We start from the raw sequence: 55184 nt of genomic DNA on the forward strand, positions 1-55184 counted from the left end.
ATCGGGCAGTACGACATCGGCGCCCGCCGCACGCAGCTCGGTTTCGTCGCACGGCCCGGTCGTCACGGCGACCGAGAGCGCCCCGGCGGTACGCGCCCCGCGCACATCCCCGGTGTGGTCGCCGACGTACACGCCCGCGCCGTACTCGCGCAGCGCCTCGGCCTTGGCCTCGGCCCACAGCCAGCCGACGACGGCGTGCGGCTCGATGCCGAGGTGGCTGAGGTGCAGCTTGGCGTTCGGTTCGTGTTTGGCGGTGACGACGACGGCCCGGCCGCCCGCTTCATGAACGGCTTGAATCGCATCCTTCGCGCCGGGCATGGCGAGGGTGGGCTCGATGGCGTACCGCGGATATATCTCCCGGTAGCGGTCGGCCATCGCGGGGACGGCGTCCGCCGGGAACCAGTGCGCGAGCTCCCGCTCCAGCGGCGGCCCGAGCCGGGTCACCGCCAGATCGGCGTCGATCACCGCACCGGTCTCCGCGGCGAGGGCCACGAACGCGGCGTGGATGCCCGGCCGGGAGTCGATCAGGGTCATGTCGAGGTCGAAACCGACGGTGAGCGGGAGGGCGGGAGGCGAAGGCATGGGGGCCATTGTGCCGGAGCGTCGGGCGGTGGCCCCGGGCCGGTCTTCGTACGGGCCGGAGACCGGCGGCGGCCTCGGGCGGCGGTCCTTGGATGGCCGGAGGCCGGCAGCGGCATGCCCCGGCTGGGGTCCTTGGACGGGCGGAGACCGGCCGCAGGGCGCTGCATAGACTTAGCCGAGCCTTACCAACCTCGGTCACGTTCACCGGTCACGTGGCCACGTTCGATGGGTTCCGATGCCAGCCGCCCCTTTCCGCACCCGACGGGTCTTCGCGACCGCGGCGGGCGTCGTGGCCCTGCTGGTCGCGGTCCTGCTGAGCCTCGGCGTCGGCGCCCGCGCCGTCGCGCCCTCCGAAGTACTCGACGCCCTCCTGCACGGCGGGCAGAGCGACGCCGCGCAGGTCGTCCGTGAACTGCGCGTGCCACGCACCCTCATCGGCCTGATGGTCGGCGCCGCCCTCGCCCTCGCGGGCACGGCGCTCCAGGGCATCACCCGTAACCCCATCGCCGACCCGGGCATCCTCGGCATCAGCCAGGGCGCCTCGGTGGGGGTGGTCGCGGCGATCGCCTTCGCGGGTGTGCACACCCTCACCGGCTACGTCTGGTTCGCGTTCGCGGGCGCGGCCGTCGCGTCGGTCGCGGTGTACGCCATCGCGTCCAGCGGCCGGGGCGGGGCGACGCCGGTGAAGCTCGCCCTGGGCGGCGCGGCGATCAACGCGCTGCTGCTGTCGGTGACCACCGGCATCCTGACGACGAAGGCGTCGGCGCTGGACGAGTTCCGGTTCTGGCAGATCGGGTCGGTGGCCGGGCGCGAGGCGGCCGTGGTGGGCCAGATATGGCCGTTCCTGCTGCTCGGCGCGGTGCTGGTGCTCTCCGTCGCGCGGGGCCTGGACGCCCTGGCGCTCGGCGAGGACGTGGCGAAGGGCCTGGGCCAGCGGGTGGCGACCGTACGGATCGTGGGCGGTGTCGGCGCGACGGTCCTGACGGGGGCGGGCGTGGCGGCGGCGGGCCCGATCGCCTTCATCGGCCTGGCGGTTCCGCACATCGCCCGCGCGATCGTCGGCAGCGACCACCGCTGGGTCCTGCCGATGGCTGCCCTGATCGGCCCGGTGATGCTGCTGGTGTCGGACGTGATCGGCCGTGTGGTCTTCCCTCCGAGCGAGGTTCCGGCGGGCGTGATGACAGCGCTGATCGGGGTGCCGTTCCTGGTGACCCTGGTCCGCAGGAAGGCGGTGCCCGCGTGAGCGCGTCCGTGTCCGTCGGCGTCGACGGGAAGGAAGGCCGGGCGCGGGGAAGGGTCCGGCCCGGTGGGTACGGGGTCGTGCGCGCCGGGCGGGGGAGTTTTCTGCTGCACCGGCGGGCCGCCGTCGTCGCGGGCGCCCTCGCCGTCGTGCTGGCCGCCGGGTCGGTGGCGTACCTCTGCGCCGGGGAGCGGTTCGTCGCCCCCGGCGACGTCCTCGACGTGCTCCTCGGCCGGCCCTCCTCCGCCGAACTCGTCGTCGGCACCCTGCGCCTGCCCCGGCTCGTCGTCGGCCTCCTCGTCGGCGCGGCCTTCGGTGTAGCGGGCGCGCTGATCCAGACCGTCGCCCGCAATCCGCTCGCCAGCCCCGACATCATCGGCATCAGCCAGGGCGCGGGCGCGCTGACGGTCGGTGCGATGACCTTCGGCGTCACGTCGTTCGCGGTCCTGCCGTACCTGTCCGTCATCGGCGGGATCGCGGCGGCCGCCCTCGTGTACGTCTTCGCCTGGCGCGGCGGGCTGCACGCCACCCGTTTCGTCCTCATCGGCATCGGCTTCGCGATCGCGCTGCGTTCGGTCACCACGCTCTTCATGACGAAGGGCGACTATCTCGTCGCCCAGCAGGCCCAGATCTGGATGACCGGCTCCCTCAACGGCCGCGGCTGGGACGAGGCCGCGCCGCTCGGCTGGGTGCTGCTCGCGCTGCTGCCCGCCGTGGCGTGGGCGGCCCGCGCCCAGCGGAACGTCACCCTCGACGACGACACGGCCACCGGTCTCGGCGTCCGGCTCGGCCGCGTACGGCTCGGGCTGGTCCTGCTCGGCGTGGTCCTGGCATCCGTGGCGACCGGGGTGGCGGGCCCGGTCGACTTCGTGGCGCTGCTGGCCCCGCAGGTCGCCCGCCGGCTGACCCGTACGGCACAGATCCCGCTGCTCGGCTCGGCCCTCATGGGAGCGGTGATCGTCGTCCTCGCCGATCTCCTGGGCCGCAGGCTCTTCGCCCCGACGGAGCTGCCGGTGGGTGTGCTGACGGCGGCGGTCGGGGCCCCGTATCTGATCTGGCTCATCATCCGGAGCCGTGGCGCAGGAGGTAAGGCGTGAGCAGGCTGACGGTGCGGGCGCTGACGCTCGCGTACGAGGACCGTGTGGTCGTCGACGGACTGGACCTGGCCGTCCCGGACGGCAAGGTGACGGTGATCGTCGGCCCGAACGCCTGCGGCAAGTCGACCACCCTGCGGGCGCTCGGGCGGCTGCTGAGGCCGAGGAGCGGCGCGGTCCTGCTCGACGGGCAGGAGCTGGCGAAGATCCCCACGAAGAAGATCGCCCAGTCGATCGGTCTGCTGCCGCAGACGCCCGTCGCCCCGGAGGCGATCACCGTCGCGGACCTGGTGTCACGGGGCCGGCAGCCGCACCAGGCGTGGTGGAAGCAGTGGTCGGACGAGGACGAGCGGGCCGTCGTCGACGCGATGGAGCGTACGGACGTGAGCGCGCTGGCCGACCGGGCGGTGGACGAACTCTCCGGCGGGCAGCGCCAGCGCGTGTGGATCGCGATGGCGCTGGCGCAGGAGACGGACCTGCTGCTGCTCGACGAGCCGACGACCTATCTGGACATCTCGCACCAGGTGGAGGTCCTCGACCTGGTGCGCCAGCTGAACCACGGCCGGGGCCGGACGGTCGTCGTGGTGCTGCACGACCTGAACCAGGCGGCCCGGTACGCCGACCACCTGATCGCGATGAAGTCGGGCCGCGTCGTCGCCCAGGGCCCGCCGGCGGAGATAGTCACCGAGTCGCTCGTCCGGGAGGTCTTCGGCCTGGAGTCGGTGGTGATCCCGGATCCGGTGACGGGGTCGCCGCTGGTGGTGCCGGGGGCGCCGTGGCGGGCGGACGGGGACGGCGTGGCGGCGGCTCCGGCGGACAGCGTGCGCGGCTGACCTGCCCGGGCGTTTTCCCCCACCCCGCCCCTTCCCGAAACCCTGCCGGGGGCGGGTGGGGGTGGCTGTTTCGCGCCGCGGACGAAGCACGCCCCCGTTGTGGGCAATCGTCCCGCAGGGCGGAACGGGTGGGCACAACGCCCCGGTGGGCGGCGCCCTTTCGGTTCCGGTCCACCCCGACAGGCCCGCGCCTCGACAGACCCGGCCCACCCCGACCGCCCCGCGCCCCGACAGACCCGACCCACCCCGACGGGCCCGGCCCACCCGACAGACCCGGCCCACCCCGACGGACCCCGCCCCCCTACCCCCTCCGCGCCCGCCACAGCAGGAACGCCGCCGAAGCCACCGCCGCCGTCTTCAGCGACCACGGCCACGTCGTGGACAGCGCCGACGTCAGGGCCTCCGGGCCCGGGGGGATCGGCGGGCCCCAGCGGGCGGCGGCGCGGCCCCAGAGCCAGATCGCGGAGGCTGCCGCGACCAGGGCCGGGAGGCCGAGGACCGCCCACTTCGCCTCCGTACGGGTCAGGCGGCGGGAGACGTACGCGAGGGCCCAGCCCGCCGCGAGGGCCAGGAGGTTGCCGAAGACCGCGCCGCCGAGCAAGAGGAGCGCGGCGACGAGGAGGAACGGGTTCGCGACGCGCCCGACGCGCCCGAACCGCCGTTTCGTTACGGCCGTCTCCTCCGCGGCCGTCTCCTCCGCGGACGCCTCCGCCTCGGCGACAGCCTTCGGCGGCGGCTTCAGCAGCTCCGGCACCTCCACCCCGCCCACGAACCCCGGAACCTCCAACTCCGCGTCGTCCAGCCGCCACCACTCCTCCGGCGCCGCCTCGGACGAGGAGAAGTCCACCACCTCCACGCCCCGCTGCTGCGGCACCGCCGGCCGCACCAGGCCCGAGGGCGACGGCCCCGACACCGACTCCACGACCTCGTCCGGCGTACCCAGCCTCCCGAGGATCCGCCGCACCGCGACCGGACTGTCCGCGCCCGTCTGCGTCCGCCGCCGGTCGATCTCGTCACGGAGCGCGGAGACCAGCCGCATGCGCGTGTTCGCGGGCAGCTGGCGCTGCTGTGCCAGGTCACCGACCCGGCTCAGATAGTCGAAGACCAACTGGTCGCTCTCGATCCCCACAGTGCCCTCCACAGCAGCCTGTCCCGACGGTAGCGCCTGTACAGGGGCTAACGTGGTCCGGATGGGGACCGGCGAGCGCAATCGGGAGGCGCACGTGCCCGAAGGATCTGGCGGTGCGGCTGCGCCCCGCACCCTCGCGGAGGCGCTGCGGGCGCGGGGCGACGACGGGCTGGCCGCGCTGCTGCGGGCCCGCCCCGATCTGCTGTCGCCCGTACCGAACGATCTGACGCAGCTCGCCACGCGCGCCGGCACACGCGCGTCGGTCGTACGGGCGTTGGAGCGGCTCGACCGGTTCGCGCTGCAGACCGCGGAGGCGCTGGCGGTCGCGCCGGACCCGGCGCCGTACGAGGTCCTGCTCGGTCTGCTCACCGGCGACGAGGGCGACGCGACCATCGAGGCGGCGCTGCCGCGCGCGGTGGAACTGCTGCGCGAGCAGGCGCTGGTGTGGGGTGACGACGAGCGGCTGCGGCTGGTGCGTACGGCCCGTGAACTGCTCGCACCGTCGCCGCAGCACCCTTCGCCGACCGGGCTCGGGCCGACCGTCGCGGAGGCCACGTCCGGAATGTCCCCGACCCGGCTCCAGGAGATCATCGCGACGGCCGGCCTCGGCTCGACACACGACCCGGTGTCGGCGGTCACGGTGTTGACGGAGCTGTTCACCGACCGCCGGCGGATGGGTGAACTCCTCGACACCGCGCCGTCGGACGCGCTGACGGTCCTCGACCGGCTGGTGTGGGGGCCGCCGTACGGCGAGGTGACGGCGAATCCGGCGCCGCCGGTGCGGTGGCTGCGCGACCGTGGACTGCTGCTGCCCGCGTCGCCCCGCACGGTGGTGCTGCCGCGCGAGGTGGCGCTGCATCTGCGCGCCGGGCGCGCGCATCGCACGCCGGAGCCGCTGCCCCCGGCGGTGGCGGAACTCCGCACATACCGTCCACAGGTTGTGGACAGCGCTGCGGCCGGCCAGGCCCACCGGGCGCTCGCGACGGTCGAGGAACTGCTGCGGGAGTGGAACGAAGGCGGCCCGGCCGTACTGCGCGCCGGGGGCCTGTCCGTACGGGATCTCAAGCGGACCGCGACCGCGCTGGACCTGTCGGAGCCCGAGACCGCCTTCTGGGTGGAACTTGCCTACGGAGCGGGGCTGTTGGCCTCCGACGGCGAGGCGGACGAGCGGTACGCGCCCACGCCGGACGCCGACACATGGCTGGAGCTGCCCCCCGCCACGCGCTGGGCCCGGCTGGCGACGGCCTGGCTCACCGCGACCCGTACGCCCGGCCTGGTCGGCGGCCAGGACGCCAAGGGCCGCGCCCTGTCGGCCCTCGGCCCGGAACTGGACCGCGGTGTCGCCCCGGAGGTCCGCCACCGCGTCCTCACCCTCCAGGGCACCCTGACGCCAGGCACGTCCGCCGACCCCGAATCCGTCCTCGCCCGCCTCCAGTGGGACCGCCCGCTGCGCGGCACCGCCCAGTCCGGCGCCGACCTGCGAGCCCGGATCGCCACCTGGACCCTGACCGAGGCGGAGCATCTGGGGATCACGGGCCGCGGCGCGCTCTCCACGCACGCGCGCGTGCTCCTCGGCCTGGACACCACGGGCCCCACCGCCCCGGTCGCACCCCTCACCCCGGCCGAGCTCACCGCCCGCGCGGCGCTCGCCGCCGAGGCGATCGCACCGCTGCTGCCCGAGCCCGTCGACCACGTCCTGCTCCAGGCCGACCTGACGGCGGTCGCGCCCGGCCCGCTGGAGCGGCCGCTGGCCGAGATGCTCGCCGTCCTCGCGGACGTGGAGTCCAAGGGCGGGGCGACCGTCTACCGCTTCACCGCCGCGTCCGTACGGCGCGCCCTGGACGCCGGGCAGACCGCGTCCGACCTGCACGCCTTCCTCGCCGCGCACTCCCGTACGCCGGTGCCGCAGCCGCTCGCCTACCTCGTCGACGACGTGGCCCGCAAGCACGGCCACCTCCGGATCGGCGCCGCCTCCGCGTACGTACGCTGCGACGACGACGCCGTCCTCGGCGAGATCCTCGCCGACAAGCGGTCCGCCACCTTGCGGCTGCGCCGCCTCGCACCGACCGTGCTGGCCGCGCAGACCGACCCCGCCACGCTGCTCGAAGGGCTGCGGTCGATGGGGTACGCCCCGGCCGGGGAGTCCGCCGAGGGCGACGTCCTGATCACCCGCGCCCACGCCCACCGCACCCCGCCCCGCTCGGCCCCGGCCCCCGTCCCCGACGGTCCGCCCACCCCGGACGCGACGCTCCTGGGCGCGGCGGTACGCGCGATCCGCGCCGGCGACCTCGCCTCCACCGTCGAACGCAAGGAGGCCCCCCAGGCCCCACCCCACGCCCCCGGCGAGCTCCCCCGCACCAGCCCCGCCGACACCCTGGCCACCGTCCAGGCGGCCGCGATGACCGGCTCCGCGATCTGGATCGGCTACGTCAACGCCGACGGCGCCGCCAGCCAGCGCGTGATCGCCCCGGTCCGGGTGGAGGGCGGCTTCGTGACGGCGTACGACCACACGGCGGACGAGGTCCGCACGTACCCCCTGCACCGCATCACGGGTGTCGCGGAGCTCGCCGACGGCGCGGTGTAGCGGTCTAGGCCCTCGGGCTCACCAGAGCGCCGGGGTCGAGCTTCAACGGGAAAGGCGTCTCGATCGACGTCTTACGCCCCGCCTCGGCCACGATCCGCTCCACATAGCACCCGTCCACCAGCTCCGACACGACCAGGGCGGGCACCGGCTCCAGCTCAAGGCGCCAGAGGTGCTCGATGCCCGCCTCGGCGTAGTACGGCGGCTTCAGCAGCCGGTCGGTACGACGGCCGGAGGACGACGGGGAGACGATCTCCACGACGAGCAGCACGTCATCGGCGTTGTAGGTGATCGGGTTCTCGGCGGCGGCAGCGGCCTCGACGACGACGATGTCCGGGATGAACAGTCCGTCGGGAAGCACAAGGTTCACCGCCTCCAGAACCTCGACCGGGGCGTCGGCAGCCTCGACGGCGGCATCGAGGAGATTCCACAGCCGGGACGACGCCCGCTGATGCTTCGTGCCCGGAGCCGGTGACATCAAGAGAGCTTCCCCCATCAATTCATGGCGCGTACCGCGGTCCTCCCCCAGAGCCAGGACCTCCTCTATCGTCCAAGGCCCGTAATGCGGATCATGCGCGACGCTCATCGCTCGCCACCTCCCTCTCGGCAGTCCGTCGCGTCCAGTGTGGCAGGCCCCACCGACAACGGCCGGTCTTCAGGCACACTGGAGGTTTGGCCCGCGGGGAAGGAATCCAGGCACGTGAACGGACCACTGATCGTCCAGAGCGACAAGACACTCCTGCTCGAGGTCGACCACGAGCAGGCCGAGGCGTGCCGTCGTGCCATCGCTCCCTTCGCGGAGCTGGAGCGCGCCCCCGAGCACATCCACACCTACCGCGTCACCCCGCTCGGCCTGTGGAACGCCCGGGCCGCCGGGCATGACGCCGAGCAGGTCGTCGACGCGCTCGTCGAGTACTCCCGCTACCCAGTGCCGCACGCGCTGCTCGTCGACGTCGCCGAGACCATGGCCCGCTACGGCCGGCTCACCCTCGCCAAGCACCCCACCCACGGCCTCGTCCTGACCACGACCGACCGGCCGGTCCTGGAGGAGATCCTCCGCTCCAAGAAGGTCCAGCCGCTGGTCGGGGCGCGGCTCGACGCCGACAGCGTCGCCGTGCACCCCTCCGAGCGCGGGCAGATCAAGCAGACGCTGCTGAAGCTGGGCTGGCCCGCCGAGGACCTCGCCGGGTACGTGGACGGTGAGGCGCACCGGATCGACCTGGCCGAGGACGGGTGGGCGCTGCGGCCGTACCAGAAGCAGGCCGTCGACGGCTTCTGGCACGGCGGCTCCGGTGTCGTCGTCCTGCCCTGCGGCGCCGGGAAGACGCTGGTGGGCGCCGGTGCGATGGCGCAGGCGAAGGCCACCACGCTGATCCTGGTCACCAACACCGTCTCGGCCCGGCAGTGGAAGCACGAGCTCGTGAAGCGGACCTCGCTCACCGAGGACGAGATCGGCGAGTACTCGGGGACGAAGAAGGAGATCCGGCCGGTCACCATCGCCACGTACCAGGTCCTCACCACCAAGCGGAAGGGCGTCTATCCGCACCTGGAGCTGTTCGACTCCCGCGACTGGGGGCTGATCGTCTACGACGAGGTGCACCTGCTGCCGGCCCCGGTGTTCAAGTTCACCGCCGACCTGCAGGCGCGCCGCCGGCTCGGGCTGACCGCGACGCTCGTCCGGGAGGACGGGCGCGAGTCGGACGTCTTCTCGCTCATCGGGCCCAAGCGGTTCGACGCGCCGTGGAAGGAGATCGAGGCGCAGGGCTACATCGCCCCGGCGGACTGTGTGGAGGTCCGGGTCAATCTGACCGACTCCGAGCGGCTGGCGTACGCGACCGCCGAGACGGAGGAGAAGTACCGCTTCTGCGCGACGACGGCGACGAAGCGGAAGGTGACCGAGGCGCTGGTGAAGAAGTTCGCCGGGCAGCAGACCCTCGTCATCGGTCAGTACATCGACCAGCTCGACGAGCTCGGTGAACATCTGGACGCGCCGGTCATCAAGGGCGAGACGTCCAACGCGCAGCGCGAGAAGCTCTTCGACGCCTTCCGCAACGGCGAGATCTCCGTCCTCGTCGTGTCGAAGGTGGCGAACTTCTCGATCGATCTGCCGGAGGCGACGGTCGCGATCCAGGTGTCGGGCACGTTCGGGTCGCGGCAGGAGGAGGCACAGCGCCTGGGCCGGGTGCTGCGGCCGAAGGCGGACGGTCACCAGGCGCACTTCTACTCGGTGGTGGCGCGGGACACGATCGACCAGGACTTCGCGGCGCACCGGCAGCGGTTCCTGGCCGAGCAGGGGTACGCGTACCGGATCGTCGACGCGGACGAGCTGCTGGCGGGAAGCTGAGCGAAGGCGAGCCGAGCCCCAACTGAGCCCAGCCGAGCCCTAGTCCAGCAGCGCGAGGAGCGGGGCGGTCAGCGCCAGCGCGTACTCGGCCGCCACGAGCGTCGCGCGGGCCCGGTGGGCGAGGGCCGCGCGCGGCGTGGCGGCGGCCGCCAGGCCGGCCACGGCTCCGAGGCCGAGCGCCCAGAACCCGGCCATGGCCGCGGGGCCGCTCACGCCGTCGCCCGAGATGGCGTCGTTGAGAACGACGATGCAGGTCAGGACCAGGGAGGCGAGCAGCGCCAGGAGACCGCCCAGCGCGATCACGCGCAGTGCGCGGGAGGAGGGCGCGGTGGGGGTGGGGCCGTCGTGAGCAGTCGTCGTCATGTACGGATCACATCACTCGGGCGGGGCGCGTGGATGAGCGGTCGTACTCAGTCGAGCGCTCCGCCGTACTCAGGCCGCGGGCCGCGCACCCCCGACCGCTCGTCGTACGCGCCGAGCAGGGCGACGGCGACGGCCGCGCCGCCGAAGGCGCGCAGGGCGCGAAGTGCGGGGCCAAGGCGGTGGGGCCGGGGAACGGCCGGGGCGGCGGCGGGGGTGAAGGTCGCTGCGGTCATGCCTCCATCATGAATTCCGGACATATCGAGTACATCGCCCTGGGGGCGGAATCCCGGTCCCCCACGGGTACGCCCCGGGGCGGATCCCGTCCCCTACGGGTCGTACGACCGCCGGCCCCGCGGGAAAACCATTCGCCCCCGCCCGCGGGCCGAAGCTACACTCGTCCGCTTCCCCGCCTCCCTCACCGGAGCGCCGCCGTCCGGTCGGAAACCGGCGGCCACCTCGACGTGTCCGCGTACCCGACCGGAGGCTTCACCGTGTCCGCGCCCGATCCCGAAAACCCGCTCGCGCACGAGCGCGCCCATCTCACCTCCTCCCGTGCCGCGCTGCGGGCCATGCGGGAGGACGTCGAGGCGCTCGACATCAAGGACGTGACCGCGAACTGGGTCAACTCCCTCGTGCTCGGCGCGCAGATCGAGGCGCGGATCAAGGCGCTCGCCGATCTGTCGCACACTCCGCTGTTCTTCGGCCGGCTCGACTACCTCCCCACCACGCAGGAGGGCCAGCGCTTCTACATCGGCCGCCGCCACGTCCATGACGCCGACGGCGACCCGATGGTGATCGACTGGCGTGCGCCGGTGTCCCAGCCGTTCTACCGGGCCTCGAAGAAGGACCCGCAGGACGTGCGGCTGCGGCGGCGCTTCGGGTACACGGGCGGCGAGCTCACGGCGTACGAGGACGAGCACCTCACCGACCCGGCCGAGGCGGAACGGACCTCGAAGCTGCTCCAGGCGGAGATCGAGCGGCCGCGCGTCGGCCCGATGCGGGACATCGTGGCCACCATCCAGCCCGAGCAGGACGAGATCGTCCGCTCGGGCCTGTCCGGCACGGTCTGCGTCCAGGGCGGCCCCGGCACCGGCAAGACCGCCGTCGGCCTGCACCGGGTGGCGTACCTGCTCTACGCGCACCGCGACCGGCTCGCCCGCACGGGCACGCTCGTCGTCGGGCCGAACGAGTCGTTCCTCCACTACATCGAGCAAGTCCTGCCCGCGCTCGGCGAGTTGGAGGTCCGGCAGGCGACGGTCGATTCGCTCGTCGCCCATGTCGAGGTGCGCGGGGAGGACTCCGCGCAGACGGCCGTCATCAAGGGCGACGCGCGGATGGCGCAGATCCTGCGGGGGGCGGTCCGCTCCCACGTCACGCTGCCCACCGAGCCGCTCGTCGTCGTGCGCGGCTCGCGCCGCTGGTGCGTCCCGGCGTACGAACTGGAGGAGATCGTACGGGAGTTGCTGGACCGGGACATCCGCTACGGCGCGGCCCGTGACGCCCTGCCCCAGCGCATCGCGCACGCGGTCCTGGTGCGGATGGAGCAGGCGGGCGAGGCGCCGGACGACCGGGTCCAGGACGCGGTGGCGCGCAACGCGGCGGTCAAGGCCGCGGTGAAGGCGGTGTGGCCGCCGGTGGACCCGGCGAAGCTGGTGCTGCGGCTGCTGGGCGACGCCGAGTTCCTCGCGGCGCACGCGGAGGGGATCCTCACCGAGGACGAGCAGAAGCTGCTGCTGTGGCAGAAGCCGTTCCGGAGCGTGAAGTCGGCGAAGTGGTCGGCGGCGGACGCGGTCCTGATCGACGAGGCGACCGATCTGGTCCAGCGCACCCAGTCCCTGGGCCATGTCGTCCTCGACGAGGCGCAGGACCTCTCCCCCATGCAGTACCGGGCGGTCGGGCGGCGCTGCACGACCGGTTCGGCGACGATCCTCGGCGACCTGGCCCAGGGCACCACGCCGTGGGCGACGGAGAGCTGGCGGGAGGCGCTGACCCATCTCGGCAAGCCGGACGCGGCGGTGGAGGAGCTGACGGCGGGCTTCCGCGTGCCGCGCGAGGTCATCGCGTACGCCTCCCGGCTGCTGCCCCACATGTCCCCGGGCCTCGCCCCGGTCTCCTCGGTCCGTGAGACCCCCGGCTCGCTGGAGATCCGGCCCGTCCCGGACGCCGCCGGGCTCGACGCGGCGGTCGTGGCGGCGTGCGTGGAGTCGCTGCGCAACGAGGGCTCGATCGGTCTGATCGCCGCCGACGCCCGCATCGCGCCCTTGCGCGAGGCGCTGGCGGCGGCGGGCCTGCCCTGCCTCGCGCCGGGCGAGGAGACCACGTCCGAGGCGCGTCTGACGCTGGTCCCGGCGTCGCTGGCGAAGGGCCTGGAGTACGACTACGTGGTCCTCGACGAGCCCGCCGCCGTCGTCGACGGCGAACCGGACGAGCGCACGGGCCTGCGCAGGCTGTACGTGGCCCTGACCCGCGCGGTCTCGGGCCTGACGGTCCTTCATGCGACGGATCTGCCGGCGCAGCTGGCCGGCGGGGACGGCAACTAGCGGCTGGCCGGCGGCCGGGGGATGGGCGGCCGTGGCTCGGCCTAAGGCCGGACGCCCAGGCTCAGGCGTCGAGCCGTAAGCCGTCGAGCCGTAAGGCGTCGAGCCGCAGCCGTCGAGGCTCAGCCGTCGCCGTCAGGCACAAGGCGCCCGCCCCGCCCGCCGACGACGGCGCGAGCCGTCACGCGTCGAGTGCCTCGCGCCAGGTGCGGACCGCCGTCGCGGAGACCGGGGTCGTCCAGCCCTGGGGGCGGGCCGCGCCGCCGATGTGGAAGGCGGTGAGGCCGGCCGCGCGGAGGGCGGGCAGGTGGTCCAGGCGCAGGCCGCCGCCGACGAGGATCTGGGGTTCGTAGCCCGGTTCGTCGTGGCGGGCGGCCTCGGCGGCCAGGGTGGGCAGGCCGTCGTCGACGCCGTGCGGGGAGCCGGCGGGGAGGTACGTGTCCAGGCCCGGCAGGTCGGCGAGCTGCTTGCGCAGGGCGTCACGGTCGGCGGCGCGGTCGATGGCCCGGTGGAAGGTCCAGCGGCAGCCGTCGAGGACGGCGAGGAGCCGTTCGACCGTGACCAGGTCCGGCGAGCCGTCGGGGTCGAGGAAGCCGAGGACGAACTCGTCGGCGCCCGCCGCACGGAGGTCCCGCGCGGCGGCGACGAGCGCGTCCACGTCGCCCGCCGCGAAGCCGTCGGTCAGTCGGAGCATCACGCGCAGGGGGATGTCGACCGCGGCACGGATCGACGCGAAGGTCTCCGTCGACGGGGTGAGCCCGTCGGCCGCCATGTCGGTGACCAGTTCGAGGCGGTCCGCCCCGCCGGTCTGGGCCGCGATCGCGTCCTCGGCGTCGAGAGCGATCACCTCCAGCACTGCACGGTTGCTCATCGAGCCCATTCCTCCATCGGATACCGCCTACAGGTCTAGTCCAATGAACAGCCTACGCGCGTGAGGGGCCCGCCGCACCGTGCGCGTCACCCACGCCACCAGCCCCCACCCCCGGTCGACTGCCCGCCGACGTGGACCGTGAACGCCGCCGTACGCACCTTCCCCGGTGATCTTCCGACCCTGCGCACCCTTGACCGCGAACTTCAGCTCACCCGGCCCGCCGCGATCCGCGAGGTCTCCGACTCCAGGGCGTAGCCGCCCTCGGCGACCCGCAGCCCGCCGGCCGCCGGGCCCTTCGCCGTACCTTCGGCGCGCCCGCCGCGGCCCCCGCCCCGCTCGCCGACCGGGCCGACGCCCGCGCCGACCCCGTACGCGGCCCCGAAGGTCGCGGCGAGCGCGGCGGGGAAGGCGGTGACCCTCACTGCGGTGTTCATGGCCGCCCTCCCATGCGTGGGCACGTTTCGACGCACCCCTCGCCATACCCCCGGGGGGCATTGACCCAGGGTCGGAGGAGCGCTTGCGCTCCATACGGGCCAGGGGTATACATGGACCCAACCCAGATACCCCCCATGGGTATCCACCCCCGACAGAGGAGGGACCCATGTCGTCGTCCTGCTGCACTCCTGACGGCAGCTGCCACACGAGCGCCGGCGAGTCCACGACCGCGACCGCCGTCGCCGACAGCACCGCCACCACCTACCGCGTGTCGGGGATGACCTGCGGCCACTGCAAGACCGCGATCACCAAGTCGGTCGGCGAGCTGGCCGGCGTGATCTCCGTGGACGTCGACGTGGCCGGCGGGCTGGTCACCGTAACCACGGGCGGCGAGGCCGACGACGCCGCGATGGCTGCGGCGGTCGACGACGCCGGTTACGAGCTCACCGGCCGCGCCTGAGGGCCCACCCCCTCAGGCCCCGCACCCCGACCGCCTCCACGTCCAAAAGGAAAGGCAGCCATGACCACGACTACCGGCCCCGCCCAGGTCGAGCTCGCCATCGGCGGCATGACCTGCGCCTCGTGCGCGGCCCGTATCGAGAAGAAGCTGAACCGTATGGACGGGGTCGAGGCCACCGTCAACTACGCCACCGAGAAGGCCAAGGTCACCTTCGACGCCGACATCTCGGTCGCCGATCTGATCGCCACCGTCGAGGCCACCGGCTACACCGCCGAGGAGCCGCAGCTCGAGCGCCCCCGCGGGGACGGCGGCGACGAGCAGCCCACGGACGAGGAGAAGGCCGACGCGGCGCTACGGCCGCTGAAGCAGCGGCTGGTGACCGCCGTCGCCCTCGCCGTACCCGTCATCGCGATGGCGATGGTCCCGGCGCTGCAGATCGAGTACTGGCAGTGGCTGAGCCTCGCGCTCGCCGCGCCCGTGGTCGTCTACGCCGCCTGGCCGTTCCACCGCGCCGCCTGGACGAACGCCAAGCACGGCGCGGCGACGATGGACACGCTGATCTCGATGGGCACGACCGCCGCGTTCCTGTGGTCGCTGTGGGCGCTGTTCTTCGGGACGGCCGGTATGCCCGGCATGACGCACCCCTTCGAGCTCACGATCGCCCGTACCGACGGCGCCGGGAACATCTACCTGGAGGCGGCGGCCGGGGTCACCGCATTCATCCTGGCCGGCCGGTACTTCGAGGCCCGTTCGAAGCGGAAGGCGGGCGCCGCGCTGAAGGCGCTGATGCAGCTGGGCGCGAAGGAGGTGACCGTCCTGCGCGGCGGCCGGGAGGTCACCGTGGCCACCGCGGACCTCCAGGTCGGGGACCGTTTCCTGGTGCGTCCTGGCGAGAAGATCGCCACCGACGGCACGGTCGTCGAGGGTTCCTCCGCGGTGGACGTCTCCATGCTCACGGGCGAGTCGGTTCCCGTGGAGGTCGGCGTCGGCGACGCGGTCACCGGCGCCACGCTGAACGCCGGCGGCCGGCTGGTCGTCGAGGCCACCCGGGTCGGCGCGGACACCCAACTCGCCCGGATGGCGAAGCTGGTGGAGGACGCCCAGAACGGCAAGGCCGCCGCCCAGCGCCTCGCCGACAAGATCTCCGCCGTCTTCGTACCCATCGTCATCGCCCTCGCGCTCGGCACGCTCGGCTTCTGGCTCGGCACCGGATCCGGGCTGACGGCCGCCTTCACCGCCGCCGTCGCCGTACTGATCATCGCCTGCCCCTGCGCCCTGGGCCTGGCCACGCCGACCGCGCTGATGGTCGGCACCGGCCGCGGCGCGCAGCTCGGCATCCTCATCAAGGGCCCGGAGGTACTGGAGACCACCCGCAAGGTCGACACGATCGTCCTGGACAAGACCGGCACCGTCACCACCGGCCGGATGACCCTGATCAAGGTGCACACGGCCGCCGGTACGGACGAGACCGACGTCCTGCGTCTCGCGGGCGCGCTGGAGCACTCCTCCGAGCACCCGATCGCCCAGGCCGTCGCCACCGGCGCCGCCGCCAAGGTGGGTACGCTCCCCACGCCCGAGGACTTCGCCAGCATCCCCGGTCTCGGCGTGCAGGGTGTCGTCGACGGCCATGCCGTCCTCGTCGGCCGCGAGAAGCTGCTCACTGGGGTCCCCCATGTCGAAGGCCAGGGGAGGGCGATGGAGCTGCCTCCGTCGCTGAAGTCCGCCAAGGACGCGGCCGAACAGGCCGGGAAGACGGCCATCGCGGTGGCGTGGGACGGCGAGGCCCGGGCGGTCCTGGAGGTCGCCGACGCCGTCAAGGAGACCAGCGCCGAGGCGATCCGGCGCCTGCGCGCGCTCGGCCTGACGCCGATCCTGCTGACCGGTGACAACAAGGCCGTCGCCGAGGCGGTCGCCGCCGAGGTCGGTATCGGCGAGGTGATCGCCGAGGTCATGCCGCAGGACAAGGTCGACGTGGTCAAGCGGCTTCAGGCCGAGGGCCGTTCGGTCGCCATGGTCGGCGACGGCGTCAACGACGCGGCCGCGCTCGCCCAGGCCGACCTGGGGCTCGCGATGGGCACGGGCACGGACGCGGCCATCGAGGCCGGCGACCTGACGCTCGTACGGGGCGACCTGCGGGCCGCCGCGGACGCCATCCGGCTCTCCCGCAAGACGCTTGGCACGATCCGCTCGAACCTCTTCTGGGCCTTCGCCTACAACGTGGCCGCCCTGCCGCTCGCCGCGGCCGGCCTGCTCAACCCGATGATCGCGGGAGCGGCCATGGCCTTCTCCTCGGTCTTCGTCGTCGGCAACAGCCTCCGACTGCGCGGATTCCAGGCCGCCGACAACTAACCGCGCACGGACCAGGATTGAGCCCTTCTCCGTACCGGCGCCCGGCCTTGCTCTCACGCGTGACCGAAAACATACCTTCAAGTTTGTGACCTGCGCCACGTGCGCGCTCCAACGCGGGCCGTACCGAACTTCCGTATGGCAAGGTCAGGCAGGGCGATTCGGCGTGGATCCGACCATGGATCCGAGGGAGTCTGCTGCGCTGCGAGCAGATACGGGACCGGCACGCGTACGGGGAGTGCGGGTAGCGATCAAGCCCTCGCCGTCCACCTGGAACTGCGCGCCCACCCGGCGTCCGGCATCGAAGAGATCGCCGCGACGCTGGGCCTTCCGGCCCAGGACTCGCCCGCACCGGGCCGAGGTGACGCACCGGCTACTCATGAGCAGATGAGTACGTGCACCCTCCCCCCGGGCCGGGGGCTGCCGCGAGGGTTGGGGCATGTGCCCAAGACCACTGAATCCCGGCCTCTCCCTCCTGCTGCTGACCCTCGCGCCCGTTGCGGCATGGGCCGTCTGGCTCGGCTGGGACCAGCATCAGGACGTGCATCCGGACGGGTCGGTGAGCGGGCCGTACGAGGCCTGGCAGGTGATCGGGCTGGTGCTGACGCTGGTGGCGCCGGTCTACTGGGCCGCGTCCCGGCAGCGGGTCGTGTCCGCCGTGTTCGGGACGACGGTCGGTCTGACCGTCGCCTCCTATTACGACTGGTCGGATAACGAAACCGGCGGCCTCTTCGTGGTCGGCGTGGGGATGGTCATGGTGGGGAGCCTCCTCTGCACCCTCGCCGTTTCCAGCCTGATCGCCTGTCTGACACCGCAAAAGTCCTGACACGCACGCAAAACGCTCGACCGGCAAACCCGGTCGAGCATCTGCATTTTCGGTCACTTTCAGCCAGTTTCGACCGACCCGGGACGTAAGTCCTGAAAGTCAGCGGCACCGCGAATGGTGAAACCTTCCCGCCCGCCCATTCGTCCTCCCCCACGGGAACCGGTCAAGCGCCAGCGGGGAGTGGGCAGACATGGCAGCAAGGAAGTACACCGCGCACATAACCATCGTGGCATCGGCACTCGCGCTCATCGCGGCCGTCTGGGGCGCGGTGGTCCTCACCAGCCCCGGAACCGCCACCGGCGCCCAGGAGTCGACGTCAGGCACCCCCGCCCCCAAGGCCCCGCAGGGACCCCAGAAGCCCCCGCAGAAAGTGCCCGAAGGCATCGCCCACGACTCCGAGGCAGGCGGCCGGACCGTCAACATCACCATCGACGACGGCCCCGACCCGCGGTGGACCCCCAAAGTCCTCGAAGTCCTCCGCGAGAACAACGTCAAAGCCGTCTTCTGCATGATCGGCCCCCAGGCCAAGGAACACCCCGACCTGGTCAAGAAGGTGGTCGCCGACGGACACCGGCTCTGCGACCACACCATGACCCACGACACCACGATGGACAAGAAGTCCGTCGACTACCAGAAGCGGCAGATCCTCGACGCGAAGAAGATGATCGAGGACGCGGCAGGCGGCGGCGCGAAGGTCGAGTACTACCGCGCCCCGGGCGGCGCCTTCACCCCCGACAGCCGCCGCATCGCCGCCCAGGCGGGCATGCGGCCCCTCGGCTGGAACGTGGACACCAAGGACTTCGAGAAGCCGGGCGTGGACGCCATCGTGAACACCGTCCGCAACGAACTCCCCAACGGCCCCACCATCCTCTTCCACGACGGCGGCGGCGACCGCGCCCAGACCGTCGCGGCACTGGAGCAGATACTGCCCTGGCTCAAGGCCGAAGGCCGCCCCACCGGCTTCCCGGTGCGTACGCAGCCCAGCAGCTGAAACTGACACCAGGTTGGGTGATCATGGCCTGGTCACGTACCTCAGCAGGGGGAGCCGCCACATGTCACACCCGACCTCGCGCACCCAGTCACGCCCCGAGTCCACCCCCGAGTCGCGTCCGGTCACTGTCGTCACCGGTGGCAGCCGCGGCATCGGCGCCGCCACCTGCGTACGGCTCGCGGCCGACGGCCACGACCTCGTCCTCGGGTACGTCGCCGACACCGCCGCCGCCGAGAAGACCGCGGCGGAGGTACGGGCCGCCGGCGCGCGCTGTGTGACCGTACGCGCCGACACCTCCGTCGAAGCGGACGTGGAACGCCTCTTCGACACCGCCGTCGCCGAACTCGGCACAGTCACCGGCCTCGTCAACAACGCCGCCGTCACCGGCCCCCTCGGCGCCCTCGCCGACGCCCGCACCGAGGACCTGCGCCGGGTCCTCGACGTCAACATCCTCGGCTACCTGCTGTGCTGCCGCCGCGCCGCCCGCGACATGACCGCCGCCGGCGCGGGCGCCATCGTCAACATCTCCTCCGGCGCGGCCACCCTCGGCTCCCCCGGCGAGTACGTCCACTACGCGGCGACCAAAGCGGCCACCGACACCCTCACCCTGGGCCTCTCCAAAGAACTCGGGCCCCACGGCATCCGCGTGAACGCCGTCGCCCCCGGCCTCGTCGACACCGACATGCACGCGGCCATGGGCGCCCCCGACCGCGTGACGCAAATGGCCCCCACCATCCCCCTGCGCCGCGCCGCCGCCCCTGCCGAAATCGCGGCGGCGGTGGCGTGGCTCCTGTCCCCCGAGGCCTCGTACACGACAGGCACGGTGCTGCGGGTCGCGGGCGGGCGGTAGGTGGACCGGGGTGCGGGTTTCTTTGCCGGGTCGGGGTGGGCCGGGGGTGGGGTCCCACGCGGCAGCAGTGTTTGTGCCTGGGGTGGGGCGGCGTCTGCGGGTCAGAGATGCGCGGCAGTGAAATGGGGATTCTGGGCTGCGCTCAGCGGCGTGCGGCTGTCGCTTCGTTGGCGCGCAAGCACGTGGCTGGTGCCCGGAGGGGGCTGGTCCCGGGGTGGACGAACAAAAACGGGCGCTGAATGAAGGTCCATGCCGGATGAGCGCCTCTGGTGTCACAGGAGGCATCCCGGACATCGTTCACGATTGAACCGCGACGCATTTCGTCGCTTCGACGTAGCGACGGAAGCCTTGAGCCAGAGGCTTGAAGCCGCAGGACTCGTAGAAGGTGTGAACGTACTCGTCGTCGGCCGCCAGCAGCTGAACCTTGTAGCAGCCGGCCGATTCGCCCAGGCGCACGGCGGCCTCCATCAGCCGTTGCCCGATGCCACGCCGTTGGAAAGAACGGCCAACCACGACGTTCTCGACGAGGAGAATGGCCCGCCCGCCCCGGGTGAGGTTCGGCAGGACCACGCAGTCCGCAGTGCCGACAACAACGCCACCGACCTCGGCGACCAGCACCGTACGACCCTGCTGCTCGGCGATACCCGCCCAGATGGCAGACGCCGACTCCCTAGGCAGGGGCGTGTCGTCGGGGTTCAACTCGCCGTACAGAGCGAGCAGCGACGACAGGTCCGTCTCGACAGCTGACCGCACGGTGATCTCCATGCGCCGAAGCCTAAAGGCGGTTTCGTACAGGCCGGTCAGCATCCTGTGGATCAACTGCTGGACGGTCTTTAGCATCGCTGGTCATGGCTACAGTGATCGTGACCGTCGGACTGGCGTTCATCGGCTACCTGGCGACCTATCTCAACGGGCTCCGTCTGGCCCAGAGGCAGGCCCGTCTCACGCGCGTCAACCAGCAGCTGAGTGACTTCTACGGCCCGCTGTTCGCTCTGATGGAAGCCAACGGCCGCACCTATGACACCTGGTCATCGAAGTACGCCCGCCCTGACGGTCGCGACCCCTTTCGTCACGACACTCCTCCTACAGAGCACGAACTCGCGGAGTGGCGTACCTGGGCCACGACCGTCTTCATCCCCAACATCCAGGCCATGCGAGACGTCGTGGTCACCAAGGCCGACCTCCTCATCGAGGAGGAGATGCCTCAGGTCCTTCTCGAGCTTTGCGCCCACGTCTCGGGCTACGAGATCACTGCTGCGCGCTGGGCCCAGGGCAACTATGAAGAGCACTTGTCGGTCATATCTTTCCCGGGCCGGGCGCTGAGGGAGTACATCCGCGACAGGTTCACACACCTCAAGAGGGAGCAGGCCCGATTGCTCGGACACAGCGGAACTACCAGCGGGAATCGACGGACGGGCTTCATCGGCCGGTGAAGCCCGCCTGCGCCGTCAGCCCATTGCGGAACGACCCCCTTAGCCAGCCGCGCGCATTCTTGTTCGTCGACCCCGGGCCGGGCCACCCACCGCGCCCCAGCCACATGCTTGTACCCCGGCCGAACGACAGCGGTCCGCCGCTAAGCCGGCCTCAGAAGCCCCATTCCACTGCCGCGCTTCTCTGACCCGCAGACGCCGCCCCACCACAGGCACAAACACTGCTGCCGCGTGGGACCCCACCCCCCCGGGCCGCCCTCCGAGTGTGAAAAGGCGGACGGGGACGGGCGGTCAAGGGTGGGCGCAGCCCATCGCGCAGCGACGCGACCGAAGGGAGCGCCCTTGAAGGCCCGGCTCCGGGAGCCACACTCGGAGTGAGGGCGGACCCACCCGACACCCACGGACCCGGCCAGGCACGATCCGCAAAGAAGCGCTCACTACTCGCCACGGTGCGCCAGGCGTACCCCAGGACCAGCAGGTTGACGTAGACCGCAGCCAGGGCCAGCGCCCGAGCCTCACAGGTCCCGCAGTTCGCACCAGACCGTCTTGCTCCCGGGCCCCTGATTCACCCCCCACCGCACCGCCACCGCGTCCAGCAGCGCCAGCCCCCGCCCCGACTCGTCCGCGTCCGTCGCCCGGCGCAGCACCGGCCACGCCCGGGGATCGGGGTCGGTGACCTCCACCCTCGTACGCCCGTCACCCGTCGCCGCGATCCGCACGCTGACCGGCGTACCCTCGCCGACGTGCGTGATCACGTTGGTCACCAGCTCACTCACACACAGCTGAAGATCCGGGCACGGCCCGCCCACGTAATCCCGCAGCGTGTCCCGTACTCCCGCGACGGACTTCGGCATCGCCAGCAGATCGAACGTCAACGGCCTCACCGTTCCGCCGCCTTCCGCAGCACGTCCACCAGCCGACGGGCCGTGGTGACATTGCAGTTGCCCAACGCGATCAACGGCGGCCCGTCGGAACGCGCCGCGTACGTCACGAGATCCACGCCGAGTGACGGCAGCGTGATCCCGTGCTCGGCGAGGGCGGCGCGGAGGTCGACGAAGCAGGCGTGGGCCTCGCGGTCGTGCTCGGTCATGTGGGGGTAAGCCTTCCGGTGCGGTGTGTGACGAATACATCACACAGTGGGGTTCTCGTCCGTACGGTGGAAGGTCTTCTGGCTCCACGGTACGAAGTGTGGAAGGCGGGCGAAGGTGGCTGCGCGCAAGGACATCGACGGCTCGGCGAGCGTCCCGGAGTTCTACGGGAAGGAGCTGCGCTGGAAACGTGAGGCGGCGGGGCTGACGCTCCAGGACCTGGTCGCGGGCAGCTTCTACGGGATCAGCTACCTCAGCGAGATCGAACGCGGCACGCGCCGCATGCCGGAGGCGCTGGCGCAGCACGTGGACCGGGTGCTGAAGACGGACGGCTTCTTCGAGCGTTGCTGCGAGGACGTCCGTACGGCCAAGCAGGGCGCTCACGCCGCCTACTTCGCGCCGATCGCCGACTCGGAACCGAAGGCGACGGCCATCGAGGAGTGGTGCAACGTGCTCATTCCCGGGCTGTTGCAGACCGAGGCGTACGCGCGCGCCCTGATTCACGCCACCCACCCACTGGAACCCCCGGAGGGCGTCGACAAGAAGATTCGGGCGCGGCTGAAGCGTGCCCAGCTCTTCGAAGCCTCGAAGAGGCCGGAGTACTGGGCGACCCTTCACGAGTCGCTGCTGCACCAAGCTCTGCTTCCACCCGAGGACATGGCAGCTCAGCTGGAGTCGATCGCGGCGCTGGCCCGGCGACGCCGGATCGTTCCACAGGTGCTGCTGCGGAACGTGCCGACCCTGCCGTTCACAGCGCTGCCGCTCATGCTCATGGAGTTCGACGACCAACCGCCGCTGATGTACACGGAAGGCCCGTATCACGCGGCAGATCGTGGACGATCCGGGCCTCGTGAAGCTCTACCGCAAGGCATACGATCGGCTCAGGGCCGCCGCACTGCCGCCGGAGGCGTCCCTCTCCATGATCGAGCAAGCGGCTGAGGACTACCGAAATGGCTCGCTACGAGACTGACTTGAGCAACGCTGCCTGGCGTAAGAGCAGCTACAGCAACGGCGACGGCGGCAACTGCCTCGAAGTCGCCGAAGGCTTCCCCGGCGCCGCCCGCTGGCGTAAAAGCAGCTACAGCAATTCCTCCGGCGGCGACTGCCTAGAGGTCGCCGACAACCTCCCCGGCCTCGTCCCCGTACGGGACTCCAAAGCCCCCGACCTTCCCGCCGTCCTCCTCACCGCCCCCGCCTGGGTGCCGTTCGTCGAGGCCCTCAAGGGCGGGTGGGCAGCGCGGTCCTGAAGAACGACCGCACCGCCGACCGGACCCAGGGGATCGACCTCGACGGGGCGATCGGGCCCACGAAGCCGGCCCGCGCCGCCGGGGTCATCAGGCCCGCCGCCTGCAGTTGCGGGGCGAACGCCGCGTAGTCCGTGAAGACCCAGTGGTCCGCGCCGTTCAGGCGGCGGATGCGGACGCGGCCCCGGGCCGCCGACCAGGAGCGGTCGAAGCGGGCGTCGCGGAAGCCGTCCGTACCGGCGAGCAGCAGAGGGCGGGTCACGCGGTCGCGGGCGATCGGGAAGAGCGCCCCGGAGGGGTCGTCGAGGTAGCCCTCAAGGTTGACGGCTGCCCTGACGCGGGGGTCGTCGTGCAGGGTCTGGGCGGCGGTCGTACCGCCGGCGGAGTGCCCGTAGATGCTGATAAGGCCACCCGACCGGATGCCCAAACCATCCAACAGCGACGGTAGTTGGTCGAGCACGAAGGCCACGTCCGCCAGGCGCGCGTCGATCATCCGGTGGAAGAGCGCCGTGTCCTCCTTCGGGTTCCCTCCCAGCTCCGTCGTGACGATCCGGCCGTCCGGGAACTCGACCTCCGTCGTCTCCCCCGGGTGGTCGACGCTCACCACCACGTACCCGTGGCTCGCCAGGTCCTCCGCGAGGCCCGTACCGAGCGTCCGAGGGTCGCCGCCGCCGGGGGTGTACAGCAGCACCGGGTGGCGGCCGGGGAGCGCGGGGGCGCCCAGGTGGGCGTGGGTTGGGGTGGCGGCCCAGTTCACGCCGCTCGTCGGGAGCTCAGGGTGGAGGTGGACGGCGTCGATGTGCGGGACGAGGGCGGCGGCGCCCGGGCTCATGTGAGGAGCGGGCGGGTGGCCATGGGCGGTACGGGCCGGGTGGAAGACGGTGAGCATCAGCTCGCGGGAGGGCAGCTCCGGCTTCCAGGGGTCCGGGCGGGTGTGGTCGGTCAGGTGCAGGGTGGTGGCGCCGACGGGGTACGGGCCGGTCGGCGCCGGCAGGCGCAGGACGAGGTCGCGCGACGGCCGGGCGTGCGCGGTCCTGGACCCGAGGCCGGTCCCGATCCCCGTTCCGGTCCCGAGCAAAGCACCAGCCGCTACCGCCGACTTGATCAACATGCGTCGTGTAGTCATGACGGCATGCTGGCTGCGGGCGGCCAGAGCCCGCGATCGTTGAGGCCCTGGCCTAACAGCTGGCGTCACTGGGAGGAGAGAACACTGATCCGGATTCGGTTCACCGGTACCGACCTCGCCCATGTGCGATTCGCGCCCCGGCCCGCGCCCGTGCAAGAGCTGAACGCCACGTTCATGAAGCTGACCCATGGCGACGACCCGCTGTTGCACGGGCGCTGGCGCCGACGCGTCCTGCGGTCCCTGCCGCCCGCTGTCGAACCGCTCGCGGACCTCGTGCCCGGACGTCCGTCCTCGGCCCCGCTGTTCCTGGACGAGTTCAGCGACTCACTGGCCGCCGGTCTCGACGCCGTACGCGCCACGCCGCCCGCATTCGTCCGTACCGAGCTCCGGCGCGTCCACGGCCCGTACCACCGCCCCGCGCCCTGGGTGCGCGGCCTCCATCGCGGGGACGCCGGCGCGTGGGACGTCCTGCGCCGGGCGCAGCAGGCCGCGTTCGAGACAGTCCTGGGGCCCGTGTGGCCGGTGGTGCAGGATCTGCACCAGGCGGAGTTCACCCGCCGCGCCGTGGCGGTGGCCGAGCACGGCATCGGGGCCGTACTCGCCGGCCTGGTCCCCGGCGGCCGCCTGAACGGCGACACCTGGGAGTTCCCCGCGCCCGCCGGGCGGGACGTCACCACGGACGGCCGTGGGCTCCTCCTGCTGCCCACCTTCCACTGGACCGCCCACCCGGTCGTCGCCGAGCCCCCGGGCCGGCCCGTCGTCGTGACGTACCCGGCGGGGGACGGACTGCCCCTCACGCCGTACGGGCCCGGCGCCACCGAGGACGCGCTCGCCGGGGTCCTCGGCAGGACCCGGCTGGAGATCCTGCTCCTGCTCGGCAGCGGGGAGGAGCACACCACCAGCGGGCTCGCCCGGCGGCTCGGCGTCAGCAACGCGACCGTCTCGGCACACACCACGGCCCTGCGGGGCGCGGGCCTGCTGACGACGGCCCGGGCGGGCCGAGCCGTCCTGCACACCCGCAGCCCGCTCGGCGGCCTCCTCGTCGGCCGCCTCGACCGCACCCCGCCGATCCACGATGGCAGGATGACCGCATGGTGACGGATCAGCCGTGGACGGGGCTTCACGACGACCTGCGGGCGGCGAAGGCATTGGTGTACGACCCGAGCGGTTTCGCCTGCTCACCGCCGGTGCCCGAACCGGAGAGCGCCGAGTACGCGGCTTGCGCGTTCGCGCTCGACGACCGTTCGGTCCGGTTCCGCGTGGCCAGGACCACCCCGACGAAGGTGGGCCAGTTCGTCACCGTGTGGCAGCGGTCCGAGGAGGGGCCGATCCGGCCCTTCGACGCCGACGACGGGATGGACATCTTCGTCATCAGCAGCCGCGACGACAACGGCTTCGGACAGTTCGTGTTCCCCTGCGAGGTGCTGTGCGAGCGCGGCATCGTCTCCCGTAACGGCTCCGGCGGTAAGCGTGGATTCCGCGTCTATCCGCCCTGGGTGGCGACCACGAGCCGGCAGGCCCGCAGCACCCAGGCATGGCAGGTGAACCACTTCCTCGACCTCGGCCAGGACGGGCCTGCCGACCTGACGCGCGCCCACGCCCTCTACCACCGAGGCTGACGGCTGCCCGGCGGGTCGTCCGGCCTGGTCCCGCGGAGCCACGGCCTGAGTCACCGATTGTTCGTCTGCCGCCTGTTATTCGGTTGCCGCCTGCCAATCCGGCCGGATAGGAAGCTCGCATGCTTCGAGGCACCAAGATCGGGCTCAGGGCCCGGCACGAGGACGACATACCGATCCTGCGGACCGAGCTCTACGACGACGTGGTCAACGCCGCGCGGGCCGAGAGCGGGCCGTGGCGGCCGATCAGGCCCGGCTCGAAGGATCAGCGGCTCGACGCGGACGGCGAGGATCCGGGGATCGTCCAGTTCTCCGTGGTGGAACTGGAGGGCGACACGCTGGTCGGCACAGCAGCACTCTGGGGCATCGACAGCCACAACCGTTCCGCGCACATCGGCCTTGGGCTGCTGCCGTCCTCGCGGGGCAAGGGCTACGGCACCGACGTGGTCGCGACGCTGTGCCACTACGGCTTCGTCGTGTTCGGGCTGCGGCGACTGCAGATCGAGACCCTGGCGGACAACACCGCGATGCTGCGCTCCGCCGAGCGCAACGGTTTCGTCCGCGAGGGCGTGCTGCGCTCGTCGGCCTGGGTGATGGGCGAGTTCCTGGACGAGGTGCTGCTCGGGCTCCTCGTCCAGGAATGGAAGCAGGACTCGAAGGCCTGGAAGGCCTAGATTTCCGTCCGCTCCACGGGGATCCACAGCTCCGCATCCGCCTGCGTGGCGTCCTGCGACAGCTGGGTCCTCAGGATCTCGGGGCCCGGCCGGCTCCGGTACGGATTGGACGGGAACCACTGCGTGAACACGTCCCGCCAGAGGTACTGGAGCGCCTCCGGAAACTTCCCGGAGCTCTCGAAGACGGCCCACGTCCCGGCCGGCACGGTGAGCGCGTCCATGTCCGCGGGCACGGCGGCCCCGGTCACCACCCCGTGGTAGTAGTCGAGTTCGGTTCCCTCCGCCCGGCTCGGGTCCAGGTCGTCACTCACCCCTACGATCCCCTGCGGCTCCTGATCGGACAGACCCTGCATGCGCTGCAGCGTCTCCTGCCCGATGCCCCGGATGAATTCGGCGATGGCAGGGTTCATCCCCTCGCACACGAGGGGGACGCGGGCCTTCCGGCCGACCACACGGAACTCGTCCTTCTCCACAATCCGGTATCGCATACTGCTACTCCCTTCAACGGTGAGGCGGAAGGACAGCCGTGGCTGGCACTGCAGACTCGCACCGGACCGCCTGGCCTCGCCGGGGCCGACGCCGTGCATGGCGCGGAACGCACGCGCGAACGCCTCCCCCGACGTGTAGCCGTAGCGAACCGCGATCTCCAACAGCGTCCGGTCCCCCGCCAGCACCTCGGCACCGGCGACCGTGAGCCGCCTGCGCCGGATGTACTCCGACAGCGGAATTCCCGCCAACGCGGAGAACAGCCGCCGGAAGTGGTACTCCGAAGTCACCACGATCCGCGCCAGGTCGGCCGCCTCGATCTGCCGATCGAGGTGGCACTCAATGTGCTCCATGGCCTGGTTCAGCCGCTCCAGCACCCCGGCCTCCTTCCCTTTCGATCACTCACGTTAGGAAGCAGCCACCCTGCCGGACCCGACCTTCTGTGCCCGGTCCGGTCGGGTACGAGCGGCGCATCGCCTCTCGCATCTCGCCTCTCGCATCTCGCATCTCGCATCTCGCACCCGGCCTAAATCGCTGTCCCGGCCCCGTCCCCGCGCGAGAGGATGCACCTCCCCGACCAGGAGGAACCCATGAGCCAGGCCCACCTGACTCTCCACGAACTGCTGCCCGACGGTGAACTCGCCGCCGCGCTCGACGCCGGGCACGTGACCCGCAAGGCACACCCCGAGCTGCCGCTGTCGATCTACACGTACACCCGCACATGCCAGTACGAACGTATCTGGAACCGGGTCACCATCCGCTGCCGCGGCCTCGTCGCCGACGACACCACCGGCGAGATCGTCGCGCTGCCGCTGCCGAAGTTCTTCAACGTCGGCGAACACGAGACCGGTCAGCCGTACGCGCCCGCCCTTCCGGACGAGCCGTTCGAGGTGTACGACAAGGTCGACGGCAGCCTCGCCGTGATCTTCCACTACGCCGGGGCCTGGCGCGTCGCCTCCAAGGGGTCCTTCATCAGCACCCAGGCGACCTGGGCGCAGCGCCACCTCGACGGTCGGGACACCTCCGCGCTCACGCCCGGCGTGACGTACCTCGCCGAAGTCCTGTACCCGCAGAACCGCATCGTCGTGGACTACGGCGACCGCCGTGACCTGGTCCTGCTCGCGGCCTTCCGCAAGGACGGCTCCGAGCTGCCGCTCACCGAGGCGGCCGGGCACTGGGAGCAGATCGGATCGGTCGTCACGGTCCGGCCCGCCATGCCGCTCACCGAGCTGCTCGCCCTCACCGAGTCGAACACCCTGCCCGACGGCTCCAAGTCGACCGGCACCGACGCCGAGGGCTTCGTGCTGCGCTTCGCCTCCGGCGTCCGGGCCAAGGCGAAGATCGCCGAGTACGTACGGCTCCACAAAGTGCTGACCGGCGTCACCGAACGGGACATCTGGCGCAGCCACGGCATCCAGCGGTTCGCGGAGCTGCCGGCCAAACAGCTCACGCAGGGCCTCGGCTGCTCGACCGCGGACCTAGAAGCCCACGGCGGCAAGCCGCTGGACGCGCTGCTTGAGCAGGTGCCGGACGAGTTCGACGCGTGGGTGCGGGAGGTGATCGTACGGATCGAGGAGGCGACGGCGAGCCGGGAACGGGCCGTCGAGGAGGCGTACGCGTCACTCGCCCACCTCGCGGGTGACCGGGGCGCGTTCGCGCGCGCGGCGCGGGAGCTGCCTGACGCGCGGCTCCGGTCGGCGCTGTTCCTGCGCCTGGACGGGCGGTCGACGGAGCTGGTCGCGTACCGTTCCGTCCGGCCGGAGGCGTCCGATCCGTTCGCGACCGACGACGAGTGACGGACGCCGGACGGCAGACCGCAGACGCCAGACGCCAGACGTCTGCTGACAGATGACAGATTTCAGATGTCGGCTGACCGATGGCGGATGACGGATGTCAGCTGACAGACGGCCGCTGACCGCTGACGGACGACCGACGACCAATCACCGATTGAGGAGAACCGATCCGTGCCCGTAGTACACGTCATGACCGGGCTGCCCGCGTCCGGCAAGACGACCGCCGCGCGCGAGCTCCAGGCCGCCGCCGAGGGGCGGATGCGCCGCGTCAACCTGGACGACCTGCGGACCATGCTCGACGTCCCGGCCCCCGAGCGCGGCCGCTCGCACGCCCATGAGCAGACCGTCCTCGCCATCCAGGACGCCGCTGTGCGCACGGCCGTCGACGACGGCTTCGACGTCGTCGTCGACAACACCCACCTCACGCCGCACATACCGAAGCGGCTCAAGGCGGCCGTCACCGGCCTCGACGTCACCTTCGCCGTGCACGATTTCACGGGCGTGCCCGTCGACGAGTGCGTACGCCGCGACGCGGCCCGGGAGCGGGCCGTCGGCGAGGAGATCATCCGGATCCTCGCCGACAAGCACGCGAAGGCCACCAAGGGCGGCTGGCGCCTCACCGACGCCTGGCTGAACGACCGGCCCGCCGCCGTGCCGTACGTGCCCGATCCGGCGCTTCCGTCGGCGGTCCTGTGCGACATCGACGGCACGCTCGCCCTTCGCGGCGACCGCGGCCCGTACGACTTCACGCGCTGCGACCTCGACCTGCTCAACGTGTCCGTACGGCACGCGCTGCGCGCCTTCCAGCACACCGAGCGGGACACGATCGTGCTGCTGTCCGGCCGCAGCGAGGACCACCGGGAACTGACCGAGGCCTGGCTCCAGCGGCACGAGGTGCCGTACGACGAGCTGTGGATGCGCGCCTCCGGCGACGGCCGCAGCGACGACATCGTCAAGGCCGAGCTGTTCGACGCCCACGTACGCAACCGGTACGCGGTCCGGGTCTCGCTGGACGACCGGGACCGGGTGGTGGCGGTGTGGCGGCGCATGGGTCTGCCCACCTGGCAGGTCAACTACGGCAACTTCTGAGGAAAGCCCGCTCAGTTCAGTTCAGCTCGGCTCGGCTCGGCTCGGCTCGGCTCACGGGTACGAACGCAGCGGCGGCAGGTCCGTGCGCAGGGTGAAGCCGGACAGCTGGGAGGACGGGGTGCGCGGGTCGCGTTCCTCGGCGAGGACGACACCGGCCTGGGTGGGGTCGATCCCTTCCGGCCAGCGTGTACGGGCGTCGGCGCGGGCGCCCGTCAGGTCCGCGTCGTGCAGGTCGGCGCCGGTCAGGTCGGTGCCGCGCAGGTCGGCCGTGCGCAGGTCCGCGGCGCGGAAGGAGGCCCGCTGGGCATGTGCGCCGCGCCTTGTCGACGGTTGACATTGCCCCGACCCTTCACTCGCTCCACATACCCCCCGGGGGTATCTTCGATGGAGCACCGTAGCATACCCATAGGGGGTATGTAAGCGGTGTGTTTGCCCGACCGTCCGGGCCGCCTTCGGGCGGGGCACAATGGGCGCCATGGCAGCCGACGAAGACCTCCTGCACCGCTGGACGGCGACCCTGCTGACGGCGCGGGGCCACGCGCCCGGGCCGGACCCGTTGCCGTACGGCGAGAACCTGCTGGCCCGCTGGGCGGAGCCGCAGCGCCGCTACCACACGACGTCCCACCTGCGGGCGGTCCTCGACCGGATCGACGAACTCGCCTCGCACGCAAGCGACTTGGCGGTGGTGCAGCTGGGCGCCTGGTTCCACGACGCCGTCTACCGGCCGGACCGCTCGGAGAACGAGGAACGCAGCGCCGCCCTCGCGGAACGCGCCCTGCCCGAGGCGGGCCTTTCACCCGCCCGTACCGCCGAGGTGGCCCGCCTGGTCCGCCTGACGGTCACGCACGACCCGGCCCCCGGTGACGACGACGGCGAGGTGCTGTGCGACGCGGACCTGGCGATCCTGGCGACCGACGCCGATACGTACGGGGGGTATGTGGCGGCGGTCCGGGAGGAGTACGGCTTCGTCCCGGACGACGCGTTCCGGGCGGGCCGGGCGGCGGTGCTGCGCCAGCTCCTCGCCCTGCCGAGGCTGTTCCGCACCCCGTACGGCGCGGAGCACTGGGAAGCACCCGCGCGCCGCAACCTCACGGCGGAGCTGGCAGAGCTGGCGCGGCCGGAGAGCTAGGGGCACTCACGCGAGCGGTACACCCGCCCGCTGACGTACTCCAGCCGCATCTTGTCGCCCTTGTCCTCCAGTACGTGCAGGGTGCCGTCCCAGGGCGCCCAGTGGCGGGGTACGAGATAGAGCCGGTCCCCGGAGACGTGGAAGAGCCGCAGCCCGGCGTACCGGTAGCGGTACGGGCTGCCCTTCTCGGCGACCAGGGACAGACAGCTCCCGCCACCGCGGATCAGCAGGTCCTTCTCGCTGAACACGACGACGGCGGGCAGCCCGCCGGCCACACTCCGCGCGGTGTCGGCGGCCCGCCCCCGCCCGACGATCCCGGCGTAGGCGTACACCGACCAGAACAGCGCGACCACGGCGAGGAGCAGCGCGAGCGCCCACAACCGCGGCCGGGGCGCGTCCCGGGTCCGCGCGTACGCGGTGAGCAGCACCCCCACGAGCACCGCGAGCGGCACGGCGACCTCTCCGACGCCGGGCGCGAGCGGATACACCCCGACGGCCCCCAGCGCCCCCACCCACGCCCACCGCATCCCCCGCACCACCGGCTCGGGCACCCGCCGGTGCCCGGCGTACGCGCCGAAGGCGAGGACGGCCGCGACGAGCACGGGCAGGTAGAGCGCGTTGACACTGCGCAGGAGGTAGTCGGCGGTGGACAGCCGGAACAGGTTGTCCCGCAGCCCGAGGGCTTTGGTCTCGGCGTCGGTACTGGCCCACCCGAAGTAGAACAACACGGCGGTGAACAGCGACAGAAGCGACCCGAAGGTCCCGAGCAGCTCCGCGACCCGACCGGGAGCGGGGGCGGTGGCGTCGTCGGGGGCCGGGGCGGGCGGGGTGGCCGTCCCGCCGGGCGCGGTGGTCGTGGCGGGGCCGGGCCCTGTAGCCGGGGCGGGTGCGCCGCCCGGCGCGGGCGCGGGCGGGCTCGTACGCGCCGCAGGGACCTGGCCCGTGTCGGGGCCGGGACCCGTGGCCGGGGCGGGTGCGCCGCCCGACGCGGGCGCGCCCGGGTCGGGCGGGGTCGCTCGGCGGAGGCGCAGGCGCGGGCGGCGGGTCATGACAGGGTCGGGGCGGAGGGGTCCGGGTGCGTGGGCTCGGGATCTGTCGGGGAGGGGTCCGTCGGAGCGGGATCCGTCGGCGAGGGCTCGGAAGGCGAGGGGCTCACAGGGCCCTCCGCCGACTCGATCGTCAGGATCCGCTCGACCGCCGCCGGGTACGTCCCGAGGACGCGCACCGTACGGCGGCCCGGCGGCGTGCCTTCCGGGACCCTGAAGGTGACCGTCATGCGGTCGCCCGACATCCAAAGGGGCTCGGTCATGTCCACGTTCCGACCGCCGAGGTGTACGACGACGCCCTTGTACGCGTCGCCGTAGTCGAAGTAGGCGCCCCGCATCTCCACCCTGACCGTCTCCCCCGGCCGCGCCACCGCGTCCCCGCCCGCGTCCAGGCGGACGATGTGCCACCGGCACGCGGGCGCCGACCCGCCGCCCGACGGCTTGCGCAGAGTCGTCGTGGCGCCGGGGTGCTCGCGGTGCCAGCGCAGCAGGCGGCCCAGGACCTCGTACGCCGCCCGGCCCTTGCACGTGGCCGGCCGGCCGCCCGGCACCCCCTCGTACGCCCGCGCCGCCTCCTGCCAGCTGCCGCCCTTGCCCTGGATCGCCATGCACGCCTCGGCGAGGCCGCGTAGGACGTCCCAGGCCTTCGGCTCGGAGTGCCCGGTCCCCTCGAAGTCCTCCGGGTCGTCGGGGATCTCGCGCCGGGCCGCCCCGCAGTCGCGCGGCCGATCCCGCAGCAGGTCGTAGACGCTCTCGGGGTCCGGCGCCTTCTCCGTGTTGGGCGCGCCGGGCCCGGGCGGCAGGAAGGAGAGGCCCTCGTTGTCGGGTCCGCCCGGCCGGGGGCCGTCGTCGCCGGTGGGCGGACGCCAGGTCGGCGTCCCGGTCGCCGACGCCGACGGGCTCGGCCCCGCCCCGGCGGACCCTTCGGGCCCGTCGGAGCAGCCCGCGACCGCCGTGAGGCCCAGGGCCAGGCTCAGCAACACCGCGTACCCATGCTCCGTCCGCACCGCGTACCCCCCGGCTCCGGGTGTTCCTGGCCGTCATGATGGCGCCGTCCCACCGGCCTGGGAAGCGGAACAGCCGTAGGGGCCGTCCCCGCCCCGGGGCCAGGGAACGGCCGGGGTGGGCGGCCGGGGGAACGGCCAGGGTGAGCGGCGGCCGGGGGCCGGCCGCGGCCGGGCAGGATCCGGCCGCGGACCGGCCGGGGATCAGCCACCCCCCGTACCGGGGAATGCCAGGATCAAGTCCGGTGTTCGCACATGTCATGCCGCCTTCCCCCGCCGAGCGCACTCCCGCACGCCCCCGTATGCCCCTGGCCGTCTACATCCTCGGCCTCTCCGTCTTCGCGCTCGGCACGAGCGAGTTCATGCTCTCCGGCCTGCTGCCGACCATCGCGGACGACATGAACGTGTCGATCCCGCGCGCCGGTCTCCTTATCTCCGCCTTCGCGATCGGCATGGTCGTCGGCGCCCCGCTGCTGGCCGTGGCGACGCTGCGGCTGCCCCGTAAGACGACCCTGATCACGTTGATCACCGTCTTCGGCCTCGGCCAGGTCGCGGGCGCGCTCGCCCCGAACTACGAGATCCTCTTCGCGTCCCGGGTGGTCAGCGCACTCGCCTGCGCCGGGTTCTGGGCGGTCGGCGCGGCTGTCGCCATCGCGACCGTCCCGGTGAACGCGCGCGCCCGCGCGATGGCTGTCATGATCGGCGGGCTGTCCATAGCCAACGTCCTGGGCGTCCCGGCGGGCGCGTTCCTCGGTGAGCACCTGGGCTGGCGGTCCGCGTTCTGGGCGGTCGGCGCCGCGTCCGCGATCGCGCTGGTCGGCATCCTGGCCAAGATCCCGCACATCCCGCTCCCGGAGCGCCGGCCCGAGCTCAAGGGAGAGCTGACGATCTACCGTGACCGCCAGGTGTGGCTGTCGATCGTGATCACGGCGCTGGCGGCGGGCGGCGTGTTCTGCGCGTTCTCGTACCTCGCCCCGCTCCTGACGGACGTGGCCGGTCTCGACGCCCGCTGGGTCTCGGCGGTCCTCGGCCTGTTCGGGGTGGGCGCGCTGATCGGTACGACGATCGGTGGCCGGGTCGCGGACGCCCACCTCTTCGGAGTGCTGCTGAGCGGCATCACGGCGTCCACGGTCTTCCTGGCCGCGCTGGCGCTGTTCGCGTCCAGCCCGGTCGCGGTGGTCGTGCTGTCGTTCCTGCTGGGTGTCTCGGCGTTCTACACGGCGCCGGCCCTGAACGCCCGTATGTTCAACGTCGCGGGCGCCGCCCCTACCCTGGCGGGCGCCACGACCACCGCCGCCTTCAACCTCGGCAACACCGGCGGCCCCTGGCTGGGCGGCACGGTCATCGACGGCGGCCTCGGCTTCCCCGCGACCGCCTGGGCGGGCGGGGCGATGACACTCGTCGCGCTGGCCGCGGTGGCGGTGTCGCTGCGGCTGCACACCTCCCGTTCGCGGGTCGTGGCGGGCGCGGGGGCGGGGCGCGCGGAGCAGGTGGAGCGGGCGGAGCTGGCGGAACTGGCGGACGAGAAGTCCGCTTTCTGACCGAGGCCTCGGGCCGCCCCTGACCTGAGCCTCCGGGGCCGGGCCGGTACCAGGGCCTCGGGGCCGGGGGGCCCAGCCTCGCCGCGGCCCGCCCCGCCCGCGCCCCGCTCACGCGGCCGCCTACGACACCCGCCGGAAGACCCGCCCCGCGAGGTCGACGCCGACCACGGCACCGTCCTCGTCGCGGGTGAAGTAGCCGGTCTGTCCCTTTCCATGCGTCCATTGCGACTGCCGACCTCGCAGAAGCCGCCGGCTAGGCCTCCGGCGCCGTCTCCTGCGCACGGGCCAGGAGCAGTTCGCGTTCGCGGGCGTTGCGGGTCAGGGAGGCCGCGTGTGTGAACTCTGCGTGGGCCTCGGTGGTGCGGCCCAGGCGGGTAAGGAGGTCGGCGCGGACGCTGGGGAGCAGGTGGTAGGTCTTCAGGGAGGGGTCGGCGGTCAGGGCGTCGACGATGAGGAGGGCCGCCGCCGGGCCCTGGGACATGGAGATGGCGACGGCGCGGTTCAGTTCGATCACCGGGGACGGGGTCAGCGCCATCAAGCGGGCGTACAGGGACGCGATCGTGGACCAGTTGGTGTCCTCGTAGCGGACCGCCTGGGCGTGGCACGCGGCGATCGCGGCCTGGAGGGCGTACGGGCCCTCGCCCGCACGGCGCAGTGCTTCGAAGCCGCGGCGGATCAGCAGGCGGTTCCAGCGGGTGCGGTTCTGGTCGGCGAGCAGCACCGGCTCGCCATCGGGGCCCGTGCGGGTCGTCGTGCGGGACACCTGGAACTCCAGGAGGGAGGCCAGGCCGTGCACTTCGGGCTCCTCGGGCATCAGTCCCTGCAGGACCCGCGCCAGCCGCAGCGCGTCCTCGCACAGCGCCGGGCGGAGCAGGTCGTCGCCGGCCGTGGCGGCGTAACCCTCGTTGAAGATCAGGTAGATGACCTCCAGGACCGACGAGAGGCGGACGGCGCGGTCCTCGCCGTACGGCACCTCGTACGGCACCCCCGCCTTCGCCAGCGTCCGCTTCGCGCGTACGACGCGCTGCGCCACCGTCGCCTCCGGCGCCAGGAACGCCCGCGCGATCTCCTCCGTCGTCAGCCCGCCCAGCAGCCGCAGCGTCAGCGCGACCCGCGCCTCCGTCGACAGCACCGGATGGCACGCCGTGAAGATCAGCCGCAGCAGGTCGTCGTCGATGTCGTCCCGCTCCGACGGCTCGGGCGGCGGCGGTACGTCCTCCAGGGTCCGCCCGACCTCCGCCAGCTTCCGCGCGTACGTCTCCTTGCGGCGTACGAGGTCGATCGCGCGGTGCTTGGCGGTGGCCATGAGCCAGGCGCCCGGTCTCTCCGGGACGCCCGTCCCCGGCCACCGCTCCAGCGCGGCGACCAGCGCGTCCTGCGCGATCTCCTCGGCGATGCCGACGTCCAGCACGATCCGGGCGACCCCGGCGATGATTCGCGCGGACTCGATCCGGAACACTGTCTCGACCGCACGCGTCGCCCGTTCCGCCGCCCGTTCCGCCGACGGTTCGGCGGTCGGCCCCGTCGACGGTTCCGGCGTCGACCGTTCCGCCGACGGTTCGGCGGTCGGCCCCGTCGACGGTTCCGGCGTCGACCGTTCCGCCGACGGTTCGGCGGTCGCCCCCGTCGACGGTTCCGGCGTCCGGTCCTGCGTCCGCTCAGGCGCCCGTTCTTCGTCTGTCACGGCCAGCCATCAGAGCAGCCGCGCCCCACCCGCCGCAATCGGTCAGGCCTCTTTGATCTCCCGCACCTCGCAGGTGACCTTCCACTCCGCCGGGTGGATCTCCAGGAACCGCTTCGCCCACTCCATCGCCTCGGCCTTGTCCTTCGCCTGGACGATGGAGTAGCCGCCGACGACCTCCTTGGTCTCGGTGAACGGCCCGTCGGTGTATCCGATCTTGCCGCCGGACCAGATCACCCGGGTGCTTTCGGAGGTCGGCTTCAGACCGGCCGTGTCCAGCATGACCCCCGCCTTGGTGATCTCCTCGAACAGCGCCCCCATGCGCTTGTCGAAGTCCTCACCCGGGGGAGGGCCGGCGGAGAGTGCGTTCTCGTCGATGTGGACCAGCGTGATGAAGCGCGGCATGGTGACTCCTCGGTCGGTAAGGGCGGGGCCTCTCCCCGTCTCTCACCCTTGCGTCGAACGGGAGCCCCCCGGATCGACACCTCCCCGAGAATTTTTCCGGGAATCGTTCCGGGGATTCTTCGGCCGCCGCAGCCCGGCCTCCGTCAGACGCCGTACGAGCTCCTTGGAACTGACCTCCACCGCCCCCGCCGCCACCGCGTCCCCGTACCGCTCCGACGGCAGGTCGTAGTGGTCCCGGTCGAAGGCGCGCGCCGGGGCGCCGATGCCGGCGGCGAAGGCGTGCAGCTCGTCGTAGGAGACGTCGCTGACCAGGTGGGACCACATACGGCCGTGGCCGGGCCACTGCGGCGGATCGACGTAGACCGTCACCGCAGGCCACCGACCGGGGCCACGACCACGCCCTGCTTGGCGCAGACCCAGTGCGGATTCGGGCCGAGTTCGGGTTCGACGTCGAGGGCGTGCGGACCGCCCGACGTACAGACCGGACACAGCGGCCATCGGCCGTACTTCTCCAGGAGCGCGTCCTGTACGTCCTGGGCGACCAGCCCGGCGACGTACTCGAGGCCTTCCGGCCACTGCTCGACCCACCAGCGGCGGTGGGTCACCGCGTCCTCGACGAGGGACACGACCTCGGCCTGGGCGACGTCGCGGGCCACGAGGTCGGCGAGGACCAGGGCGCGGGCGGCGTGCAGGGCCTGCTCCAGGTGGTCTACGGCGTTCATGGGTCCATTGTCTCCCTGGTGGCGGCACAGGGGTTGACGCCCCCGAAGGGCCGAAAATATCTTTCAAGTGTGACGGATGACGTGAAGGAAATTTTCACCCCGGCGGGCTCCGTGGCGCCTTCCCCGGCGGGCTCCGTGGCGCCTTCCCCGGCGGGCTCCGTGGCGGGAAGCAGATACCCGGCCCCGGCGCCCCTCGCCGCCGCGATCGGCCCACAGGGCTCCCAGAGTCCCCACGGCTCCCACGGCCCGCGGGCCTCCCACGGCAAGCAGGGCAGGCAGGGCAGCCCCGGCTCCCCAAAACCCCCGCTCACCCCCACCACCGACGCACCCCCCGCCCCCGCCGCCCTCGCCGCCAAGGTCCGCACCCTCGCGCCGTCCATGACCCGCTCCATGCAGCGCGTCGCCGAGGCCGTCGCCGCCGACCCGGCCGGCTGCGCCGCCCTCACCGTCACCGGCCTCGCCGAACTCACCGGCACGAGCGAGGCGACCGTCGTCCGCACCGCCCGCCTCCTCGGCTACCCCGGCTACCGCGACCTCCGCCTCGCCCTCGCCGGTCTCGCCGCCCAACAGCAGTCCGGCCGCGCCCCTTCCGTCACCGCCGACATAGCGGTCGACGACCCCATCGCCGACGTCGTCGCCAAGCTCGCCTACGACGAGCAGCAAACTCTCGCCGACACCGCCGCCAACCTGGACACCGTCCAGCTCGGCGCCGCAGTCGCCGCCCTCGCCACCGCCCGCCGTATCGACATCTACGGCGTCGGCGCCTCCGGCCTCGTCGCCCAGGACCTCGGCCAGAAGCTCCTGCGCATCGGCCTGCTCGCGCACGCGCACAGCGACCCGCACCTCGCCGTCACCAACGCCGTACAGCTCCGCTCCGGAGACGTGGCCATCGCCATCACCCACTCCGGCTCGACCGGCGACGTCATCGAACCGCTGCGCGCCGCCTTCGACCACGGCGCCACCACGGTCGCGATCACCGGCCGCCCGGACGGGCCGGTGTCGCAGTACGCCGACCACATACTCACCACCTCCACCGCCCGCGAGAGCGAGCTGCGCCCGGCGGCGATGTCGTCCCGTACGAGCCAACTCCTCGTCGTCGACTGCCTGTTCACGGGCGTGACCCAGCGGACGTACGAGACGGCCGCCCCGGCCCTCGCCGCCTCCTACGAGGCCCTCGCGCACCGCCACGCCCCCCGCACCCGCTGAACCGCGAGCACCCGCCGAGCCCGTGCACCCGCGGAACCCACGAGCCGCCGAAAGAGCCATGACCAGGTACTCCGAACTGCGCGCCGAACTCGCCTCGCTCACCACCGAGGCGTTCCGCCCCGAACTGGCGGAGATCGACCGACTGCCCACGGAAGACATCGCCCGGCTGATGAACGGCGAGGACCAGACCGTCCCCTCCGCCGTCGCCGCCCAACTCCCCGCCATCGCCGCCGCGATCGACGCCACCGCCGAGCGCATGGCCAGAGGCGGCCGCCTCGTCTACGCCGGCGCCGGGACCGCCGGCCGGCTCGGCGTCCTGGACGCCAGCGAGTGCCCGCCCACCTTCAACACCGACCCCTCCCAGGTCGTCGGCCTGATCGCGGGCGGCCCGACGGCCGTCGTCACCTCCGTCGAGGGCGCCGAGGACTCCAGGGACCTGGCCGCCGAGGACCTCGACGCGCTGAAGCTGACCCCCGACGACACCGTCGTCGGCGTCTCCGCCTCGGGCCGCACGCCGTACGCCCTGGGCGCCGTCGAACACGCCCGCGCCCAGGGCGCCCTCACGATCGGCCTCTCCTGCAACGCCGACAGCCCCCTCGCCGCGGCCGCCGACCACGGCCTGGAGGTCGTCGTCGGCCCCGAACTCCTCACCGGCTCGACGCGATTGAAGGCGGGTACGGCCCAGAAGCTGGTCCTCAACATGATCTCGACGATCACGATGATCCGACTGGGCAAGACGTACGGAAACCTGATGGTCGACGTCCGCGCCTCCAACGCCAAACTCCACGCCCGCTCCCACCGGATCGTCGCCCTGGCGACGGACGCGACCGACGCCCAGATCGAAAAGGCCCTGACCGCGGCGGACGGCGAGGTCAAAACGGCAATCCTGATGCTCCTGGCCGACGTGACGGCCGAACGGGCGGACCAACTCCTGACGGAGGCGGAAGGCCACCTGCGTACGGCCCTCGCTGTGGGCAACTGTTCCGCTGGGGCGGGACGGGTGGGCACAGCGGAACCCACGGCGCCGGGCGCCCCCGTCCCGCCCCGCCACCCCGGTGCCGGGCGCCCATAGGGCCCCGGCACGCACGCACCGCACCCCCACAGCAAGGCCCCGCACATGCACCCAGACGCACAGAGAACGGCCACCCACCTCCTCCCCCTCCTCGGCGGCGCCGACAACGTCACCACCGTCGCCCACTGCATGACCCGCCTCCGCCTGGGCCTCCGCGACCGCTCCCTCGTCCAGGACGACGCCATCCGCGCCCTCCCCGGCGTCCTCGGTGTCGTCGACGACGACACCTACCAAGTCGTCCTCGGCCCCGCCGCCGTCGCCAAAGTCACCACCGCCTTCGAGGAACTCCTCACCAAGACACCCCCCACCGCCGACGACCTCGCCGCCACCGGCGCCGCCCTCAAGGCCGCCCAGAAGGCCAGGAACCAGACCCCCCTCAAACAGCTCCTGCGCCGCGTCGCGAACATCTTCGTCCCGCTGATCCCCGCCCTCATCGGCTGCGGCATCATCGCCGGCCTCAACGGCCTCCTCGTCAACCTCCGCTGGCTCCCCTCCCTCACCCCCGCCCTCGCCGCCGTCGCCTCCGGCTTCATGGCGCTGATCGCGGTCTTCGTCGGCTACAACACGGCGAAGGAGTTCGGCGGCACCCCGATCCTCGGCGGCGCGGTCGCCGCGATCATCGTCTTCCCGGGCGTGGCGAAGACCGAGGCGTTCGGCCAGGCCCTCTCCCCCGGCCAGGGCGGCGTCCTCGGCGCGCTCGGCGCGGCGCTCCTCGCGGTGTACGTGGAGAAGTGGTGCCGCCGCTGGGTGCCCGGCACCCTCGACGTGCTCGTGACCCCGACCCTGACCGTCCTGGTCTCCGGCCTGGTCACCATCTACGGCCTGATGTACGTCGCCGGCGAGGTCTCCACCGCCATCGGCACCTTCGCCGACTGGCTCCTCGCCCACGCCGGCGCGGGCGCCGGGTTCGTCCTCGGCGGGCTGTTCCTCCCGCTGGTGATGCTCGGCCTGCACCAGGCCCTCATCCCCATCCACACCACCCTCATCGAGCAGCAGGGCAGTACGGTCCTGCTCCCCATCCTCGCGATGGCCGGCGCGGGCCAGGTCGGCGCGGCGATGGCCGTGTACGTCCGGCTCTCCCGCAACCGCTCCATCCGCCGCACGATCAAATCCGCCCTCCCGGCGGGCCTGCTGGGCGTCGGCGAACCCCTCATCTACGGCGTCTCGCTTCCCCTCGGCCGCCCCTTCGTCACCGCCTGCGTGGGCGGCGCCTTCGGAGGCGGCTTCATCGGGCTGTTCAACATGCTCGGCGACCACGTCGGCTCGACGACCATCGGCCCGTCCGGCTGGGCGCTCTTCCCGCTCCTCGACGGCAACAAAGGCCTGGCGGAGACGGTCGCGATCTACGCGGGCGGGCTCCTCGTCGGGTACGTGGCCGGGTTCACGGCCACGTACTTCTTCGGCTTCAGCAGACAGCTCCTCGCCGAGTTCAACGTCGACGTAGACGAAGACGTGGACGTGGAAGACCAGGCAGCGCCCGAAGCCCCGACGAAGGCGCAGGTGTCCGTGTAAAGGTCACGGCTCCTCACTTACGGGCGTGATGCAGCACGGCGACGAGCCGTAGCGCGGTGTCCAGGTTGCACCGCCCCAGCTCCACGAGAGGGTACGGATCCATCCCCGCCGCCGACACCGGATCCATCCGCAGCGACGGCAGGGTGACCCCGGCCGCCCCGAGCTCGGACCTGAGCTGCGCCACGGCGTCCTCCACGGCCCGCAGGCGCTCACTCGCGGTCATCGTCATTGCTTCTACCTCCACACCGAGTGTTTCTCGTTCCTCACACAGCGTGTCCGGTCCGAGGCTAGCCTGAACAGATCGGTGGCCCAACAATCCCACCTGTACGAGAGGGAGTTGCCATGCCTGGACGCAAGGACCTCGACCCTTCCTCCAACCCCCGCGCCTTGATCGGCGCCGAACTGCGCCACGCGCGCGAGAAGGCCGGCCTGAGCCAGGAGGCTTGCGGGGAACCACTCTTCGTGAGCGGTTCCTACATCGGAGCGATGGAGAACGGAACGCGTCGCATTCCTGTCGACATCGCGATCCAACTCGACAAGATGTTGGGAACCGGCGACTTCTTCGAGCGCAACTGCGGGGCCGCGAACCAGTCGAAGTATCCCGACCACTTCGCGGAGGCGGCGGACGCGGAGGCGGTGGCGGAACGGATCAAGGAGTACGCGCCGCTGCTGATCCCGGGGTTGCTACAGACGGAGGCGTACGCACGGGAGATGTTCCGTGGTGGGCGGCCCACAGAGACGGACGCCACGATCGACAAACTCGTCGAGGCCAGGCTCGACCGAACTCACCTGCTCGAGGATCCAACAAAACCGATGGTGTGGGCGATTCTCGATGAGGCTGTGCTGCGCAGGGAGGTGGGTGGGCCGGAAGTAATGGCCGAGGCGCTCGGCCACATCGCCGCGCTGATCCGGCGGAGGCGGGTGATTGTGCAGGTACTGCCCTTCTCAGAGGGCGCACACGTGGCGACGGAAGGGTCGCTCAAGCTGATGTTCTTCGACGAGGCGCCCACACTCGTGTACCTCCAAGCCCTGGGGACTGGCCGACTGGAAGACGACCCGGCCAGTGTCGCCCGCTACGAACTCACCTACGATTTGCTCGGGGCCAGCGCACTGTCACCACAAGAATCCCTGGCCCTGATCGAATCAGTGGCGGAGGATTACGCCCATGAAGATCAAGAGCCCTGAGTACGACCTGTCGACGGCGGTCTGGCACAAGTCCAGCTACAGCGGCCCCAGCGGAGGCGACTGCCTTGAGGTCGCGACCTGGCGCAAGTCCACGTACAGCGACGCCAGCGGCGGCAACTGCCTGGAAGTCTCCGACGACCACCCCGGCGTCGTCCCGGTCCGCGACTCCAAGAACCCCGACGGCCCGCACCTCGCCTTCCGTACGGCCGCCTGGTCCGTCTTCGTCGCCGGGCTCACGTCCGTACCGTAGGCGCGACTCCGGCCCGCCCCGGTGAGCGAGGGGCGGGCCAGAGGGTGTGAGGGGTTACAGGCCGCCGGTCTGGAGCAGCATGCTCGGGGAGAGCTTCGAGACGGTCAGTTCGTCCTTGACCGTCTGCTCCAGGATCCAGTTCGCGACCGCGGCCGGGCTGGCCGACGGGCTCGCGGCCTTGGCGAGGGTGGCGACGCCGGCGACGTGCGGGGACGCCATGGACGTACCGTTCAGTGCGGTGCTGCCGCCGCCCAGCTTGGCGGAGAGGATGGCCGTGCCCGGCGCGTAGAGGTCGAGGCACGGACCGAAGTTGGAGAAGCTGGCTTCCTCGTCCAGGTGGTTGCTGGCTCCGACCGTCAGGACGTTGTCGGCGCTGGCGGGCGAGACGTTGCAGGCGTCCTGGGCTTCGTTGCCCGCAGCGAGGACCGGCAGGACGCCGCGGTTCGACAGGGCAGTGGCGGCGTTGTTGACGGCCTGGTTGCGGGGGCCGCCGAGCGAGCCGTTGAGGACGGCGGGCTGGACGGCGTTCTGGGCCACCCAGTCGAAGCCGGCGATGATGCCGGACCAGGAGCCGCTGCCCTGGCAGTTCAGGACGCGGACGCTGACGAGGTTGGCCTGGCGGGCGACGCCGTACGTCGCTCCGGCGACGGTGCCGCCGACGTGGGTGCCGTGGCCGTTGCAGTCGGCGCCGTTGCGGCCGTCGCCGATCGCGTCGAAGCCCCTGCGTGCGCGGCCGCCGAACTCGGAGTGGCCGAACTCGAGGCCGGTGTCGAGGATGTAGGCGGTGGCGCCCTTGCCGGAGGTGTTGACGTTGAACTGGTGGTTCAGCGGCAGGTAGGGCTGGTCGATCCGGTCCAGGCCCCAGCTGGCGGCGACGAGCCGCTGCTCGGCCGCGTCGGTCTTCTCAGGAGTGACGCTGACGGTGGCGTCCTGCTCGACGGCCTCGACGCCGGGCAGCTTGCGGACCGCGTCCAGCTGCGAGGCGGTGAGCTTGGCCGCGTAGCCGGAGATCACGGAGCGGTACGTGAAGAGCGGCGTCACGCCCGGCACCTTCTGCGCCATGGCGGAGCTGTCCTGACCCGCCTTCAGCGTGACGATGTACTGCCCCGGGATTACCCGCGGCGAGGAGGACTTGATCAGCGGGGCGAGCGTCGGGCTGCCCGACGGGCCCGGTGCGGAGTGGGCCGAGACGGACAGGGGCCCTGCGATCGCCAGGGCGGCGGAGAGGGCAGCCGCGAGGGCGGTCTTGGTTCTAGTACGCATGAGCATGAGAGGAACATGCAGAAACGATCACACACAATCACTTTATGTGGCGGTTCGAATACTTTTGGTAGTGAACCCCTGAATGCGCTCCGCCGAACGCATGAAGCCCCCGGAACCATCGGCTCCGGGGCCTCGTTACGTCAGCCCGTCAGCTCGCACAGTGCGTGTCTTCGTACGGGCGTGCGCCGGTCGTCAGGAAATCCGTCACGGCGCGGTTGCCGCAGGCGTTGCCGTTGGTCAGATACATGCCGTGGCCGCCCTGGTCCACCAAGACGAGCCGGGCGCGGTCGCCGAGGGCCTGGCGCATCTTCAGGCCGACGTGGTGCGGAGTGGCCGGGTCACGCAGGCTCTGGATCATCAGGATGTTGGACGGGCCGTCGGAGGTGATCCGGGTCGGCTCGGACGTCGGCTTGCTCTTCCAGAACGAGCAGGGGGTGATGTTCGCCGGCATGCCCGCCGTCAGCGGGTGCGCGGCGCGGTCGGCGAGGACGGCGCGACGGTGTCCGGGGACGGACCCGGGCCACTTCACGTCGTTGCAGATCACCGCGACCGTGATCGCCGCGTCGGTGTCCGGCAGGGCGTAGGCGATGTCCGGGGTGAGGGCCGGGACGGCGGCCGGGTCCTTGGCGTCCCGGACGAGACGGGCGAAGGCGGGGAAGGCGCCGTCGGTGACGAAGGCGTTCTGGAGGGACTGGCGGAGCATGTTGCCGGTGAGCGGGCGGCCGGGCTTGGACGCAGCGTCAGTACGCGTTGCGCCACCGGAGCCTCGCGGGGCGGCCGTCCGGGTCGACCAGGAGGCGGTAGAGCGGCATGGCGAGGGCGCGGGTGATGCGGGACATGTCCGGCGGCTGGTAGGCGCGCAGTCGGCCGGGCGGCCTGGGGTCGCGGCGACCGCCCTCGTACCAGTCGTCCAGCGCGGCGGCCCGCGCGGAAAAGACGTCGAAGGCCTTCACCGGGTCGCACAGATCGTCCGGCGCGTCCGGCGCGTCGGCCTCCGGAGCGTCCAGGTGCTCGCGGAAGAGCTCCAGCCGCAGGTCACGCGCGAAGCGGCGGGCCTGGTCCCCAAGTCCGCCGGGGTCGGGCGGCGGTCGCCCGTCGACACTGTCGTCCAGGACCACGCAGCTGAGCTCCGAATCGTGCGTCCAGGAACGGAGGTTGATGTTGTCGGAGCCGACCGTCGCCCACACGTCGTCGATCACGCACACCTTGGCGTGCACGTACACGGGGTCCCCCTCGGGGTTCTCCAACCCGTACACGGCCACCCGGGCACCGCCCGCCCGGCGCAGCTCGTCGAGGGCCGCGACGCGTCCGACCAGGTTCATCGGCAGCGTGATCCGCCCGTCCTGCTCGGGCAGGGAGGGGATGACGGCGATCAGCCGCAGACCGGGGTTCTCCCGGAGCGCACGGCCGAAGAAGCCGACGACGTTCGGCGACCACAGGTACTGGTCCTCCAGGTAGATGAGCGACCGTGCCCGCCGCAGGGCCTTGAGGTAACCGCGTGCGACGCTGCGTTCGCCGTCGGGGGCGAAGGGATAGCCGCGCAGCAGCCGGTTGGGGTACGTGCGCAGCACCTGCACGGTGTGGGTGCCGCGAGGACCGGGGTCGGGCAACTGGGGCGGCAGGGGATCGGCCTCGGTGTCCTCGTGGTGCGCGAGTTCGCGGACCCGGACCATCGGGCTGCGGGTGAGGGGCGAGGGGTCTTCCCAGCGTTCGCGGAAGACTGCTTCGAGATCACCGACCGCCGGGCCGCGGATGGCGAGCTGCACGTCGTGCCAGGGCGGCCGCCGCCCGTAAGCGGAGGCGAAGGGCACCGCCTGGGGGTCTCCGTGGTGGGCGGCGTCGTCGTTGCGGCTGTGGCACAGGTCGATGCCGCCGATGTACGCGACGTCGCGGTCAGGACGGCCGGGGTGGCGCAGCACCACGAGCTTCTGGTGGTGCGAGCCGCCGGGACGTACCCGCATGTCGAGCAGGCACTCGCCGCCGGCGTCCTCCAGCTCCTCGCCCAGGTGGCGGTTCTCCTCCTCGCTGAACTGCAGCTTGTCCAGGTGGGACCGCCACAGCAGGCCTTTCACGATCACCCCGCGCTCGGCCGCCTCGCCCAGGACCCGGCCGATCTCGGAACCCTCGCCGTCGAGGCGTTCGTCCGGGTCGCCACGCCAGTCGGTGAACAGCAGGAGGTCTCCGGAGCCCTGCGCCCGTACGGCCGCGAGCAGTTCGGCGAAGTACGCCGCGCCGTGCACGAGCGGCCGCACGTCGTTCCCACGGGTCCAGGCGGCGCCGTCGGGATGGCGCCGGTCCAGCCGGGTGGAGGTGTTCCCGCGTTCGGTGGCGGTGAGCATCCAGTCGCTGAGCTTCACGATGGGGTCCTCTCCCCTGGCGGTTACCCGCTCGTCCTGGATCGACGCCTGCGCGCCTGTCCTCACTCGCGGCGTCCGGTCGATCACAGGAAGTTCCCTCACCCTTGACCCCGGCCCGCACGCGCTTTCCCGTCCCGTTCCCGGAGCTCAAGGCCCGCGCGCCGAGACCTCTTAACATCGATTTGGGATGGGAATTGGCAAGTGAACCCGCCCACCCACCCTGCGAGTTGGGCAGAATTGACACGGTGAGCGACCGATTTGCCACGCAGCGTCATATGCCTCTAGCGTGACGACTCCCAAGACAAAAGCGACCCCCGCCGGTGCGCCAACACCATGCGGGGGTCTCACCAACGTGACGGCCACCGACAGCAAGGGCAACACCTTCACCCGCGAGGGTGCGGGCACGCTGGACTTCACGCTCCGCCCCGAGCTCCGGTGGAGCGTCGGCAAGCCCGCCTGGAACGACCGCAACGCGCGCCCCCAGGGCACGCTGATGGGTGTGCAGCCGGGCTCCGGGGACAAGGTGCCGCTGGCCGGGCGCACGGTCGAGTTCTCGCGCCTGCCCGACAGGACCGAGGCCACCTCGGCGGTCACGGCCGCGGACGGAACGTTCACCGGGGCGCCGTACCCGGTGGCGGCCGTCGGTGAGGAGTTCTTCGGCACGTTCACCGAGGACAGCGAAGAGGCCCACGGCACGGACAGCACGGTGAGCCGTGTGTACGAGTACCAGCCGCGCCGGGTGTCCATCACCGCCGCCGCCGACAAGACGCGTGCCCAGCCGGGCGAGACCGTCACCGTCTCCGGCCGGGTCGTCGACGCGAACGCGGCGGGCGCCGCCGTCGGGGACGCTCCGGTGAAGGTCAGCCTCGGTCGGGACGGCCGTGGCTCCGAGGTGGGCAAGGTCGTCACCACCGCGCCGTGGTGACCGTGACCGGTGTGCTGCAGCAGCTGTCGGGGACGGCGTGGAAGGCGTACGCGGGGCAGCCCGTGCAGCTGTGGTTCCAGGCCAAGGGCGCGTCGAAGTACACGCTGGTGTCGTCCGGGAAGACCAGCTCGACCGGGCTGGCCACGCTCAAGGGCAAGGCGACGGTCGACGGCACCTGGCTGATCCGGTACCTCGGTGACGCGACGCACTTCAACTCGACGGCGACCGGCGACTTCGTCGACGTGCGCTGATCCCTTACGGGACCTGTGCCGGGCGGCATCCCTTCCGGGGGTGCCGCCCTTCGCGCTGCCGGGGGGCCTACACCCGGGCCAGGAAGGTCGCCAGGCGGTCGTACTCCTCCGCCACCCCCGCCTCCATGCCGGTCGCCAGGGCCTGGTCGCGGATCTCGGCGGACGGCCAGACCGAGGTGCTCCGCAGTCTGGTGACGCCGTCGCCCTTCTCCTCGAAGGTGAGGGTGACGTGGATGGGCGGGCCGGGCATCAGCTCGAAGAGCTCGGTGTAGACGAGCCGCTCCGGCGGGGTGATCTCCTCGTACATACCGGAGAAGACGATCTCCTGGCCGTCGGGGGCCTTCTGGCCCCAGCGCCAGGCGCCACCCACGCGCAGATCGATGTCGCACACGGTCGTGGTCAGGGAGCTCAGGCCGTACCACTGCCGTACCTGCTCCGGTTTCGTCCAGGCCTCGAAGACCCGCTCGCGCGGGGCCGCGAAGTCCCGGGTGATGACGAGCTCCCGCTCAGAGGGGGTCGTCAGCTTCGTGGTCGACTGCGTGGTCATGGCCTTCGCCACCCTCCTGCTGCCGCTGCTGCCGCGTGCGGGCGTGCGAGCGTGCGGCACCGCTACTTCCAGGGTGTGGCAGAACGCCGAGGGCGGCACCCCCTCCATGAAGGGGTGCCGCCCTCGGACCGTCGGACGGATCCGATCCCGGAGGATCAGAAGTCCATGTCACCGCCCGGCATGCCGCCCGGAGCGGCCGCGGCGGCCTTCTCCGGCTTGTCGGCGATGACGGCCTCGGTGGTGAGGAACAGCGCGGCGATGGAGGCGGCGTTCTGCAGGGCAGAGCGGGTCACCTTCGCCGGGTCGATGATGCCCTCGGCGATCATGTCGACGTACTCACCGGTCGCGGCGTTCAGGCCGTGGCCGACGGGCAGGTTGCGCACCTTCTCGACGATGACGCCACCCTCGAGACCACCGTTGACGGCGATCTGCTTGAGCGGGGCCTCCAGCGCGAGCTTCACGGCGTTGGCGCCGGTGGCCTCGTCGCCGTTCAGGTCGAGCTTCTCGAAGACCGAGGAGGCCTGGAGCAGGGCCACGCCACCACCGGCGACGATGCCCTCCTCGACGGCCGCCTTCGCGTTGCGAACGGCGTCCTCGATGCGGTGCTTGCGCTCCTTGAGCTCGACCTCGGTCGCGGCACCGGCCTTGATGACGGCCACGCCGCCGGCCAGCTTCGCGAGGCGCTCCTGGAGCTTCTCGCGGTCGTAGTCCGAGTCGGAGTTCTCGATCTCGGCGCGGATCTGGTTCACGCGACCGGCGACCTGGTCGCTGTCACCGGCACCGTCGACGATGGTGGTCTCGTCCTTGGTGATGACGACCTTGCGGGCGCGGCCCAGCAGGTCCAGGCCGGCGTTCTCGAGCTTGAGGCCGACCTCCTCGGAGATGACCGTGCCGCCCGTGAGGATGGCGATGTCGTTCAGCATGGCCTTGCGGCGGTCGCCGAAGCCCGGGGCCTTGACCGCGACGGACTTGAAGGTGCCGCGGATCTTGTTGACGACCAGGGTCGACAGGGCCTCGCCCTCGACGTCCTCGGCGATGATCAGCAGCGGCTTGCCCGACTGCATGACCTTCTCCAGAAGCGGGAGGAGGTCCTTCACGGAAGAGATCTTGGAGTTGACGATCAGGAGGTAGGGGTCGTCGAGCGACGCCTCCATGCGCTCCATGTCGGTGGCGAAGTACGCCGAGATGTAGCCCTTGTCGAAGCGCATACCCTCGGTGAGCTCCAGCTCCAGACCGAAGGTCTGGGACTCCTCGACGGTGATGACGCCTTCCTTGCCGACCTTGTCCATGGCCTCGGCGATCAGCTCACCGATCTGGGTGTCGGCGGCGGAGATGGAGGCCGTGGAAGCGATCTGCTCCTTGGTCTCGACATCCTTCGCCTGCTCGAGCAGGGCGCCGGAGACGGCCTCGACGGCCTTCTCGATGCCGCGCTTGAGGGCCATCGGGTTGGCGCCGGCGGCGACGTTGCGCAGGCCCTCGCGGACGAGCGCCTGGGCGAGGACGGTCGCGGTGGTCGTACCGTCACCGGCGACGTCGTCCGTCTTCTTGGCGACTTCCTTGACCAGCTCGGCGCCGATCTTCTCGTACGGGTCCTCGAGCTCGATCTCCTTGGCGATGGAGACACCATCGTTGGTGATCGTGGGGGCGCCCCACTTCTTCTCGAGGACGACGTTCCGGCCCTTGGGGCCAAGGGTGACCTTGACGGCGTCGGCGAGCTGGTTCATGCCGCGCTCGAGACCGCGCCGGGCCTCCTCGTCGAACGCGATGATCTTGGCCATGTGAAGTGGTCCTCCCGGACATGGGGTGGATAACGCTCCTGGACCGCGCCTGCGCCCGCGACGGACGGTCTGCGTGCCTGTGGTTCCTTGCCCCACGCGGCGTGCGGACCTCACCGACCCGGTCCCTCGGTAGCACTCTCACCTTCAGAGTGCTAACGCCAATGATTAGCACTCGGCATAGCAGAGTGCAAGGCCGTCCCGAAGGGACGTCGATGAGGGGTGGTGGTCGGGCGACGGGTGGGCGCAAGCGCCTCTCGGGGATCGAGCCCCCCGTGGCCCGCCGGGGGCGGGAACGCGCGAGGGGCTCGTATCCCCCTGGGTGTCCCCCGGGATACGAGCCCCTCGGCGTGAGTGTGCCGTGGCCGAATCGCGCCGCTCAGACGGCGAGCTTGACCATGTCAGCCTGCGGACCCTTCTGGCCCTGCGAGATCTCGAACTCGACTCGCTGACCCTCTTCAAGGGTGCGGTACCCGTCCATCTGGATCGCGCTGTAGTGGACGAAAACATCCGCACCACCGTCGACCGCGATGAAGCCGTACCCCTTCTCCGCGTTGAACCACTTGACGGTGCCCTGAGCCATGCCTAACTCCCCTATTACTGGCCCTTGCGCAGGACCGCACTTCGCGGACCCGGGTCAGACCTCGCCCACCGACAGGAGTGGGCTCGAACGCGTCGACCGCGGCTGAATGTATCTGCCCAACTGCCGTCTGCAACAGGTCAATCGGACGAGAAATCTGAGCGTGGCCGAACGGGGAATTCAGGAGAATTCACTGGCTTTCGGGGCAAGTCGGGCCAGGCAAAGGGCGCAAATGGCGCAGAACGATCGAACACTTTGGCTGCTTCTTGTCGCGTGCGGGCGCATTCTCATATGCGGCTGGCACAAGCAGCGGAGGGGACTTCCCCAACTCTACCGCGTTCAACCATGCAGAATTGCCCCCTCCGCTTTCCGTGGAGGGGGCAATTCCGTAAGTCGGGTCCGTACGCCGGGTCGCGTCAGGCCGTTCAGCAGCCGCCGGCGACCGCGGGGATGATCGACACGCCGGCGCCGTCCGGCGTCGCGGTCTCCAGGCCCTGCTCGAAGCGGACGTCGTCGTCGTTGACGTACACGTTCACGAAGCGGCGCAGCTTGCCCTGGTCGTCGAGGACGCGGGCGGCGATGCCGGTGTGGTTCTTCTCCAGGTCCGCGATGACCTCGGAGAGGGTCGCGCCCTCGGCAGAGACCTCGGCCTGGCCGCCGGTGTACGTACGGAGGATGGTGGGGATGCGGACGTTGACGCTCATGCGAGGCCAGCCTCTCGGAAAGAGTCCAGGTTGGGGCGGATGACTGCGGTCATACCCGTCGTGGGGGCCACCGCGTCGAGGGTCTTGAGGCCGTCACCCGTGTTGACGACCACCGTGGTCAGGGACGGGTCGATGGCCCCGGACTCGATCAGCTTCTTCGCGACGCCGAGGGTGGTGCCGCCGGCGGTCTCGGTGAAGATGCCTTCCGTACGGGCCAGCAGCTTGATCGCGTCCACGATCTGCTCGTCGGTCACGTCCTCGACGGCGCCGCCGGTGCGGCGGCAGATGTCCAGGACGTACGGGCCGTCCGCCGGGTTGCCGATCGCCAGGGACTTGGCGATGGTGTCCGGCTTCTGGGGCCGCACGACGTCGTGACCGGCCTTGAAGGCCACCGACACCGGCGAGCAGCCCTCCGCCTGGGCGCCGAAGATCTTGTACGGCTTGTCCTCGACCAGGCCCAGCTTGATGAGCTCCTGGAGCCCCTTGTCGATCTTGGTGAGCTGGGAGCCGGACGCGATCGGGATGACGATCTGGTCCGGGAGCCGCCAGCCGAGCTGCTCGCAGATCTCGTACGCGAGCGTCTTGGAGCCCTCGCCGTAGTACGGGCGCAGGTTGACGTTGACGAAGCCCCAGCCCTCGCCGGCCGGGTCGCCGATGAGCTCGGAGCAGAAGCGGTTCACGTCGTCGTAGTTGCCCTCGATGCCGACGAGCTCGCCGCCGTAGACGGCGGCCATGACGACCTTGCCCTGCTCCAGGTCGTGCGGGATGAACACGCAGGAGCGGAAGCCGGCCCGGGCGGCGGCGGCGCCGACCGCGCCGGCGAGGTTGCCGGTGGAGGAGCAGGAGAGGGTGGTGAAGCCGAAGGCGCGGGCGGCCTCGAGGGCCTGGGCGACGACGCGGTCCTTGAAGGAGTGCGTGGGGTTGCCGGAGTCGTCCTTGACGAAGAGCTTGCCCGGCTCGACGCCCAGCGCGCCGGCGAGGTTGTCGGCCTGGACGAGCTTGGTCCAGCCGGGGTTCAGGTTCGGCTTCTGCGCGACGTCGGCGGGGACGGGCAGCAGGGGGGCGTAGCGCCAGATGTTGTCGGGGCCGGCCTCGATGCGCTTGCGGAGGGCTTCGGGGTCGCCGAGCGGGAGGTCGTAGGAGACTTCGAGCGGGCCGAAACACAGTTCACAGGCGAAGATGGGACCGAGCGGGAACTGCTCGCCGCATTCCCGACAGGAGAGGCCGGAAGCGGGACCGAGATCGACGGTCTGGGTGGCGGAAACAGTCTGTACAGCCATGGAGGCGAGGCCCTTTCTCCTCATCTTTCTCATGACGAACGTCGTCATGAGACGGATTTGGCACCTTCCCTAGCCGGGAGCCTCGCTGGCGCGTTGTGTCGCGGACGAGACCGACTGGAGGGTTGCCGGGGCTTCAACGGGCCGTTTCCCTCTGCCCCTCTGGATGAGCGGTATTCGGTTGTGTGGCGCGGGGACCCCGACATGCGACGGCCGTCCGCGTTGTTCAAGACTGTAACCGAACCCCCGGACGGTTGAGATGGTCGTCCGATCCGCGAGATGGAGATCACGTTGCTGGAAGAGGTGGAGCGCTGGCTCGGTCGGCGGTCCTGGTCGGTGGCCGACCGTCCGCTCGACCGGATTCTGGCGGCGAAGCGCGCCACGACGGTCAGTGTCGTCCTGCCGGCGCTGAACGAGGAGGCGACGGTCGGGGACATCGTGGCCGTGATCCGGCGTGAGCTGATGTCGCCGGCCGTGCCGCTCGTGGACGAGCTGGTGGTGGTCGACTCGGGCTCCACGGACCGTACGGCCGAGGTGGCCGCGGCGGCCGGGGCGCGGGTGGTGGCGCGTGACGCGATACTCCCCCGCATACCCAGCGTCCCGGGCAAGGGCGAGGTGCTGTGGCGGTCGCTGATGGCGACAAGTGGGGACGTCGTCTGCTTCGTGGACGCGGATCTCAGGGATTTCTCCGCGGACTTCGTCTCGGGGATCGTGGGTCCGCTGCTGACCGACCCGGACGTGGACTTCGTGAAGGCGATGTACGACCGCCCGCTTGGCGACACCCCTGGCCAGGGCGGGCGGGTGACGGAGCTGGTGGCCCGGCCGCTGCTGAATCTGCACTGGCCACAGCTGGCCGGCTTCGTACAGCCGCTGGGCGGGGAGTACGCGGCGCGGCGCTCGCTGCTGGAGCGGCTGCCGTTCCCGGTGGGGTACGGCGTGGAGCTGGGTCTGCTGGTGGACGCGTTGCACACGGTGGGTCTGGACGCGTTGGCGCAGGTGGATGTGGGGGTGCGCAAGCACCGGCACCAGGGCGGGCAGGCGCTGGGGCGGATGGCGGCGGCGATCTACCGCACGGCGCAGCTGCGGCTGTCGCGGGGGCATATGGTGCGGCCGCGGCTGACGCAGTTCGAGCGGGGCGAGGAGGGTTTCGTGCCGCGGACGTACGAGGTCGACACGGAGGAGCGGCCGCCGATGACCGAGATCGCGGAGTATCGGCGTCGCAGCGTGGCGTAACCCGTAATGATCATGTGTTTTGCCTACATTTCTAGGCATGGGTATGGATTCGGGTTGGGGTGTGGAGGCGCTGTGGCTGCTGGGCGGGGTCGTGCTGACCCTGGCGGCGATCGGGGTGGTGGCGCTGGCGGCGCTCCGGACGCGGCGGCACGATTGAGAGCGGCACCGGTGAGCAGTGGCGCCGGACGTGGTCAAGCCGACCGGTTCCGGTCATGCGTACGTTTGAGCGTTTCCCGAGCGGGCTAGGTTCGGTTCCATGGCCTCAGAGCGCACCGCCCAGGTACTCGTCGCGTCCAACCGCGGCCCGGTCTCCTACGTGCCGCGCGAGGACGGCACCCTCGAAGCGCGCCGCGGCGGAGGCGGTCTCGTCTCCGGGCTGAGCGCGGTCTCGGCCGAGGACAGCGTGTGGGTGTGCGCGGCGCTCGGCGAGGGTGACCGGGAGGCGGTCCGGCGCGGGGTGTCCGAGCCGGGTGTCCGGATGCTGGGCATCGACCCGGACGTCTTCACCGCCGCGTACAACGGCATCGCGAACTCGGTGCTGTGGTTCGTCCACCACATGCTGTACCAGACCCCGCTGGAGCCGGTCTTCGACCTGGAGTTCCGCCGGCAGTGGGCGGCGTACGAGGCGTACAACCGCGCCTTCGCGGAGGCGCTCGCGGCGGAGGCCGCGGACGGCGCGTCGGTGCTGGTGCAGGACTACCACCTGGCGCTGGTGCCGGGCCTGCTCCGGGACCTGCGCCCGGACCTGCGGATCGGCCACTTCTCACACACGCCGTGGGCCCCGGCGGAGTACTTCCGGATGCTGCCCGACGACATCGCCGAGCAGCTGCTGCGGGGGATGCTGGGAGCGGACCGGCTGGGCTTCCTGACCCGGCGGTGGGCGGACGCGTTCGCCGCGTGCTGCGAGGCGGTCGTCGGCGGCACGGGCGGTACGGAGCTGGGGGTGCACGGCCTCGGCGCGGACGCGGACTTCCTGCGGGAGCGCTCGCGCCGGGCGGACGTGGAGGAGCGGCTGGAGACGCTGCGGGAGCAGATCGGCCCCGGCCGCAAGGTGATCATCCGGGTGGACCGCACCGAGCTGTCGAAGAACATCGTGCGGGGCCTGCGGGCGTACCGCACGCTGCTCCAGGAGCGGCCGGAGTGGCGGGGCCGGGTGGTCCACGTCGCCTTCGCGTACCCCTCCCGGCAGGACCTGAAGGTGTACCGCGACTACACCGAGGAGGTCTCCCGGGTCGCCGCGGCGATCAACGAGGAGTACGGCACGCCGGACTGGACCCCGGTCCTCCTGCACGTGAAGGACGACTTCGCCCGCTCCCTGGCGGCGTACCGCCTGGCGGACGTGGCCCTGGTCAACCCGATCCGCGACGGCATGAACCTCGTCGCGAAGGAGGTCCCGGTCGTCACGGACCGGGGCGTGGCCCTGGTCCTGTCCCGGGAGGCGGGCGCGTACGAGGAGCTGGGCGAGGACGCGATCGGGGTGAACCCGTACGA

57 protein-coding genes, 1 pseudogene and 1 riboswitch (2 of these 59 only partly in view) are annotated in these 55184 nt (G+C 71.6%); of the genes and pseudogenes, 30 read left to right on the forward strand and 28 right to left on the reverse strand.

What is annotated here, in order from left to right:
- Positions 1-591, reverse strand: the 5' portion of a protein-coding gene (locus IEZ01_RS16455) for an HAD family hydrolase (RefSeq protein WP_019887323.1). The gene continues 51 nt to the left of window position 1, outside the view; the window shows 591 of its 642 coding nt (coding positions 1-591); it begins with the start codon at positions 589-591; its stop codon lies beyond the left edge, outside the window.
- Between the two features lie 226 nt (positions 592-817).
- Between IEZ01_RS16455 and IEZ01_RS16460 the strand changes: the two genes are divergently transcribed.
- Genes IEZ01_RS16460 through IEZ01_RS16470 form a run of 3 tightly spaced genes read left to right on the forward strand, consistent with a single transcriptional unit; the run spans position 818 to position 3749 of the window.
- On the forward strand, positions 818-1825 hold the full coding sequence (locus IEZ01_RS16460) for a FecCD family ABC transporter permease (RefSeq protein WP_019887324.1): 1008 nt from the start codon (positions 818-820) through the stop codon (positions 1823-1825).
- Positions 1822-2919, forward strand: a complete 1098-nt coding sequence (locus tag IEZ01_RS16465) for a FecCD family ABC transporter permease (RefSeq protein WP_019887325.1) — start codon at positions 1822-1824, stop codon at positions 2917-2919. Before IEZ01_RS16460 ends, IEZ01_RS16465 begins: the two co-directional genes overlap by 4 nt.
- A complete protein-coding gene (locus tag IEZ01_RS16470) occupies positions 2916-3749 on the forward strand; it encodes an ABC transporter ATP-binding protein (protein ID WP_189202341.1) in 834 nt (277 codons plus the stop codon). Before IEZ01_RS16465 ends, IEZ01_RS16470 begins: the two co-directional genes overlap by 4 nt.
- Before the next feature lie 301 nt (positions 3750-4050).
- On the opposite strand, the gene IEZ01_RS16475 is transcribed toward IEZ01_RS16470, so the two are convergent.
- Positions 4051-4878: a hypothetical protein gene (locus tag IEZ01_RS16475; protein WP_019887327.1), complete on the reverse strand. Its 828-nt coding sequence runs from the start codon at positions 4876-4878 to the stop codon at positions 4051-4053.
- 61 nt (positions 4879-4939) lie between these two features.
- Here IEZ01_RS16475 and IEZ01_RS16480 point away from each other — a divergent pair, with 61 nt between their 5' ends.
- Entirely contained in the window at positions 4940-7462 is a 2523-nt protein-coding gene (locus IEZ01_RS16480; protein WP_189202343.1) for a helicase C-terminal domain-containing protein, read from the forward strand.
- 4 nt (positions 7463-7466) lie between these two features.
- Here IEZ01_RS16480 and IEZ01_RS16485 read toward each other — a convergent pair whose 3' ends face one another.
- Positions 7467-8045, reverse strand: a complete 579-nt coding sequence (locus IEZ01_RS16485; RefSeq protein WP_028797672.1) for a Uma2 family endonuclease — start codon at positions 8043-8045, stop codon at positions 7467-7469.
- 114 nt (positions 8046-8159) lie between these two features.
- Between IEZ01_RS16485 and IEZ01_RS16490 the strand changes: the two genes are divergently transcribed.
- Complete coding sequence (locus tag IEZ01_RS16490; protein WP_019887332.1) at positions 8160-9803, forward strand: DNA repair helicase XPB; 1644 nt, start codon at positions 8160-8162, stop codon at positions 9801-9803.
- A 39-nt stretch (positions 9804-9842) separates the two neighbouring features.
- On the opposite strand, the gene IEZ01_RS16495 is transcribed toward IEZ01_RS16490, so the two are convergent.
- Positions 9843-10166 (reverse strand): hypothetical protein, encoded by a 324-nt coding sequence (locus IEZ01_RS16495; RefSeq protein ID WP_019887334.1) that lies wholly within the window; start codon positions 10164-10166, stop codon positions 9843-9845.
- Between the two features lie 47 nt (positions 10167-10213).
- Complete coding sequence (locus IEZ01_RS16500) at positions 10214-10399, reverse strand: hypothetical protein (RefSeq protein WP_019887335.1); 186 nt, start codon at positions 10397-10399, stop codon at positions 10214-10216.
- Positions 10400-10657: 258 nt separating this feature from the next.
- Between IEZ01_RS16500 and IEZ01_RS16505 the strand changes: the two genes are divergently transcribed.
- Positions 10658-12706, forward strand: coding sequence for a HelD family protein (locus IEZ01_RS16505; protein ID WP_506417163.1), 2049 nt, complete (start codon positions 10658-10660; stop codon positions 12704-12706).
- Positions 12707-12884: 178 nt separating this feature from the next.
- On the opposite strand, the gene IEZ01_RS16510 is transcribed toward IEZ01_RS16505, so the two are convergent.
- Positions 12885-13574, reverse strand: coding sequence for a copper homeostasis protein CutC (locus tag IEZ01_RS16510; protein ID WP_189202347.1), 690 nt, complete (start codon positions 13572-13574; stop codon positions 12885-12887).
- A 203-nt stretch (positions 13575-13777) separates the two neighbouring features.
- Positions 13778-14008 carry a hypothetical protein gene (locus IEZ01_RS16515; RefSeq protein ID WP_189202349.1) on the reverse strand — a complete coding sequence of 77 codons (231 nt, stop codon included), beginning with the start codon at positions 14006-14008 and terminating at the stop codon, positions 13778-13780.
- Between the two features lie 167 nt (positions 14009-14175).
- Here IEZ01_RS16515 and IEZ01_RS16520 point away from each other — a divergent pair, with 167 nt between their 5' ends.
- The 5 genes from IEZ01_RS16520 (at position 14176) to IEZ01_RS16540 (ending at position 19482) form a co-directional block, all read left to right on the forward strand.
- Positions 14176-14469 carry a cation transporter gene (locus IEZ01_RS16520; RefSeq protein ID WP_189202351.1) on the forward strand — a complete coding sequence of 98 codons (294 nt, stop codon included), beginning with the start codon at positions 14176-14178 and terminating at the stop codon, positions 14467-14469.
- A gap of 60 nt (positions 14470-14529) precedes the next feature.
- A complete protein-coding gene (locus tag IEZ01_RS16525; protein ID WP_189202353.1) occupies positions 14530-16818 on the forward strand; it encodes a heavy metal translocating P-type ATPase in 2289 nt (762 codons plus the stop codon).
- 436 nt (positions 16819-17254) lie between these two features.
- The gene (locus tag IEZ01_RS16530; protein WP_189202355.1) at positions 17255-17641 is read left to right on the forward strand and encodes a hypothetical protein; all 387 of its coding nucleotides are present in this window, start codon (positions 17255-17257) and stop codon (positions 17639-17641) included.
- A 190-nt stretch (positions 17642-17831) separates the two neighbouring features.
- A complete protein-coding gene (locus tag IEZ01_RS16535; protein ID WP_028797674.1) occupies positions 17832-18632 on the forward strand; it encodes a polysaccharide deacetylase family protein in 801 nt (266 codons plus the stop codon).
- A gap of 61 nt (positions 18633-18693) precedes the next feature.
- Positions 18694-19482, forward strand: a complete 789-nt coding sequence (locus tag IEZ01_RS16540) for an SDR family oxidoreductase (protein ID WP_189202357.1) — start codon at positions 18694-18696, stop codon at positions 19480-19482.
- A 297-nt stretch (positions 19483-19779) separates the two neighbouring features.
- Here the strand turns inward: IEZ01_RS16540 and IEZ01_RS16545 are convergent, their stop codons facing one another.
- Positions 19780-20247, reverse strand: a complete 468-nt coding sequence (locus IEZ01_RS16545) for a GNAT family N-acetyltransferase (protein ID WP_189202360.1) — start codon at positions 20245-20247, stop codon at positions 19780-19782.
- Positions 20248-20330: 83 nt separating this feature from the next.
- Here IEZ01_RS16545 and IEZ01_RS16550 point away from each other — a divergent pair, with 83 nt between their 5' ends.
- Positions 20331-20915 (forward strand): hypothetical protein, encoded by a 585-nt coding sequence (locus IEZ01_RS16550; RefSeq protein ID WP_189202362.1) that lies wholly within the window; start codon positions 20331-20333, stop codon positions 20913-20915.
- A 512-nt stretch (positions 20916-21427) separates the two neighbouring features.
- Here IEZ01_RS16550 and IEZ01_RS16555 read toward each other — a convergent pair.
- Both IEZ01_RS16555 and IEZ01_RS16560 read right to left on the reverse strand, forming a co-directional pair.
- Positions 21428-21796, reverse strand: a complete 369-nt coding sequence (locus tag IEZ01_RS16555; RefSeq protein WP_019887355.1) for an ATP-binding protein — start codon at positions 21794-21796, stop codon at positions 21428-21430.
- The gene (locus IEZ01_RS16560; protein WP_019887356.1) at positions 21793-22002 is read right to left on the reverse strand and encodes a hypothetical protein; all 210 of its coding nucleotides are present in this window, start codon (positions 22000-22002) and stop codon (positions 21793-21795) included. The genes IEZ01_RS16555 and IEZ01_RS16560 overlap by 4 nt, the downstream gene beginning before the upstream one ends.
- Before the next feature lie 115 nt (positions 22003-22117).
- Here IEZ01_RS16560 and IEZ01_RS16565 point away from each other — a divergent pair.
- Together IEZ01_RS16565 and IEZ01_RS16570 are read left to right on the forward strand one after the other, a co-directional pair.
- Positions 22118-22970: pseudogene (locus tag IEZ01_RS16565) on the forward strand (helix-turn-helix domain-containing protein).
- A gap of 1 nt (position 22971) precedes the next feature.
- Positions 22972-23247 (forward strand): DUF397 domain-containing protein, encoded by a 276-nt coding sequence (locus IEZ01_RS16570; protein WP_019887358.1) that lies wholly within the window; start codon positions 22972-22974, stop codon positions 23245-23247.
- Here IEZ01_RS16570 and IEZ01_RS16575 read toward each other — a convergent pair.
- Positions 23219-24370 (reverse strand): alpha/beta hydrolase, encoded by a 1152-nt coding sequence (locus IEZ01_RS16575; protein ID WP_229832997.1) that lies wholly within the window; start codon positions 24368-24370, stop codon positions 23219-23221. The genes IEZ01_RS16570 and IEZ01_RS16575 overlap by 29 nt on opposite strands.
- An 84-nt stretch (positions 24371-24454) precedes the next feature.
- On the opposite strand from IEZ01_RS16575, the gene IEZ01_RS16580 reads away from it, so the two are divergent.
- The 3 genes from IEZ01_RS16580 (at position 24455) to IEZ01_RS16590 (ending at position 26660) form a co-directional block, all read left to right on the forward strand.
- Complete coding sequence (locus tag IEZ01_RS16580) at positions 24455-25468, forward strand: ArsR/SmtB family transcription factor (RefSeq protein WP_189202404.1); 1014 nt, start codon at positions 24455-24457, stop codon at positions 25466-25468.
- Positions 25462-25989, forward strand: coding sequence for a MepB family protein (locus tag IEZ01_RS16585; protein ID WP_189202364.1), 528 nt, complete (start codon positions 25462-25464; stop codon positions 25987-25989). Before IEZ01_RS16580 ends, IEZ01_RS16585 begins: the two co-directional genes overlap by 7 nt.
- Positions 25990-26108: 119 nt before the next feature.
- Positions 26109-26660, forward strand: a complete 552-nt coding sequence (locus tag IEZ01_RS16590) for a GNAT family N-acetyltransferase (protein WP_189202366.1) — start codon at positions 26109-26111, stop codon at positions 26658-26660.
- Here the strand turns inward: IEZ01_RS16590 and IEZ01_RS16595 are convergent.
- Positions 26657-27523 (reverse strand): AraC family transcriptional regulator, encoded by an 867-nt coding sequence (locus IEZ01_RS16595; RefSeq protein ID WP_189202368.1) that lies wholly within the window; start codon positions 27521-27523, stop codon positions 26657-26659. The genes IEZ01_RS16590 and IEZ01_RS16595 overlap by 4 nt on opposite strands.
- Before the next feature lie 213 nt (positions 27524-27736).
- On the opposite strand from IEZ01_RS16595, the gene IEZ01_RS16600 reads away from it, so the two are divergent.
- Both IEZ01_RS16600 and IEZ01_RS16605 read left to right on the forward strand, forming a co-directional pair.
- The gene (locus IEZ01_RS16600) at positions 27737-28942 is read left to right on the forward strand and encodes a T4 RnlA family RNA ligase (RefSeq protein ID WP_189202370.1); all 1206 of its coding nucleotides are present in this window, start codon (positions 27737-27739) and stop codon (positions 28940-28942) included.
- Positions 28943-29092: 150 nt separating this feature from the next.
- A complete protein-coding gene (locus tag IEZ01_RS16605) occupies positions 29093-30028 on the forward strand; it encodes a phosphatase domain-containing protein (protein ID WP_308427179.1) in 936 nt (311 codons plus the stop codon).
- A 51-nt stretch (positions 30029-30079) separates the two neighbouring features.
- On the opposite strand, the gene IEZ01_RS16610 is transcribed toward IEZ01_RS16605, so the two are convergent.
- The gene (locus tag IEZ01_RS16610) at positions 30080-30421 is read right to left on the reverse strand and encodes a pentapeptide repeat-containing protein (protein WP_019887370.1); all 342 of its coding nucleotides are present in this window, start codon (positions 30419-30421) and stop codon (positions 30080-30082) included.
- 82 nt (positions 30422-30503) lie between these two features.
- On the opposite strand from IEZ01_RS16610, the gene IEZ01_RS16615 reads away from it, so the two are divergent.
- The gene (locus IEZ01_RS16615; RefSeq protein WP_019887371.1) at positions 30504-31157 is read left to right on the forward strand and encodes an HD domain-containing protein; all 654 of its coding nucleotides are present in this window, start codon (positions 30504-30506) and stop codon (positions 31155-31157) included.
- Here IEZ01_RS16615 and IEZ01_RS16620 read toward each other — a convergent pair.
- Together IEZ01_RS16620 and IEZ01_RS16625 are read right to left on the reverse strand one after the other, a co-directional pair.
- A complete protein-coding gene (locus IEZ01_RS16620) occupies positions 31154-32206 on the reverse strand; it encodes a hypothetical protein (protein WP_189202372.1) in 1053 nt (350 codons plus the stop codon). The genes IEZ01_RS16615 and IEZ01_RS16620 overlap by 4 nt on opposite strands.
- Positions 32203-33210, reverse strand: coding sequence for a hypothetical protein (locus tag IEZ01_RS16625; protein WP_028797681.1), 1008 nt, complete (start codon positions 33208-33210; stop codon positions 32203-32205). The genes IEZ01_RS16620 and IEZ01_RS16625 overlap by 4 nt, the downstream gene beginning before the upstream one ends.
- 299 nt (positions 33211-33509) lie before the next feature.
- Between IEZ01_RS16625 and IEZ01_RS16630 the strand changes: the two genes are divergently transcribed.
- Positions 33510-34748, forward strand: coding sequence for a Cmx/CmrA family chloramphenicol efflux MFS transporter (locus IEZ01_RS16630; protein WP_019887373.1), 1239 nt, complete (start codon positions 33510-33512; stop codon positions 34746-34748).
- A 253-nt stretch (positions 34749-35001) separates the two neighbouring features.
- On the opposite strand, the gene IEZ01_RS16635 is transcribed toward IEZ01_RS16630, so the two are convergent.
- From IEZ01_RS16635 to IEZ01_RS16650, 4 genes are all read right to left on the reverse strand, one after another.
- The gene (locus IEZ01_RS16635) at positions 35002-36207 is read right to left on the reverse strand and encodes an RNA polymerase sigma factor (protein ID WP_019887375.1); all 1206 of its coding nucleotides are present in this window, start codon (positions 36205-36207) and stop codon (positions 35002-35004) included.
- Between the two features lie 267 nt (positions 36208-36474).
- Positions 36475-36834, reverse strand: a complete 360-nt coding sequence (locus IEZ01_RS16640; protein ID WP_189202374.1) for a YciI family protein — start codon at positions 36832-36834, stop codon at positions 36475-36477.
- 42 nt (positions 36835-36876) lie between these two features.
- A complete protein-coding gene (locus IEZ01_RS16645; RefSeq protein ID WP_019887377.1) occupies positions 36877-37203 on the reverse strand; it encodes a DUF4031 domain-containing protein in 327 nt (108 codons plus the stop codon).
- A complete protein-coding gene (locus tag IEZ01_RS16650) occupies positions 37200-37556 on the reverse strand; it encodes a DUF8819 family protein (RefSeq protein ID WP_019887382.1) in 357 nt (118 codons plus the stop codon). The genes IEZ01_RS16645 and IEZ01_RS16650 overlap by 4 nt, the downstream gene beginning before the upstream one ends.
- 159 nt (positions 37557-37715) lie before the next feature.
- Between IEZ01_RS16650 and IEZ01_RS16655 the strand changes: the two genes are divergently transcribed.
- The 3 genes from IEZ01_RS16655 to IEZ01_RS16665 are packed head-to-tail and all read left to right on the forward strand — an operon-like array spanning position 37716 to position 41346.
- Positions 37716-38762 (forward strand): SIS domain-containing protein, encoded by a 1047-nt coding sequence (locus IEZ01_RS16655; RefSeq protein WP_229833000.1) that lies wholly within the window; start codon positions 37716-37718, stop codon positions 38760-38762.
- Positions 38763-38820: 58 nt separating this feature from the next.
- On the forward strand, positions 38821-39834 hold the full coding sequence (gene murQ / locus IEZ01_RS16660) for an N-acetylmuramic acid 6-phosphate etherase (RefSeq protein ID WP_189202376.1): 1014 nt from the start codon (positions 38821-38823) through the stop codon (positions 39832-39834).
- Positions 39835-39879: 45 nt separating this feature from the next.
- A complete protein-coding gene (locus IEZ01_RS16665) occupies positions 39880-41346 on the forward strand; it encodes a PTS transporter subunit EIIC (RefSeq protein ID WP_189202378.1) in 1467 nt (488 codons plus the stop codon).
- Positions 41347-41359: 13 nt separating this feature from the next.
- Here the strand turns inward: IEZ01_RS16665 and IEZ01_RS16670 are convergent, their stop codons facing one another.
- A complete protein-coding gene (locus IEZ01_RS16670; protein ID WP_019887387.1) occupies positions 41360-41575 on the reverse strand; it encodes a hypothetical protein in 216 nt (71 codons plus the stop codon).
- A 113-nt stretch (positions 41576-41688) separates the two neighbouring features.
- On the opposite strand from IEZ01_RS16670, the gene IEZ01_RS16675 reads away from it, so the two are divergent.
- Positions 41689-42531 (forward strand): helix-turn-helix domain-containing protein, encoded by an 843-nt coding sequence (locus IEZ01_RS16675; protein ID WP_189202380.1) that lies wholly within the window; start codon positions 41689-41691, stop codon positions 42529-42531.
- Positions 42512-42781 carry a DUF397 domain-containing protein gene (locus IEZ01_RS16680; protein ID WP_189202383.1) on the forward strand — a complete coding sequence of 90 codons (270 nt, stop codon included), beginning with the start codon at positions 42512-42514 and terminating at the stop codon, positions 42779-42781. The genes IEZ01_RS16675 and IEZ01_RS16680 overlap by 20 nt, the downstream gene beginning before the upstream one ends.
- A 54-nt stretch (positions 42782-42835) precedes the next feature.
- Here the strand turns inward: IEZ01_RS16680 and IEZ01_RS16685 are convergent, their stop codons facing one another.
- The 3 genes from IEZ01_RS16685 to IEZ01_RS16695 all read right to left on the reverse strand — a co-directional run bounded on the left by IEZ01_RS16685 (position 42836) and on the right by IEZ01_RS16695 (position 46401).
- On the reverse strand, positions 42836-44044 hold the full coding sequence (locus IEZ01_RS16685; protein WP_373287624.1) for a S8 family peptidase: 1209 nt from the start codon (positions 44042-44044) through the stop codon (positions 42836-42838).
- A 148-nt stretch (positions 44045-44192) separates the two neighbouring features.
- Entirely contained in the window at positions 44193-44747 is a 555-nt protein-coding gene (locus IEZ01_RS16690; RefSeq protein WP_019887391.1) for an alpha/beta hydrolase, read from the reverse strand.
- Positions 44748-44784: 37 nt separating this feature from the next.
- Complete coding sequence (locus IEZ01_RS16695; protein WP_019887393.1) at positions 44785-46401, reverse strand: phospholipase D family protein; 1617 nt, start codon at positions 46399-46401, stop codon at positions 44785-44787.
- Positions 46402-46753: 352 nt separating this feature from the next.
- On the opposite strand from IEZ01_RS16695, the gene IEZ01_RS16700 reads away from it, so the two are divergent.
- Both IEZ01_RS16700 and IEZ01_RS16705 read left to right on the forward strand, forming a co-directional pair.
- Entirely contained in the window at positions 46754-47326 is a 573-nt protein-coding gene (locus IEZ01_RS16700; protein WP_019887394.1) for a hypothetical protein, read from the forward strand.
- Positions 47320-47577 carry a hypothetical protein gene (locus IEZ01_RS16705; protein ID WP_019887395.1) on the forward strand — a complete coding sequence of 86 codons (258 nt, stop codon included), beginning with the start codon at positions 47320-47322 and terminating at the stop codon, positions 47575-47577. Before IEZ01_RS16700 ends, IEZ01_RS16705 begins: the two co-directional genes overlap by 7 nt.
- Positions 47578-47644: 67 nt before the next feature.
- Here IEZ01_RS16705 and IEZ01_RS16710 read toward each other — a convergent pair whose 3' ends face one another.
- From IEZ01_RS16710 to thrC, 5 genes are all read right to left on the reverse strand, one after another.
- A complete protein-coding gene (locus IEZ01_RS16710; RefSeq protein ID WP_229833004.1) occupies positions 47645-48124 on the reverse strand; it encodes an SRPBCC family protein in 480 nt (159 codons plus the stop codon).
- A gap of 155 nt (positions 48125-48279) precedes the next feature.
- Positions 48280-49902 (reverse strand): chaperonin GroEL, encoded by a 1623-nt coding sequence (gene groL / locus IEZ01_RS16715; protein ID WP_019887398.1) that lies wholly within the window; start codon positions 49900-49902, stop codon positions 48280-48282.
- Between the two features lie 376 nt (positions 49903-50278).
- Positions 50279-50482, reverse strand: a complete 204-nt coding sequence (locus IEZ01_RS16720; protein WP_005315736.1) for a cold-shock protein — start codon at positions 50480-50482, stop codon at positions 50279-50281.
- 422 nt (positions 50483-50904) lie between these two features.
- The gene (locus IEZ01_RS16725) at positions 50905-51183 is read right to left on the reverse strand and encodes a MoaD/ThiS family protein (RefSeq protein ID WP_019887401.1); all 279 of its coding nucleotides are present in this window, start codon (positions 51181-51183) and stop codon (positions 50905-50907) included.
- Positions 51180-52487: a threonine synthase gene (gene thrC, locus IEZ01_RS16730; protein ID WP_106959813.1), complete on the reverse strand. Its 1308-nt coding sequence runs from the start codon at positions 52485-52487 to the stop codon at positions 51180-51182. The genes IEZ01_RS16725 and thrC overlap by 4 nt, the downstream gene beginning before the upstream one ends.
- Positions 52481-52633: riboswitch (SAM riboswitch) on the reverse strand. It overlaps the preceding gene by 7 nt.
- A gap of 118 nt (positions 52634-52751) precedes the next feature.
- Between thrC and IEZ01_RS16735 the strand changes: the two genes are divergently transcribed.
- Both IEZ01_RS16735 and IEZ01_RS16740 read left to right on the forward strand, forming a co-directional pair.
- On the forward strand, positions 52752-53693 hold the full coding sequence (locus tag IEZ01_RS16735) for a glucosyl-3-phosphoglycerate synthase (RefSeq protein WP_028797683.1): 942 nt from the start codon (positions 52752-52754) through the stop codon (positions 53691-53693).
- A 256-nt stretch (positions 53694-53949) separates the two neighbouring features.
- Positions 53950-55184: the 5' portion of an alpha,alpha-trehalose-phosphate synthase (UDP-forming) gene (locus IEZ01_RS16740; RefSeq protein WP_019887407.1), read on the forward strand. It continues 163 nt past the right edge of the window; only the first 1235 of its 1398 coding nucleotides appear in the window; its start codon is at positions 53950-53952; its stop codon lies beyond the right edge, outside the window.

Source organism: Streptomyces purpureus (genome assembly GCF_014648195.1).
Taxonomy (GTDB): domain Bacteria; phylum Actinomycetota; class Actinomycetes; order Streptomycetales; family Streptomycetaceae; genus Streptomyces; species Streptomyces purpureus.

Coding starts and splice junctions, on each gene's coding strand:
- IEZ01_RS16460 (WP_019887324.1), top strand. CDS start 818: ATGCCAGCCGCCCCTTTCCGCACCCGACGGGTCTTCGCGACCGCGGCG.
- IEZ01_RS16480 (WP_189202343.1), top strand. CDS start 4,940: ATGGGGACCGGCGAGCGCAATCGGGAGGCGCACGTGCCCGAAGGATCT.
- IEZ01_RS16485 (WP_028797672.1), bottom strand. CDS start 8,045: ATGAGCGTCGCGCATGATCCGCATTACGGGCCTTGGACGATAGAGGAG.
- IEZ01_RS16495 (WP_019887334.1), bottom strand. CDS start 10,166: ATGACGACGACTGCTCACGACGGCCCCACCCCCACCGCGCCCTCCTCC.
- IEZ01_RS16500 (WP_019887335.1), bottom strand. CDS start 10,399: ATGACCGCAGCGACCTTCACCCCCGCCGCCGCCCCGGCCGTTCCCCGG.
- IEZ01_RS16510 (WP_189202347.1), bottom strand. CDS start 13,574: ATGAGCAACCGTGCAGTGCTGGAGGTGATCGCTCTCGACGCCGAGGAC.
- IEZ01_RS16515 (WP_189202349.1), bottom strand. CDS start 14,008: ATGAACACCGCAGTGAGGGTCACCGCCTTCCCCGCCGCGCTCGCCGCG.
- IEZ01_RS16520 (WP_189202351.1), top strand. CDS start 14,176: ATGTCGTCGTCCTGCTGCACTCCTGACGGCAGCTGCCACACGAGCGCC.
- IEZ01_RS16525 (WP_189202353.1), top strand. CDS start 14,530: ATGACCACGACTACCGGCCCCGCCCAGGTCGAGCTCGCCATCGGCGGC.
- IEZ01_RS16530 (WP_189202355.1), top strand. CDS start 17,255: ATGTGCCCAAGACCACTGAATCCCGGCCTCTCCCTCCTGCTGCTGACC.
- IEZ01_RS16535 (WP_028797674.1), top strand. CDS start 17,832: ATGGCAGCAAGGAAGTACACCGCGCACATAACCATCGTGGCATCGGCA.
- IEZ01_RS16540 (WP_189202357.1), top strand. CDS start 18,694: ATGTCACACCCGACCTCGCGCACCCAGTCACGCCCCGAGTCCACCCCC.
- IEZ01_RS16545 (WP_189202360.1), bottom strand. CDS start 20,247: ATGGAGATCACCGTGCGGTCAGCTGTCGAGACGGACCTGTCGTCGCTG.
- IEZ01_RS16550 (WP_189202362.1), top strand. CDS start 20,331: ATGGCTACAGTGATCGTGACCGTCGGACTGGCGTTCATCGGCTACCTG.
- IEZ01_RS16560 (WP_019887356.1), bottom strand. CDS start 22,002: ATGACCGAGCACGACCGCGAGGCCCACGCCTGCTTCGTCGACCTCCGC.
- IEZ01_RS16575 (WP_229832997.1), bottom strand. CDS start 24,370: ATGACTACACGACGCATGTTGATCAAGTCGGCGGTAGCGGCTGGTGCT.
- IEZ01_RS16585 (WP_189202364.1), top strand. CDS start 25,462: ATGGTGACGGATCAGCCGTGGACGGGGCTTCACGACGACCTGCGGGCG.
- IEZ01_RS16590 (WP_189202366.1), top strand. CDS start 26,109: ATGCTTCGAGGCACCAAGATCGGGCTCAGGGCCCGGCACGAGGACGAC.
- IEZ01_RS16600 (WP_189202370.1), top strand. CDS start 27,737: ATGAGCCAGGCCCACCTGACTCTCCACGAACTGCTGCCCGACGGTGAA.
- IEZ01_RS16615 (WP_019887371.1), top strand. CDS start 30,504: ATGGCAGCCGACGAAGACCTCCTGCACCGCTGGACGGCGACCCTGCTG.
- IEZ01_RS16620 (WP_189202372.1), bottom strand. CDS start 32,206: ATGACCCGCCGCCCGCGCCTGCGCCTCCGCCGAGCGACCCCGCCCGAC.
- IEZ01_RS16630 (WP_019887373.1), top strand. CDS start 33,510: ATGCCCCTGGCCGTCTACATCCTCGGCCTCTCCGTCTTCGCGCTCGGC.
- IEZ01_RS16640 (WP_189202374.1), bottom strand. CDS start 36,834: ATGCCGCGCTTCATCACGCTGGTCCACATCGACGAGAACGCACTCTCC.
- IEZ01_RS16650 (WP_019887382.1), bottom strand. CDS start 37,556: ATGAACGCCGTAGACCACCTGGAGCAGGCCCTGCACGCCGCCCGCGCC.
- murQ (WP_189202376.1), top strand. CDS start 38,821: ATGACCAGGTACTCCGAACTGCGCGCCGAACTCGCCTCGCTCACCACC.
- IEZ01_RS16665 (WP_189202378.1), top strand. CDS start 39,880: ATGCACCCAGACGCACAGAGAACGGCCACCCACCTCCTCCCCCTCCTC.
- IEZ01_RS16670 (WP_019887387.1), bottom strand. CDS start 41,575: ATGACGATGACCGCGAGTGAGCGCCTGCGGGCCGTGGAGGACGCCGTG.
- IEZ01_RS16675 (WP_189202380.1), top strand. CDS start 41,689: ATGCCTGGACGCAAGGACCTCGACCCTTCCTCCAACCCCCGCGCCTTG.
- IEZ01_RS16680 (WP_189202383.1), top strand. CDS start 42,512: ATGAAGATCAAGAGCCCTGAGTACGACCTGTCGACGGCGGTCTGGCAC.
- IEZ01_RS16685 (WP_373287624.1), bottom strand. CDS start 44,044: ATGCGTACTAGAACCAAGACCGCCCTCGCGGCTGCCCTCTCCGCCGCC.
- IEZ01_RS16690 (WP_019887391.1), bottom strand. CDS start 44,747: ATGCTCCGCCAGTCCCTCCAGAACGCCTTCGTCACCGACGGCGCCTTC.
- IEZ01_RS16710 (WP_229833004.1), bottom strand. CDS start 48,124: ATGACCACGCAGTCGACCACGAAGCTGACGACCCCCTCTGAGCGGGAG.
- groL (WP_019887398.1), bottom strand. CDS start 49,902: ATGGCCAAGATCATCGCGTTCGACGAGGAGGCCCGGCGCGGTCTCGAG.
- IEZ01_RS16720 (WP_005315736.1), bottom strand. CDS start 50,482: ATGGCTCAGGGCACCGTCAAGTGGTTCAACGCGGAGAAGGGGTACGGC.
- IEZ01_RS16725 (WP_019887401.1), bottom strand. CDS start 51,183: ATGAGCGTCAACGTCCGCATCCCCACCATCCTCCGTACGTACACCGGC.
- thrC (WP_106959813.1), bottom strand. CDS start 52,487: ATGAGGAGAAAGGGCCTCGCCTCCATGGCTGTACAGACTGTTTCCGCC.